Source organism: Myxococcales bacterium (assembly GCA_022563535.1).
Lineage (GTDB): Bacteria > Myxococcota_A > UBA9160 > UBA9160 > UBA4427 > DUBZ01.
Map to the genome: position 1 here is coordinate 1 of JADFNE010000007.1, position 57,671 is coordinate 57,671.

The following is a 57,671-nucleotide window of genomic DNA, read 5'->3' on the forward strand; positions in this document are numbered from 1 at the left end:
TGAATCGCGTAAGCGAAGTCGATCGGCGTGGCGCCGCTCGGCAAGTTGATCACCTCGCCTCGGGGTGTAAACACAAACACCTCGTCGGGAAACAGATCGACTTTGACGGCATCCAGAAATTCGTGTGGATCATCGAGTTCGCTCTGCCACTCGAGCAGTTGCCGCAGCCAGGCGAACCGTCGCTCATCTTCCGCGTCTGAGTCGATCCGGCCTTCCTTGTATTTCCAGTGCGCGGCGATTCCCATTTCCGCAGACCGATGCATGTCGCTCGTTCGAATCTGCACCTCCATGCGCTCGCCGTAGGCGCCAATCACCACAGTGTGAAGCGACTGGTAGCCATTGGGTTTGGGAAGCGCGACGTAGTCCTTGAAGCGTCCGGGCACGGGACTCCAGATGCTGTGAATGATGCCTAGCGCCGCGTAGCAATGTTCTTCATTGCCGGAGAGAATTACGCGAAACGCGATCACGTCGTAGATCTCGTCGAGGCTGACACCCTGGGCTTCCATCTTGGCGTGGACCGAAGCCAGATCTTTGACTCGACCGGTCACCTCGGCGCGTATCCCCACCTGGGAGAGACGGGTCGCGAGGCTGCTGATCACTTCTTCGATGTACTTCTCGCGCTCTCCGCGTCCCCCAGCCAGTTGTTTCTCGAGCTCCTCTGCAATCTGGGGATGAAGCACGGTAAAGGCCAAATTCTGGAGTTCTTGCTGCACCCAGTGAATACCCAGGCGATTGGCCAGCGGCACATAGATCTCCACCGTCTCCTGTGCGATGCGAGACTGGGTATCTTCGGCCAGGTAATTGAGCGTTCGCATGTTGTGCAGGCGATCGGCCAGTTTGATCAGCAAGATGCGAATGTCTTTCGACATGGCGATCAGCATCTTGCGAAAGTTTTCGGCCTGTCGTTCTCTTTGCGAAGTAAATTCGATCTGGGCGATCTTCGTGACACCGTCGACCAAAAACGCAACTTGCTCGCCGAACAGGCGTTCCAGTTCGTCGCGGGTTGTGAGCGTGTCTTCGAGGGTGTCGTGCAGCAAACCGGCGGCTACCGAGACGTCGTCCATGCGCATCTCGACGAGGATGCCCGCCACCTCGAGGGGATGAATGAGATACGGCTCGCCGCTGAGCCGTTCCTGCCCCTCGTGAACCTTCGCTGAAAAAACGTAGGCGCGCTGAAGCAGCTCCAGGTCGATGCCGGGGTTGTACTCCAGCATGCGGTCGGCAATGTCATTGAAGCGAAGCATCGGTTTTACCAATATCGTCCCCGGCCGGGATTGGTCCGATCACCAATCCCATTTCTCTTGCTAGATCAATGGGTTGACAGAATTGTCCGGGGGTGGGGAGAAGGTACCCGGACAAGCCTTCTGCAGCAATGCTGGCAGAGCAGACCTGCGCGGCTCGGTAGCGGGTTGTGCTGGGCAACGCCGGTCTGCATCAGTGCGAAATCGCAGCCGATCTTTGATTCATCGCGAGAATCGTACTGCTACTCGACCAGCCTCAGCCAGTTCTCCAGCACCTTGGCAACGCCGAATCGCGCGCGAACGTCTTTGATTTCACCGGTGCGTTCGGCACAAATGATCTCCTGAACCTGCTCTACGGTGTTCAGGAGTTTGTCGTTGATCACCGCATAATCGAAAATTTTGGCCATCGTGATCTCGGCGTTCCCCTCGCTCAGACGTTGCTTGATCAATTCCTCGGTGTCCGTACCTCGATCTCGCAATCTCTGCTCGAGAATCTCCATGGAAGGGGGCAGCAAAAAGATGAACACAGCCTCGAACTTTCTGTTCCGGATCAGTTGCGCGCCCTGCACCTCGATTTCCAGCATGATGTCGCGCCCGGCTTCGAGGGTGCCGCGGATGGCGGCAAAACTCGTCCCGTAGAGATTGCCGGCGTAACGAGCTGATTCCAAAAACGCTTCTTCCGCGACCAGCCGATTGAACTCAACTTCGTCTACGAAGTGGTAATTGACTCGGTCCATTTCGCCCAGGCGAGGTTTTCGCGTGGTGTGGGACACCGAGAAGCGAAGTTTATCGTCCTGCTCGATGAGGTTTTGACACACAGTCGTCTTGCCCGTGCCCGACGGCGCTGAAATGACGAAGGTCATACCGCTCATGACGACGTCCCTGATGTATCGGGTGCCAGTCGTGCGGCGATCGTTTCTGGATTGATGGCCGAGAGGATTACGTGATCGCTATCGGTCACCAGGATCGACCGGGTACGACGTCCCTCGGTCGCGTCGACCAACTTGTTCCGCTCCGCTGCCTCTTCTCGAAGTCGCCGCATGGGAGACGCAGTAGGTGATACCACCGCAATCACCCGTGACGCCAACACGAGATTGCCATAACCAATATTGAGCATGCGAACGACAGCGCTGCCCGGATCCCCAGCCCGGGATTTCCGCCCCGATTTGCCGCTCGTGCGCCCTTCGGCCTTACTCACAATTTTGAACCTGCTCTCTGATTCGCTCGAGTTCTGTTTTCACCTCGACGACATCGTGGGCGAGTGGCGCATCATTTGCCTTGCTCCCCACCGTGTTTGCTTCGCGACCCAGTTCCTGGAGCAGGAAGTCGAGTCGTCGCCCCACCATCTGCGCCGGTCCGGCCGATGCCAGTATCGCATGAAACTGTTCAAGGTGACTGCGCAGTCGCGCGATCTCCTCGCTGACGTCCAGGCGGTCCGCTGCGATGACAATTTCTTGATGTAGGCGCGCCTCATCGACCAACCCCGTTTCGAGTTCCAATTGTCCCGCGCGCTTTCGAAGTCGGTCCTTGACACTCTGTCGCACGACGCCGGAGCGCGAATCGAGTTTTTCGATCAATTCGGAGACAAGAGCGAGTCGATTCTCGAAGTCCGCCCGAATCGTGTTGCCCTCGGTGAGTCTCGTATGATCAACCGCGACCAGCGCACGATCGATCGCGTCGCACAGTACCTGCGAGAGTTCCGATTCTTCGAGACCGGGTTCGACAAAGCGCGTCACTCCGGGCATGGCGATGAGCGCCGTCACGTCCAGTGCGCCCGTCACCTCGAAGCCGCGCGAGAGTTGGTGCGCAGCGTCTACATATTGTCCTGCCACGTGCTCGTCGATCTCGAGTTCCGCAGTGGGTCTCGCCCCTGCGGCGAGGTTCACCGAGAGATCCACCTTGCCGCGCCCGAGGTAATGGGAAACTCGAGCGCGCGCATCTGATTCGCAGCTTGCGAACTGGCGTGGCAATTTCAGGCGCAGATCGAGATGACGGTGATTCACGGTACGAATCTCGACCTCGAAGGCCAAATCGCTGATCGTAAAAGACGCGCTGCCAAAGCCGGTCATGCTGCGAAGACCTGGCGCACGCGATGAATCGGTCATGCAAATCCTTCCCTGGCGGCGGCGAGTGCCGCGGGTAGACGTGCCGCAATTTCGTCGCGGCTCGCTGTAGCGGTGCCTATTTTTTCAACGACCACTCCGGCGGCCGCATTGGCCAGCACCGCAGCTTCGATCAGAGTTGCCCCTGCCGCGCGGGCCAGGGCGAGCACGGCAATGGTTGTGTCTCCAGCGCCCTGTACGTCGAACACCTCCTGGTTGCTCGTCGCCACATCACATCGCGATTCGCCGGGCACGAAGAGCGACATCCCACTGCCGCCGCGGGTAATGACCAAATCGGCATTCCCCACCGCCCCGCGAAGCTTTTTGGCAATTCGGTCGAGACCACCCTTTTCGCTGGCGGAGACCCCAGTGAGATGTTCGGCTTCCCGAAGATTCGGCTTCAGCAATGCCGCTCCTTTAAACGGTCGCAATTTCGATTTGGGATCGACCGAGACCGGAACGTTAGCGCTTGTACAGCACGCGATGATTTTTCGTATCGCTGCTGGAACCAACAAGCCCTTGCCGTAGTCCTCGAGGACCGCGGCATCCGATGCGCGAAGACGTTCGGGCAGGCGCTCCAGCAATTGCGTGAGCACGGGTTTGGATATCGGTTCGCGGGTTTCGCGATCGACGCGCACGATCTGCTGCCCTCGGGCGACGACTCGGGTCTTGCGGGTGGTCGGCCTGCCCTCTGCACGGACCACGCCCCCGGCGTCCACCCCCAGTTCCTCCAACAGCGAAATCACGCGGTCTCCATCCGAGTCGTTTCCAACAACCGAAGAAAACTCACAGCCTGCTTCAAGTGAAACCACATTGCGAACCACATTGCCGGCTCCGCCCAAAACAATCGCTTCGCCCTGCACATGAACGACCGGGACCGGAGCCTCCGGACTGATCCGCAGAGCGTCGCCTCGCAGATATTCGTCGAGCAAGACATCGCCGATGACCGCGAGCCGCACTCGCGAGAAATCCTTCAGCAACTTCTCAAGCCGTCGCATATCCAACTTCGGTTTTCGCGCCTGAGCCACGCCCTTCCTTTCTCCGGCTTTCGGCTGCTTTGTGCGGGATCGTAGCAGCCCGGTGCAGAACTCCCGCCCTTGCCCGGCACGCGTTTTTTACTCCGACGGGAGTTCCGGAGCGGACTGCTACCCCACGCTGGGCGCAGATTCCGAGAGTCCCCAGCTCGCCGGACGACCGATCGCGTGCCAGAGCAGCAGCCGACCAACGCTGCGAAGACGCATCCTGTGATACGGCGAAACCACCGCCAGCAATGCCAGCGGCGGGATCGAGACGAGTCCCTTCAAGATCCGAAGCGCTCGTACCCCCGTAGCACTCGAGACACCGCGGTTGACCCGCAGAAAATGATATAGCGAGCGGTGATATTCGATTCGCGTTGCGATCGGATCCTTCTTCTTGCTACTCGCCCCGGAGTGATGGAGCGCTCGGGCTCCCGGGATGTGGTAAATCGAAAAGCCCGCGCGACGCATCTGCCAGCACCAGTCGGTTTCCTCCAAAAAGAAAAAATAGGCTTCGGGCAGAAGCCCCACGCGCTCGAGCACTTCGCGTCGTACGAAGAGCACGGCCCCCAACACGGATTCAACTTCAATTGGCGCGCGCACCGGACGTCGCTTCGAGGGGAAGCGACCCGGTACCAGGGTTTCGAGCAACCAGACCGGAAACACTTCGCGCGGGAAGCTCGGATACCGGTGAATCGAATTTTGCAGACGCCCGTCTGGATGAATCAACTGAATCCCCGCCGCGCCGACCTGTGGATGTTCTTCGAGGAAAGCGAAGGTGGTTTCGATCGAACCGGGTTCGAGCACGACATCGCTGTTGAGCAATAGAACGATCCGACCGCGCGCGCGTGCAAGGGCCAGGTTGTTGCCGCGGGCATAGCCAATATTTTTTTTGAGGGCGATCACGTCGACCCAGGAGAAATTTTCGCGCAGCGCGCTGACCGACCCGTCATTCGATCCGTTGTCTACGACGATGACTTCGCTCGTACGCTTCATGTCGGGCCCGCAAATTTCGCGCTCGACCGACTCCAGGCACTCGAGTAGATGCGCCCGGGTATTGAAGCTCAAGATCACGACCGAGAGATCAATTACATTGTCAGGCATCACGGGGCCAGGCCCAGGGTTGCTTTTGCGAGATTGATCACACGCCCCGGATCGATCCCCGTCATACAGCGGTGATCAATCGGGCAGGTGCGCTTGTAACAGGGGCGGCAATCGTCGTCGGTTTGGAGGACCTCGACTCCGTCGAGGTTGAGGTTGGTCTTTTCGAGACTGGTCGGTCCCATGAACACAATGGACGGAACCCCAAAGGCTGTAGCAATGTGGCGCGCCCCCGCATCGTTGCAGATCACGAGCGCGGCCCTGCGGACGAGCGCTTTCGCCTCGGCGAGAGACAGCACCCCGGCAAGATCGATGGGACGCTCGCTCATCGCTTCGGAAACCTTCGAGGTCAGCGCGGCTTCGGATGCGGCACCCAACAGTGCCACCCGCACAGAGCACTTCATGAGCGCATCAGCGACCCGGGCATAGGACGCGGCAGGCCACCATTTTGACGAACCGAACGACGCCCCGGGAGCGAGGATCACCAGAGGATCGTTCGCCGCCACACCATGCTGCCGTAGTACGGCATCGACGCGCTGGTCTTCCTGAACCGAGGTGAAGAGTTCGAGATGAGTTCCGCGTTCCTTGCAGCCAACCGCTTCCATCAGGCCCAGCACGAAGTGCTCTCGTGGGACGAACTTGCGAGGGCCCCATGCCGCCGGCACGGGAACCCGCTGATGCAACAGAGCTTCCCGGACTCCTCCGGCATATCCTACAATTTTTTGTGTACCGGCCAACCGCTGCAGCAGGGCCGACGAGAACGAGTCGGGGATACAAATCCCAAGCTCGAAGCGGCCTTGCCGGCGCAACTCCAGACCTTCGCGAATCAAGGCCCCCACACCCCGATGGTATGAATGCACGGGCATCACGTCGTCCACGAATGGACATGCGGTCAAGAGACCCTCGAGACCGTTTCGAAGCTGCAAACGAATACGCGCGTCGGGAAACTCGGCCCGCAATGCGCGCAGACCGGGGGTAGCCATGACTACGTCCCCCACCCAGTTTGGACCGCGAACGAGAATTTCCGACGGGGAACTCAGGCCCATGGCTGTGCGATGGCGACTGCTGGGGTTCGAGACAACGCCATCCGCTTTGCGGCTGACGAGTTGCGGGAATCGGCGAGGCATTCGAGCGCGGCTTCCAACACGAGATCGTGGGGGATGATCGCCATGCAGGTCGCCTGGGCGCAACCTCGACGACACGGGCTACAGGGAACCGGTAGCCGCACCCGCTTCCAGTGCGTGCCCCGCCGCGGTTCGTTTTCAATGGGATCCGTCGGCCCCATGATCTGAACCGCCGGAGTTCCGAGGGACGTGGCAAGGTGGAGTGGCCCACTGTCGCTCCCGACAAACAGGCGCGCGCGGTCGATCAATGCGATCAGTTCTGCGAGGTCTGAAGTTGCGGGAGCCAGGCGTGCCGCACCGCGAGAACCTGCGACAATTTCTTCGGCGAGTGCGCGCTCCTCCGCGCTGGTGCCCAGGGCTACGATCGAGTCGAGACCGGTTCTGCGCTTCAGCCCACGCGCCAGATCCGCATAACCCGAAGGTCGGTAGCGCTTGTAGTCCGCCCCGCTGCTCGAACCGGGGTGGATCAAGATCCAGGCCTTCGAGCCATTGAGGGCCAGACCCATACGCGTGTCCGCAGCTTTATCGACAGTGAGTATTGCTGTTTCGACCGAATCGATCGCCAAGAACTTCAGTAGACCCGCGTTGCGGTCGTAGCGACTCATCTTGTGCGGGGACAATCGAGCGCGATGGTTGGCGAACAAGAAACTCCACTCGCGACTGAACGGCCGGGAGTACGACACCCGCGTCCGAGCGCCGCTCAGCATCGCGAGTACACCGCTCTTGAGAATTGCATGGAAATCGATGACCAGATCGAATTGCTCGGCGCGCAGAGCCCGCACGAATCCTGTGAGTTGTTGCCACAACTCATCGAATTGACGACGGCGCAACAAATCCATCAGGTGTTCGCGCGGAAACTGAATCACCCGATCGAGATCGTCGCGCCCCTCGAGCACGCCTGCCGCGCGTTTCTCGACCAGCCAACTGATATGCGCATCTGGGTAGGCAACGCGCAGGGCCTGCAACGCGGGCAGCGTGCGGACCACGTCACCCATCGCGCCCAGTCGAATGATCAAGACACGCTCTGCATGGGGTGGTGATGAGAGTGGGTTGAGACAGTGAACGATGACGGGCCTCGCCAAAACTGGGTGGGGCAGACACAATACCTCGCGCGGCAGACTTCGCGCACACTCCCGTCCTTCGGCCAGCAATCTCGAAACCATAATTGGAGACGTCCGCGCATTCTCGAAACGTGTGGCCAAAGTTGTTGGGAGCGCGACCAGATGCTATTTCGTCGTCACCCTCGGCCCCACAGAGAGTGCGACAGACGCCATGGCCCCAGCGAATTCGAGCAACACCGACGAGTTTCGAGAACTCTCGATTGGCCCCTGGAACGTGGTGGTCGCCGAATCCCTGGCGGAACCCTTCAAACAGGCCACCCAATCTCTGCGATTCGATCGAGACGGAGACCTCGCGGCACTGCTGGGGACGATCCGTGGCTCCAGCGGCCGAGGCAACACTGCAATCTTGGACTTGCCCGGAACCTCGACGCGGCTGCACATCCGGCCCCTGATCCACGGAGGCTCCCTGGCCCGCATCACAGGTGCGAGGTTCCTCAGTCTCGATCGACCTCTGGCTGAACTTCGCACGACGGCGGCGCTCGCAAAACTCGGAGCGCCGGTGCCCAAGCCTGGGTTCGTGGCGGGCAGGCGAAGGGGTTGGTTCTGGCAGGCCGCACTTGCGAGTGTTCACGTGGATGAGGCCATGGACGGGGTCGCGTTTCTCGCAGCCGGGCCCGACAGGACGACGCTGTTGCGGGCTGCGCGCGCAGCGGGTTCAGCCGTTCGCCAGCTTCACGATCTCGGGTGCCGACACGCGGATCTCCATATCAAGAATCTGTTGATCCGCGGATCTGCACATGCAGGTGATGCCATCGATGCAATCGACGTCATCATTGTCGATCTCGATCGAGCACGACTAGGCAATGAACTTACGCCGAGACGTCGCATGGTGGAACTCATGCGGCTGTATCGATCGCTGCACAAACACGGTACGCGCGACGCCCTTCGCCCCCGAACCCTTGCGGCGTTCTTTTCCGCCTATCACCGCGGCGATCGCCAATTGCGAAGCCGACTGCTCGCGCACCGACGCTTTGAGGCTTGGCGCATCAGCGCGCACACTTTATTCTACCGAGCCCGCTGAATCGGATTCCCGACGTTCGCCTGTTGGATTATCGAGGCTCGGCGGTACCATGTCGCCTTGCCAAACCTCGATGTACCTATTAAATGGAGCGATACGTGACAGCTGTACTGGGAATCATCGGTGGAAGCGGAATCTATGAGATCGAGGGACTGGGTCAGCTTCAGTGGGAGACGGTGAGCTCCCCCTTTGGCGATCCCTCCGATCAACTTTTGTTTGGCGAGCTCGAAGGACAAAAGTTGATCTTCCTGCCCCGTCACGGGCGCGGCCATACGCTTTCGCCGAGCGCCATCAATTACCGGGCCAACATCGATGTCTTGAAGCGAGCCGGCGTAACCGAGATCCTATCCCTGAGTGCGGTCGGATCTTTCAAGGAGGAGTTGGCTCCCGGAACCTTCGTGGTGATCGATCAGTTCATCGATCGGACCCGCAATCGCGTCAAGACATTCTTCGAGCGCGGCGTGATCGCGCATGTTTCCATGGCGCATCCAATCTGCGAGCGCCTCGCAAACCTGGCGTACGACAGCGCCCGGGATCTGGGCCTGAACGTAGTGCGAGGGGGAACCTACCTTGCCATGGAGGGGCCGCAGTTCTCCACTCTCGCCGAATCGAAGCTGTACAAGAGCTGGGGTTGCGATGTCATCGGCATGACGAACCTTCCCGAAGCCTCCCTCGCTCGCGAAGCGGAGATCTGTTACGCCACGGTCGGCATGGTGACGGATTACGACTGCTGGCATCCAGACCACGACGCCGTCCAGGTCGCGGACATCGTGAGGGTATTGCTCGCAAACGCGGACAACGCCCGCACGCTGGTCAAGCAGATTGCACCCAAGATTCATCCACTCGAACGCCCTTGCCCCAGCGGCTGCCATCGGGCGCTCGAGGACGCCATCATCACCGGACCGGACGCGCGCGATCCGAGTGTCTTGCGCACCCTGGACGCCGTGGCCGGGCGCGTTTTACAGCCCTGAGCTAAACGACAGTCCTGAATTGAACGAGGAGATAGCTACTGTGGCGATTGTTGATTTTATTCGTACGATTCCCGACTTCCCCAAAGCCGGCATCCAGTATCGCGACATCACGACGCTACTTTCCAATCCCGAAGGGTTGCGTCAGGCCATCGATGCGATCGTAGACCACTATAAGGACAAAGAGATCAGCTGCGTGGCCGGGATCGAGGCGAGAGGCTTCCTCTTCGGCACAGCGGTCGCCTACAAGTTGGGCCTCGGCTTTGTGCCGATGCGCAAATCGGGGAAGCTGCCCGGTGAGACCATCGGCATGTCTTATCAACTCGAATACGGCGAGGACCGTCTGGAGATCCATCGGGACGCGATCGATTCCGGGGCCAATGTGCTGTTGATCGACGATCTGATCGCAACCGGAGGCACGGCGGAAGCCGCTGCCAAGTTGATCCAGGAAACCGGAGCGAATATCGCCGGATGCTGTTTTGTAATCGACCTGCCGGACCTCGGCGGCATGAAACGGCTGCGCGCGATGGGAATCGAGTGCTTCGCGCTATGCGAATTCGAGGGCGATTGAGGTTCGCGCAGACTCCTAGTACGCCTTCTCTTCGAGCAGGATGTAGAGCCGTTCCCCGAGATTCCGAATCGTCCCGATTCCTGCTTTCAGTTCTTTCAGGAAATCGCTGAGTTCGTATAGATCGGGATCTTCACCATCCCACTCCGCAGTCTCGAGCCACAACCGCGCGATGTCATCGATGTCGTCCTCGATCAGATTTGCCAACGCCTTCACGACGGACGGCTCGAAGGTGAAGATGGGAAACGACTGACACGTCGCATCGCGAAGCGGCTGCAACGGGCCCTGCTCCCCGCCGGAAATGGCCGCAGCCAGTGCGACGAGGGTCTTGCATGACGCGATCTCCAGGGGTTCGCCAATCGGCTCGACCGGGAGATCGTCGTAGTGACGAACTCCGATGGCCTGTTGCTGTTTGGCGACGAAGAACGTGGCTTCCATAACCGGAACTATCGGACCTCGAGGCCCCGATCTGAAGGATCATCCCGCAACGGGCATCCCGGGGACGATTCAATAGGGCAACGAGCCCTGTTCATTGCCGACTTCATTGCCAACGACAGCAGCTTGTCCTTGCTCGTGCGTCTCACCGATCTCATCGGTAACTGGGATGCCATCGCGATAGACGACTTCTCCACCGCGAACGGCGGGGATCCGAACGCCGGGGGTGATGATCCCGACGAGATTCAGTGGATCGCACGCCGAGACTCTCACAATTTCGCCATTGCGTTCCATTTTTCGAGTGCGGCGCAGCGCATCTACTGCTCCGGGCAGTGCGTACTGTTCACCGGCGAACCCGCTGACGAAGCGACCTCCGCGAATGCTGCCGCGGGCTTCCATGCGTCGAAACGCCCAGGAAATTTCGCGCCACGGTACAGCGAGAGTTTCCCGGGCGACGAGATCCCGGAACACGATCCCGTAGCGCACGAGCAATTGTTCGGCGATCGCTTCGGCGAGTTCGTCCGCATCGAGGTCTTCAGCCGCACCCATGTTTCGCCCTGGAAAGACAGACCAGCGGCCCTCCGCATTCGTGCTGCCACGGGTCCCCCGACGCAGGCCACGCTGCACTCGTCGGCGCGCCGTGTTGCGGGCCCATCGACTTCGCGAACTCAGCAGCGAGCGAACGGCCTGAAAGCCATCGGCACTGACGAGACCCCGGGATACCAGTTCCCAAAGTCCCTCTTCGATCTCGACCGGCAGGCGATTCGAACACGCACCCAATTCACTGTGGAAGAGCGCGCCCTTTTCGCGCAGTACCTCGAATACCTCGAGCGCGGCACCCGGGCCGGGTTCACTGGGTTGTACATCACCGCGAGTTGCCGCGAGCAACCAGGGAAGATCTGCGCGCAACAAAAATGATATCGGCGTAGCCTTTGAAGGGGCGCCGCCACCGCGACTCGGCTTCGCTCCCCCTTCCAACGCTTTGGGAGTCAAGCGTCCCCAGGCCACTTCGCCGGACATGCAGTGACCGTCGAGCCAACTCGAGCGATAGCCCTTGACCCGGCTCGCGAAGATCGCCTCTTCCCACGCGCCCGCTGCAATTTCGAAACCCTGCAGTTGCTCGACTACCGAGAGCACTCCCCGGCGACCTTCGCGCCGGGTTTCGGGCGTCACGCGCTGCCAGCGAAGCAAGAAGCGCATGAGATCCTGCGCGGTGACCGGCTCGATCTCGCGGCGCAGTCGTTCCTGGGTTCCAAGGTGGATTCGCACCAACAACCGACGCGCGCAGAATTGTTCGCCGCGGCCGCAATCGAATTCCCCGCGCAGGGCGAAGCCTTCGGTTTCGAGGGTCGCAAACGCAATCTCGACATCGACGGGTTCGAGTCCCGTGCGGTGCACCATTTCTGCAGTGTCGACGGGGCCGGTGCAATCGAGGTGGCCGCGCACGATCTCCCGGATGATCACCTCTGGAGTCCCGGGATCTTCGGCGGCAATCACCTCGGGCAGGGGTCGATCGGGTTCGAAGCGAACCTCTTTGAAAACGACTTCCGCTCCACGTCGGCGCTCGGTCGCGCACCAGAGTCGCTGATCTCCCAGACAGACTGCATACGCCCGTCCCTGCTCGACCAGAGAATCGAAATGCGCGCCATACTCGGGCTCGGGGCGCATCACGCCGAGGGACAACAACCAGTCGTGCAACTCTTCGGGATCGCGAGGATTCGGGCGCGCTTCTTCGCGCACCTGAGCGAGTGCTTTGGGAGAGAGGGTCGCGAGTTCGCGCGCTTCGACCGGAAGCCCGCGGCGCATGGACACTGCGCGGGTGCGGCGCTCTTCCAGAGGAGCATCATCGAGAAAGGTGTAGGGCCGGCTGTTCAAGATCTCGTGGGAGAGCACGGACGGTTCGGTGGTATCGACGCAGTGCACCCGCACCTTGCCCGAGCGAATCCCCTTGACGAGTTCGATCACGCCATCGATATCCATCGCTTCGTGCAGACAATCGTAAAGTGTCTGTCGCACAATGGGATGGTCCGGGATTTCGATGGGCCCCGCGTCCATATTGTCCGCGCACGCCGCCAGGCTTGGAAATAGTGCGACCATCCAGTCGTCGGCCTGCATGCGTTGAATCGCGGGGGGATTGCGCCGTCCACCCTGAAAACGCAAGACGAGCAGGGAGCGGTTCAGGTTCCAGCGCCAGCGCGCGGTGAACATCGGCGAGACGAGGACCGCCTGAGAAAGTACTGCTTCCGTGGTGTCGGGGTGGAGAAACTTCGGGACGTCTGCCAGGGGAAAACTGTGTTGGGGGCCGAGGGAGAGCACGATGGCGTCGTCGCTCGCAGCCGCCTGCAACTCAAAATCGAAGTTCACGCAGAACTTCTTGCGCAGGGCGAGCCCGAGGCCCCGATTGATGCGGCCGCCCAGGGGCGAGTGCACCACGAGCTGCATGCCCCCGGTATCGTCGAAGAAACGTTCGATCACGAGATGATCGCGAGTCGGCAAGACGCCGAGGTTGGTGCGCGCGGCGCTCAGATAGCGCGCGATTTGATCGGCGGCGCTCTTGTTGATGCCGCATTGCTCCTGCAGCCAGCCGCGTCCACCCTCGAAATCGTTCCGGTCGAGCCACTCGGAAAAGCCGCGGCGCAAGTTCGATACTTCGTCGGAAAGTTCTTTGGTACGCGCCGGGGCCTCACCGACCCAAAATGGAATGGTCGGCGGAGCACCCTGGGCGTCGGTCACTCGCACGACCCCCGCCTCGATCCGACGTATGCGCCACGAGGTACTTCCCAGCAGGAAGATATCCCCCGCCATGCTCTCGATGGCCCAATCTTCGTCCACCGTTCCCACGAAGGTGTCGTCCGGATCCATGATCACGCGGTAGTCCGCGCGATCGGGGATGGCACCTCCCGAGGTCAGTGCGGCGAGCCGCGCACCGCGACGACCTTTCAATTTACCGTTGACCCGGTCCCGGTGCAGATAGGCGCCGCGGCGTCCCCTCGACGTCACGACACCGTCGGAAAGCATTGCGATCAGTTCATCGAACTCGGCGCGCGTCACTCCGGCGAAGGGCGACGCCTTTGTAATGAGTTCGTAGAGTGCGTCCTCGGTCCAGTCTTCGGCCGCACAAGCCGCGACGATCTGTTGCGCGAGTATGTCCAGCGGGGCAACCGGTGGCAGGATCGCGTCGAGCTGACCCGCTTGGATCCCATGCAACAGCCCGGCGCACTCGACCAGCTCGTCCCGCGTCAATGGGTAGAGCCGTCCCTTCGGCGTGCCGCGGCGGGAGTGCCCGGAGCGCCCGACCCGTTGCAGGAATGTGGCGATCGCCCGGGGCGAACCAATCTGACATACGAGATCGACCGGGCCGATATCGATCCCCAATTCGAGGGATGCAGTGGCGACCAGCACACCCAAGTCCCCCGCGCACAGTCGGGTTTCGACCCGCAGACGTCGGTCCTTTGACAAGCTGCCGTGATGGGCCGCCACGCTATCTGCCGGGAGCCGTTCAACCAGCAGATGCGCCAGCCGTTCGGACAGCCGTCGTGTGTTGACGAAGACCAGGGTCGTGGTGTGCTGCTTGACGAGTTCTGCGATGCGGTCGAGCACCTCGCCCATCTGCTCGCCCGAGGCCACCGCTTCCAGATCGCTCCCGGGCAACTCGATCGCCAGATCGAGTTTGCGCTGATGACCGCAGTCGACCACGCGACACTTGGGGGTGCCATCGTCCCGGTTGCGACCGACTCCAGATCCAACCAACAGCCGCGACACCGTTTCAATGGGACGCTGGGTCGCCGAGAGGCCGATGCGAACGGGGCGTTCGTCGCAGAGTGCTTCGAGACGTTCCATTGAGAGTGCCAGGTGAGAGCCGCGTTTGTCTCGGGCCACCGCGTGAATCTCGTCGACGATCAGCGTGCGAACGCCGCGCAAAATCTCGCGGCTGCGTTCGGCCGTGATCATCAAGTAGAGCGATTCGGGAGTCGTGATCAATAGCTGAGGGGGGCGGCGCAGCATCGCGGCGCGTTGGCTGGGTGTCGTGTCACCGCTCCGCACCGCGACCCGAATCTCCGGCACCACATAGCCAAGTTCCTTGGCAATGACTGCAATCTCCGCGATCGGTTCGTCGAGATTCTTCTTGATGTCGACCCCGAGCGCCTTGAGGGGCGAGACATACACGACCTCGACGCCTTCCCGCTCGGGGGTCTCGATGGCGTCGAGGCAAAACGCCTGGCTGTTCTTCGCGGCTTTCTTGTAAAAACGATCAATACAAATCAAGAAGGCCGAGAGCGTCTTGCCGGAACCGGTCGGCGCTGCGATCAGCGTGTCTTCATTCTGCGCAATCGCCGGCCACCCCTCGACCTGCGGCTCTGTCGGCCCTTCCGGAAACTTGCGCTCAAACCAGGTCCGCACCGCGGGATGAAACGCTTCGAGAACAAGTTTGCTAGCGGATTCATTCATGGGCCAATACCCAGACTAGCAGCGCCGCACCCCTGCGAGCATCAATCTCTGCGGAAACCCCGACTGAATCACTCGCTACGCGCTGGCGAGTCGCGAGAGGCGGATCATCTCGGCGCGCACCGCCTGGCTCGTGCTGCACAGCACGTCAAAGCTCAAGTAGTGGATGTGGTTCGGGGTGCGGACGTGAAAACCATTCGGGTCCAGGGAGAGCATCTCGGCGGATTCACATTCGTCCGCGACAAAACGCCGACACATGGCGCTGAGAGAATCCGAGTGATCGTCGTTCATGTGGCCGATGATCGAGGCTTCGTCAGCTTGCCACTGCGGAACTTCCTGTATCCATTCTTCCTTCTCGACCCAGTGAATGTCCCCGAACCCCGCGATGTAGCGGATGCGAATGGGTTCGATTTCAACGAAGCTGAAGTCGTGGACGTTCGCGTAGCCCCGCGCTGACCCGAAAAAAGCGAAGTAGCGCCGACTGACTTCCTCCACGCGATCCTGCGAAACCATCTGCGCGTCACCCAGGAGGGTCACTCGACCGGAAGCCTGGGAGTCGTCTTCCCGTTCCGCCACCGTCAGACAGACCTTGTGATCCGACAGGATGTTGTGGGTGTGTTGAGCAATGCTGCTGAGATAGATCAAGATGCTGCCATTGGGCATGAGAACGTACGGAGTAATCGACCCGAACGGATAACCCTCGTGTTCCACGGAATGGGTCGATAGGACGCCCGAGTCGACACTTCGAACCAGGATGCGCGCCTGATCGGCGATATCTCGAGCTTGTTCCATCGGTTTGAACTCCTGGTATCGGATCCCGAGGCCTGCTCCCCATCGCTGCGTCTTCGTTCGATGTGCGGGCTTCGGCCTGCCAGTCTAACCGATGCTTTCGGTCGGCCGCGTCGGGACTCGCTTCTATGCGGTAGACGACCCTGCCCCGACGCTAGCGGCAGTCTCGACTTCGAAGTCAGCCTCTAATCTGGTTCAATCGCGATTCACTGCTAGATTCGGCCGCCCATGAAGTGGCTGTCTCCCAACTTTCCGTTCTCGCCGAAGCGGCTTCCTTTCTTTTACGGATGGGTGATTGTCGGGGTGGCCACCCTCGGTGTAGTGATGAGCATCCCCGGGCAAACCATGGGGGTAAGTGTCTTTACCGATCATCTGATCCGGGTGACGGGACTTACCCGGCTCGAACTCACCTACACCTACCTCGCCGGAACCCTCGCGAGCAGCCTGCTCCTGCCCCTGGGCGGGACCTATCTCGATCGCCACGGTGCCCGGGCGACCGGGTTCGTCGCATGCCTGGTGGTCGCCGCGACCCTGTGCCTGCTGACACAGGTCGACACGATCGCTAACGGTCTCTCGTCCCTCGCTGGCGTGGGCTCGATCCCGGCAGCCGCCGCCGTTCTGACCCTGGGGTTCATGATGTTGCGCTTCAGCGGCCAGGGGATACTCACGATGGCCTCGCGCACGATGATGGCCAAATGGTTCGAACGACGACGCGGGCTTGCATCGGGAGTATCCGGCGTGTTCGTCTCCGGCGGTTTCGCGATCGCGCCGCTGCTCTTGCTGTGGCTGATCGATCTCGCGGATTGGCGCGGGGCGTGGTTGATCCTCGCCGGCCTGGTCGGAGTCGGCATGGGCCTGGTGATTCTCGTTTTTTTTCGAGAGAACCCCGAAGAATGCGGACTGCGCATGGATGGCGAATCCCCTGACTACGAAAAAACAACGGCGACGCACTTGGACATGTTCGATGAACCCTGTTTCACCCGCGAACAAGCGATGCGTACTGCGCCCTTCTGGTCGGTGACATTCGTGCTCTCGCTCCAGGCGATGGTCTTTACAGGTGTCACGTTTCACATCATCGACCTCGGGGCCGACACCGGGATCGGTGGGCGCGAGGCCGTCAAACTGTTCATCCCCACGGCGATCGTCAGCACGATGGTTGGAATGATCTCGGGGTGGTTGGCCGACCGGGTACCGGTGCGCGTGCTCGTTCTGGCTTGCGTAAGCTTTCAAACCATTGCGTTCATCGGGGCGGGACGACTCGGTGATACCCTCTTCATGGTGATGTTGGTCGTGGGATGGGGTTGCGCCAGCGGACTCTTCAGCACCCTGCTCAATGTGGCGATCCCCAACTTCTTTGGCCGCACGCATCTCGGCGCAATTTCGAGTGTTCAGATGAGTTGCATGGTGGCAGCGAGCGCAGTCGGCCCGGCGTTTCTCGCAGCGGCCAAGACCTACCTCGGGTCGTATCGAGTCGGGTTGTTGTGGTGCTGCGCGCTGGCCGGGGCAGTCTTTCTCTTTGCCCTCGTCACCCCGTCAACTCCCCGCAGAACGGCTTGAGCCGACCTACCCCCCGAACCATTGCGCATGAAAATATCGCAAGGTGATGGCCAGGCCGATGCCCGCCAGATAGGCGATGGGTGAGATCTCTCTCAAGCCGCGAAGGACACGGCCCCCCGTAAATGGAATCAAGGGCGTCTCGGCATGAAATTCTAGATAGCGTTTTGCGTCGGTCACGAGCTTTCGCTGATCCTGGTGTACGCAGCCCATCACGGCGAAAATCGGAAAGCCGGCAAAGAACGCGATATCGCTCGCGAACCCGTTGGGGATCAGATGTATCAAACCAAAGATCCCGATCGACATGAACACCGCGTGGCGCGTGATGAAATGCACGCCGCGTACTTCGACAGGCTTGTGGGCCGGAACGGAGAGCGAAGCCGGACTCGGGGTGATGAGCCCGGCGACCAAGATGAGCACCGCCACTCCCATCGCGATCGTCACCAACGCTTCGAGCGGAGGAGTCATCGCGACGGACCAGAGCATGGGACCCGCGTGTTTATTGTCGAAGTAGATCGTGACCATCGGCACGAAGATCGCGAGGGCGATCAGGGAGTAGGCACCCATGAAGCCCTTCTCGCCGAGGACGGCGACGAGCCTGGGCCTGAGATTGAGACTGGAAAGTGCGAGGTGGCTGGCGGCGAAAGCCAACCAGAGCAGGACGATCATCAACGTGGGATTCATGGAATCTCCTCGTCGGGCGCGGGCTCAGTCTAGCGAAATCAATGCGCCGCCGGCAACGCGGGTCACGGAGAATACCCTCAGTCCGCGGCGCGCGGGGCGACACATCACGATGCCTGAGCGCGCGTCGAAACGCGCACCGTGGACCGGACACTCGATATCAGAGCCGATCAATCTGGCAGTGGTGAGGGAGACTCGCGCGTGGGTGCATATGTTTTCAACCCCGAACAGTTCCCCATCCACGTTGCAGATGAGGACCTTGAACGGACCGAATTCCACGGCGCAGGTTTGGCCGGGCTCGGGTTCTTCGAATTCTATGACTTCAGACTCGCTCATCTAACCAAGCACTGTGCTCCGCGGATCACGGCACCTGGTCGGGCCCCCGTTTCTTCGCCGTCGCGGAAGGTCACCACGCCGCTTACGATCGTGGCGGTGTATCCCACAGCCTTTTGAATCAGACGCTTGGCACCGCCCGGCAGATCGTTGACCAGGTAGGGGAGTTCCAGGCGCAGACGGTCGTAGTCGATCACGTTGATATCCGCCTTGTACCCGACCTTGAGCTGCCCGCGATCGTTCAGCGAGTAGAGCTCTGCCGTATCCTTGGTCATCTTCTTGACCGCGAACTCCAGCGAGAGCTTCGGGCCGCGCTTGCGGTCCCGCGTCCAGTGCGTGAGCAGGTACGTGGTCATCGATGCGTCGCAGATGGCTCCCACGTGGGCGCCACCGTCTCCCAGGCCAAAGGCAGTGTCGGGGTGCTCGAGCATCTCGCGCATGGCCTCGAGGTTGCCGTCGGCGTAACCCACGAGGGCCACCATCAGCAAGGCCTTGCCATCGAGTTCGAGCATTGCGTCGTAGAGAACGTCGTGTTCGTCTCGACCGCTTGCTTTGGCAATCGCTTCGATGCTCTTGTCGGCGGTTGGCTCGTAGTCGGGCACTTCTCCGAGCAAGAAGATCTTGTGCATGCCCGAAAGCACGAATGCGAGCAACGGGTCCTCGTCCACCGGGGCTTCGCCCAGGATCTGCGCCTTGATCTCGGGTTTGCGCAATTCACGCACGCGCTCGTCGAGGGGAAGCTCGGCCAGTGCCGCATACGTGGGACGGAAGCTGTAGGGAGAGAATGTTTGCAAGCCGATCAGCAACATGGTCGGACGCGAGCCCACCTGTGGACGCAAGTCGGACCCCTCTTCCTTGCTCTCGTCACAAATTTCGAGAATTTCCTGCCAGAGCTTGGGCTGTTGATCAATCTGTAGCAGCGCGAAACTCACCGGACGGTTGATCTCCCGGGAAAGCTTGCGCATCCAGGCGACTTCTTTGCGTGGGGCCGCCAGGTCTTCGCCCATCACCCCAGCCGGCGCCAACTCAAAGACGCCGGCACCCGCTTCCTTGAGCGCCATCCCGATGCCAAAGAGTTCGTCTTCCGCCGCGAAGGTTCCGGGCACGGGCTCGCCGTCGAGCGCGCGATGTACCAGGGTGCGCGAGGAAGAGAAACCGAGGGCACCGGCTTCGATCGCTTCTTTGACGATGGCAGCCATGGCCTCAATGTCTGCGGGGGTGGCGGGCTCGTTCTTGGCGCCTCGATCGCCCATCACATAACCCCGCACAGCACCATGAGGAATCTGCGTTCCGATATCCATGGCGTGGGGGTGTTTCTCGAGGGCATCGATGAATTCGGGAAAGGTTTCCCAATCCCATTGGATGCCTTCGCTGAGAGCCGATCCGGGAATGTCCTCGACGCCTTCCATCAATTCGACAAGCCAGTTGCGCGCCTCGGGCTTCACCGGCGCAAAGCCGACTCCGCAATTGCCCATCACGACGGTGGTGACGCCGTGCCAGCAAGAAGGGGTGAGCAACGGGTCCCAGGTCGCTTGCCCGTCAAAGTGGGTATGAATGTCGACCCAGCCGGGCGTCACGATTTGACCCTTGGCGTCAATCGTCTCGCTGGCGGCATTGGCATTGTCTATTTCGTCTATATCACCTATTTCGCCTATTTCACCAATTTCGCCGATTTCACCAATTGCAACAATCTTGCCGTCTCGAACAGCGACATCACCTCGGTAGGGTGGGGCGCCGGTTCCGTCTACGATGGTTCCGTTCACGATGAGAAGGTCGTACGTCATACTGAACTCCCAGAGCCATGCGTCGGGCGCTCGATCGGCTCAGAGTTGGACTGGGGGCGCCAAGATAGCGTCAATTTGAGCGACCGTATATCCCGAAGCGACTAGCGCGCGGCATGCCGCCCCAGCACCTCTGCCACACAACACGTCACCCGCTTCCCGGTGGGAATCTCCAGAAATTCGTTTGGCCCATGAGCGTTCGAACCGGGACCCAGCACACCTGTGATCAAGAACTGCGCGTCAGGAAACTTCTCTCCCAGCATGCCCATGAACGGGATCGAACCTCCCTCGCCCATGTAGACCGCGGGTGCGTCGAAATAATTTTGCGATGCGGAGTCGACCGCCTCTTTGAGCCAATCTGCCAGCGCCGGGGCCTCCCAGCCCTGGCCTGGTTCGCCGAGTTCGAACGTAACGGTCGTTGCATAGGGCGGGTCCGCTTCGAGAATTTGCTTCAACTGATCCGCTGCTTCGCTGGCAACAACCGTGGGAGGGAGTCGCAGCGACAACTCCATCGCCGTAAAGGGACGTAGCACGTTGCCAGCGCTTTCGAGGGACGGCATACCCGCCACACCGGTGACGGAAAGTGCCGGCCGCCAGGTGCGGTTGAGCACGAGCTCTGCCCGGTCCTCGGAAGTCGCGTGCGCACTTCCCGCAAAGGGGTACTTCTCGGTAACGATATCGCCCAGTACTTCGGCGGCGAGTTGCGCCTGTTCTTTTCGCGCATCGGTGATCTGGCTATGGAACTCGTCGACTCGGATCTCTCCGGTGATTGGATCTTCGATGCGATCGAGCAGTGAACGCAGGATGCGGAAGCTCGAGGGAACGACCCCACTCGCATCTCCCGAGTGCACGCCCTCTTCCAACACTTCAACGCGCAGGGTTCCGGTGACGAGCCCGCGCAAGCTCGTGGTGCTCCAGAGTTGGTCGTAGTTGCCACATCCAGAATCCAGACAGATCACCAGACTGGGCGAACCGATGCGATCCGCCAACTGTTCGATGTAGTGAGGCAAGTCGTAGCTACCGCTCTCTTCGCAACCTTCGATCAAGATCGAGCAGCGAACATGACTGCCGCCAAAAAGCTCTAGTGCCCGGATCGCCGTCAGGGAAGCGAAAGCCGCATAGCCATCATCTGCACCGCCGCGCCCGTAGAGCTTGTCCCCTTCGAGCACCGGCTTCCAGGGACCGAGGTCCTCTCGCCAGCCGGTCATTTCGGGCTGCTTGTCGAGATGACCGTAGAGGAGCACCGAATCTTCCAAGCCGCCTGCGCCTGGAGTCGCGGGCACCTCCATGTAGATGACGGGCGTGCGGCCTTCGAGTTGCATGACCTCGACCGTGAGCCCCTCGATCTGCTGAGCGCGGCACCAGCTTTCAATCAGCGTGACCGCCTTCGCCATATACCCGTTCGCCTCCCAGTCGGGATCGAAGGCAGGAGACTGATTTGGAATGGCGATGTAGTTGATCAACTCCGGAACGATGCTTTCGTCCCATACCCCGGAGACGAACTCGGCGAGCGCAGTGCAATCAAGCTCAGAGCCGGGCGCGAGAATGGTGTTCGGCATGGCGCGATGGTATGGGATGAAGCTCGACTTCGCCCCGATCGCGGCCAAGCGCTGAAGCGCAACGGAGTGATACCATTGACTTCCAGATACCGCGTGCTCGACGACCCCAAAGTCACAATGCCAGGAGCATATGGGGAACGCGCACCGAGGAGAATGAGTAGTGGCAGCGACGCGATCCACCTCCACCGAAAGCGACAGCAATACCGGCAGAGACACCAGCCGAGACAATTACATATTCGCCAGTGACAATACGGCGGGAATCTGTCCGGAGGCCTGGACTGCGCTCGCCGATGCGAACGCGGGACACGTCCCCTCCTACGGAGACGATCACTGGACCGCGGAAGCGTCCGACAAATTCAGGGAGATCTTCGACACTGATTGCGAAGTCTTTTTCTGCTTCAACGGAACAGCCGCCAATTCCATGACCCTGGCGTCTCTCTGCAAGTCCTACCACGGCATCATTTGCCACGAACGAGCACACCTCGAAACCGATGAGTGCGGCGGGCCCGAGTTCTTTTCGAACGGCACCAAGATTCTTCTTGTCGGCGGAGACGACGGCAAAGTAGACGTCGATCAGATCTCCGAGGTCGTCGGCCGGCGAACCGACATCCACTTTTCAAAACCGCGAGTCGTGAGCATCACCCAGGCCACCGAACTCGGGACCGTCTACACCCCGGAAGAAGTCAAAGCCGTGGGAGAGACGGCACGCAAACTCAACCTGCTTTTCCATATGGATGGAGCGCGTTTTGCCAACGCTGTCGCGTCTCTGAATGTGGCGCCAAAGGAGATCACCTGGCAGGCGGGGGTCGATGTCTTGTGTCTTGGCGGCACGAAGAATGGGTTGCCGTCGGGAGAAGCAATCATCTATTTCGACCGGGAACTCGCCGAGGATTTTGCGTACCGCTGCAAGCAGGCTGGACAACTCGCATCGAAGATGCGGTTCATTTCTGCACCCTGGGTCGGCATCCTTCACGATGATGTCTGGCTCCGACACGCTGCCAACGCGAACGCCCGGGCAAAGCAACTCGCGGCCGGCTTGCAGGGGATCGAGGGCATCGAGATCATTGCACCCACTGAGGCCAACGCGGTGTTCGCAGAGCTGCCGCTCCGAGTGCAGAAGGGACTTCGAGAGCGGGGATGGCGCTTCTATACCTTCGTCGGAACCGGCGGAGCGCGATTCATGTGCCCATGGAACACCAGCGAAAGTGACGTCGAAGCGCTCGTTGCGGCCGCAAGCGAGATCACGGCGGCGGAAGCGGGGCCTTGATGCAGAAGCTGCTCATGCTTGGCGGCGCCCTGATCTTGATCCTCGTGGTCCTCGCCTACTTTGGAATGGGTGGGGCACAGCGTCGGATCCTGTATCCGAGGCCGCCCGTGCCGCCGGGTGAACCCCGCATACCCCGCGGCGCCGAAGTCGTATGGCTCGGCCCCGACGCGAACGTCGAGGCCTGGTTCATGCGTCCAGCCGCAATCGACCGCCCCTTTCCCGTTGTCATCTTCACTCACGGCAATGGTGAATTGATCGACCATTGGGGCCAGGTGTTTACGCGACTGTCCAAATCTGGAGTCGGCGTCCTGTTGCTGGAGTATCCCGGCTACGGGCGCTCCGGCGGCAAGCCAAGCCAGAGTTCCATCACGGAAACGATTGTGGCCGCCTACGACTTTGTCATCGATCAAGCGGATGTCGACCCCGACGCCATCGTGGCTTACGGCCGATCCCTCGGCGGCGGTGCCGCCTGTGCACTCACGACGCAACGCCCGGTTTCCGCATTGGTCTTGGAGTCGACATTCACCAGTGTCAAAGCGATGGCAAAGCGTTTTGGGTTTCCGGGTTCGCTCGTGATCGATCCCTTCGACAACCTCGAAGTCGTCAAATCCCTCGACATTCCAGTCCTGGTGCTCCACGGCGAGCGCGACACCCTGATTCCAGTTTCACACGGTGAATCCCTGGCTGCCGCGGCAGAAACGACGCTGGTCCGCATGCCGTGCGGTCACAACGATTGTCCGTTTGCCTGGCCCAAGGTCGAGGCGTTCATGTCGGAGCAGGGTCTACTGCGTCATTGAACGATCGACGTCAACTTTCCAGTCGTTGGGTAAACTGAATGAATTTGCTGACGAGTCGCCGACTGCGTTTTGCCAGCGATTCGTCCGCGAATTCTCTCTGATCCGTAAATGCACCGTAAGCAGAAGGCACGGCCAGCGATTTGGGATATACGATCGAACCGATTCCGGACAGCATGGTTCTCAGGTGTGTGGCCCCTCGACCACCACCACCGGAGCCAGGAGATGCGCTCGCAATCAAGACCGTTTTGTCCGCGAATCCCGACATATCTGCAGATCCATCTTCAGATCGCGTGCACCAGTCGATTGCATTGATGAGCAAGGGCGTCATGAAGCCGTTGTATTCGGGGCATGCAACGATAAACCCTGCGTTTTCCTGCAGCAGGGTTTTTAATCGCTTGGCTGCCTCCGGGAGGCCTTCGGCGACCTCCAGATCGCCGTTGTAGATCGGAAAGTCATAGTCCGCGAGATTGGCCAATGTAGCTTCTGCGCCTTCCTGTCCTGCGATCGACGCGAGTTGAGTCGCGAGCTTCAGATTGACGGACTCTGCTCGGATACTGCCGCTAAAAATCAATATCTTCGTCATGGTCAAATTCCGCTTCCCGAAAAACGGGTCAAGGCACGCTAGCGATCCCGGGGAACCAGGCGGATGGGAATCGCATTATCACGAGAGAAAAAGAAGCCAATGTAGCTGTCGGCCCAGCCGTACTTCTCTCGCATCAGGCCATTCACCGCTTCGCGATAATTTTCTGTGGGCAACGCGGTATAGGATTTTTTCTCCGAGTCCCGGAGCACCTCGACATCTGTTTTTTCGAGGATGTTGCGATACCAACTTTGAATCTCACCACCGCTGCGGAGCCACTGGCTCCCCTCGTGATCGACAATCCAGAGACGCGTTTCTTGCGCCTCTCCGCTCGAAGTCTCCGTAGTCAGCACGACAACTTCAGCGCTTTCTGCTGCGATCATCTGGACTGCGTACATGGCCAGCATGACAGCGACCAAGACTCCGAACCCGTGCAATACACGTTTCACTCGATCGTGCTCCCATTCCGCTTGTCGTCTATGCTGCTGCACGCCGGGTAGAGTCGCCAGCCTTTTGTCGCGCGGCAGGTTTCATACGCTTCCCGTCGTTTGCACCCGGAGACCCACCAGGAGGACTTCTCATGGATCCATCGTTTCGAATCGCGTTGCTCGTATTGCTGACGTCGCTGCTTGTCATCAGCTGTGGCGGTCCTTTTCTTGTTTTTCCAGGTGGACGTCTTGCTGGAGAGGTCGTGAGCGAAAGGATCTCCGATTGGTCGTTTGCCCAAGATCACTTCGTCGACGTCGAGACCCGCCCGGACGATCCCTACTCCGTCGAACTCAACTACGTCATCAAAGAGGGCAATCTCTATATCGACCCCGCCGAAGGTCGCCGCTGGCTGGACTACATCCGCGCGGATCCTAACCTGAGGGTGCGTTTTGGCGACAAGATCTACCCCGTGAGGGCTGTGTTGGTTGGAAAGCCGGGAGAACTCGAGGGCTTTGATTCGGACCGCTTCATCTACAGGTTGGATTCGCGAGAGTAAAGCAGGCCGACAAATCGGACCTGGGAAATGAAGACTCCAGAGCGCAGAACGCGAGCGGCGATCCAACGCGCTGGACGCAATTCTCTACAGCAAGGTCTGGAACTGGCCGAAACTGAAGACTCAGCTTCGCGATTGGTGTGACGATCGGTTGCGCAGCACTATGATGCGCTTCGCTCCTGTGCCGCCCTGGCTAGCTTCTGTGCCCAGCGCGCTCAATGAGCCCGGGAGTGGTCGATGGATACTCAACCCCAGCCCAGTAATCGCAGCGAAGTCGCCCTTACCAATTGGGGCCGTTGGATCATACGTCATCGCTGGGCTGCCATCGCGGTGCCACTGCTGTGCACGATCTATTTTGTTTCATACTTGCCACAGCTGACCATCGACAATTCCACCGAATCATTCCTTCACGCGGATGACCCCGCTTCCATCCTGTACCGATCGTTTCGCGACCGCTTTGATCGAGACGATCGCATCATCATCGCCCTGGCGCCCGAAGATACGTTCGGTTTCGAGTTTCTCCAGAAGCTGCGCCGCTTTCACATCGCCCTCGAAAACGAACTGCCTTACGTCGAAGAGATCACCAGCGTATTCAATGCTCGCTCGACCCGGGGAGAGGAAGACGAGCTCATCGTCGAAGACCTGCTGGAAGGCTGGCTCGACGAATGGCCCACTGATGCGGCCGCACAGCTCGTGGGTCTTCGCGAGCGAGTGCTCGCCAACCCACTGTTCGTCAACACCCTGGTTTCCGAAGACGCACGTCTCACGACCATAACGATCAAGCCCTTTACCTACTCGACCTTGAACGATTCGCAACTGAACGACGATGCGCTCGCCCAGTTCGATAGCGAAGACAGCTCCGAACCAGTCGAAGCCCCGGAAATGCTCACCGCCAAAGAAAATGATGAACTGATCTCGGAGATTCACGCAATCATCAAAAGCTACGCGTCCCCAGCCTTTCCCATTCATCTGGCGGGTGGGCTCGCGATGACGGATCACATCAACCGCTCGATGGAGCGAGACCTGGGGCCCTTCATGGGGCTGAGCCTGCTCATCATGCTCGGGTTGTTGTTTGCTCTCTTTGGTCGCTTGAGTGGTTCGCTCCTCCCGATCTTCGTGGTTTCACTCTCGGTCTTGTCGACCCTGGGCATCATGGTGATGATCAACATCCCGGGGTCCCAAGCAATACAAATTTTGCCCGTGTTCCTGCTCTCGGTGGGGATCTGCGACGCGGTCCACATTCTGACAATTGTCTACCAGCGCATGCGAGTTGGAGACGACCAGAACGAAGCCATCGTGTATGCCATCGGCCACTCTGGGCTCGCAGTCGTCATGACGAGCGTTACGACCGCAGCGGGCATGGCTTCTTTCGCGGCCGCGCCCATGGCTCCGATCGCTCAACTCGGAATCATCACGCCCATCGGCGTGATGTTGGCGCTCATCTATACCCTGGTTCTGTTGCCCGCAGTCCTGTCCGTAGTCCCCTTGCGACAACCCAAGGCCCACAGCAGCAGCTTGAGCGGCGCCCTTACCCGAACACTCGTTCGGGTGGGCGATATCTCGGCCGACCATCCCATGCGTGTCCTCTTCGCGACGGCGGGGGTGCTGTGCTTCTTTGCCTATGGCATCACCCTCGTCGTGTTTTCGCACCGCGCAACGGATTGGTTCCCGGAAGACGACCCCATGCGCATTTCTGCGCTACTGCTCGATGACCAACTCAAGGGAACGATGTCCCTCGAGGTCGTGCTCGATACCGGACGTGAAAATGGCCTGCTCGATCCCGACGTGTTGGCTCGCATTGAAGCGGCAGCGCGCCACGCCGAGACGATCAGAAGCGGGGAGCTCTTCATTGGCAAGGCGACTTCCATCGTCGACATCGTCAAGGAAATCCATCAGGCTCTGAACGAGAACCAGGCCAGTTTCTATCGGCTACCAACAGACCGAAAGCTGATCGCACAGGAACTGTTGCTGTTCGAAAACAGCGGCGTCGACGATCTCGAAGAAATCGTCGATACCCAGTTCCGGACCGCACGCCTCTCCCTGCGAGCACCCTTCGTAGACGCATTGCTGTACGAGCCTTTTATCGAGAAGGTGCGAGTCGAGCTCGGTGAAATCCTGGGTGACGACATCAAAATCGAAATGACGGGCTTCATGCCTGTCCTCACGACGGTCATTGCAGCGGTCATCACCAGCATGGCGCGTTCCTATACGATCGCGCTCTTTATCATTACGCCGCTGATGATGTTGTTGTTGCGCGATATTCGGCTCGGATTGATGAGCATGATTCCCAACCTCATTCCTGTGGTGGTCATTGTCGGAATGATGGGCTGGTTGGAGATACCGATCGATGCCACCACCATGATGGTCGGCGCCATGATTATCGGTCTCGCAGTCGATGACACGATCCACTTCATGCACAAATTCCGCATCTACTACTCGGAGACTGGCGAATCGAAACTCGCCATTCGCGCCACCCTCGAAAGTACCGGAGCAGCACTGCTCTTCACGAGCCTCGTACTCGCGGGAGGGTTTGGTGTCTTCTTGCTCGCCAGCATGATCAACACCCAGCGCTTCGGATTGCTTGCGGCGACAGGTGCGATCGTGGCCTTTCTCGCCGACCTCATCGTCGCACCGGCCCTATTGACCCTGGCTACCCGCAACGACCACCGAGCTCGGAACCAGAGCCCGGGAGAAGAGGTCGGAACGCTGGCATCGATGTGAGAAGACGGGCATGACAAAGCCGGGGCGTCCTCCAGCCAAAGACTCTGGAAAGAAAGAGTCGATCGACGGCGGAGACTTCGCCGCCGCAGTAGAAGCGATCGGCGGCGTCGAGCCATTGGATCGCTCGAAGCTGAGCGATCAAGCCCCTCCAGCGCAGCACCGCGCAAGTCTTGATGCCTCGGCGGGCGACAGCGAACCGGGCACCGCCCCGAAGTCGAACCGCGACTCGAACTCAGCACCAGGCAGCGAGTCCGTCGTCCGCGCCACGCGCGCGGAAATGCGTCGCCTGCGCGCCGGCAAGATTCGCCCGCAGCGAACCGTAGACCTGCACGGCTTCTCCCAGAGCAATGCCTACTCGAAGCTCTGCAATGACATTGGGCGGGCGGTTGCCGAAGACGTTTGCTGCTTGCTCGTAATCCACGGCAAGGGAATCAATTCTCCGGACGGGCGTTCCGTTCTCAAGCAGGCACTAGGGGACTGGCTCGCCCGGCCTCCCCTTGTCAGTCAGGTCACGGGTTGCTGTCCGGCACAACCTGCTGACGGAGGTGATGGCGCGTCATATTTGCTGCTGCGACCTGAATAAAAAACCCGCGAAGCGAGCGGCCTGAACCGTCCGTCATCGCGGGTAGACCCTATCGAGTGCCACCGCGGCAATACCCCAGTATTCAATGAATCACACTCTGTGATTCGACGGCGACGCTCGATCAGGCTGAAATCATGCTGCTCAATCTTCAATCTACGAGTCACCCTGCATCCTTTCCACTCGCATTGCTTTCTGGAGAAACGCCCGCAAGCTACTGGATTCATTCTATTTTCTGAAACATCAAGTCGCCACTCATATTCTTTTCACAGACTCGAGTCGGCCTGGGGGGAGATCCCCTATCGTGTGGATCACGGTGTGGGCACCGCGAAACTGTCGGTCCGCCGGCTTCGATGAGCTGAGTTCAATCGAGGTTGGGGAACGGACGGCGAAGGAGCGTTGCGCGATGCCCAGTGTAAACCGCGAGCCGGGACCCCAGTCCGAGGCCGAAACCATTCCAAGAGTTGCAAGAGCAAAGACGATCGACGCGGCGCGCGCGACTGCGGCGCTGCGCGCCGAGCCTAGAAACAGCTCGCGCAGCGATCGCACCCATGCTTCCAACATGCGTCGGGTCCCGCGTCAGGAACGATCGAAAATCATGGTGGACTGCATCCGCATCGCCGCTTCGGAAATTCTCGAGAAAGACGGCCCGACGGCACTTACCACGAACAACATCGCAGCCAGGGCCGGGGTGAGCATCGGCTCGCTGTATCAGTACTTCGCAAACAAGGAAGAGATCCTCGAGGCAGTGTTTCGCGAACAAGCGGATCGCAGCTTCGAGAGTTATCGCGATTGGGCGGACTGGTTGAAGACCCAGCCGCTGCGGGATGTGATCCGACTACTGGTGGAGCGGGCCGTGAAGCGACACCGCGAATTTCATTCGTTTCACCCCGAATTCTACCAACAACACCACGACGAACTACACGTGGGTCTGCGGCTGCGACCCAGCGACGGGGCCAATGACGACGGGGAGCCCTATGCCGTTACCTGGCTGCACCAGCTCTTCGAGGCGAGACGCGACGAACTTCGCGTACCCAATTCGCGACTCGCTTCCGTCGCACTCGCGTACGGAATGTCGGCAACACTCCACGGGCTGGTAGAAAACGATCTGAGCCTGCTCTACGAGGCTACGCTCGCCGACGACCTCACGGAAATGGTTTGTGGCCATCTCTTGCGCGATGAACCGGTGAGCGCAGCACTGGCTAGTGATCGTATTGGCTGACCGCGCCCTTGAGTTCGCCGGCAAGACCCGCCAGTTCTCGACAGTTGCCTTCGATCGTTACGGCACGATCTGCCGTCGATTGAACCTCGTCGCCAACTTCGTTGATGCTGCGCACCAGACTGCTCACGCCGCTTGAAGCATCGGCAGCACTGCGCGCGATCTCGCTCGCACCCACAGCCAGTTCCTCTGCGTTCTGCGCGACGTTCTTCGCGCTATCGCTGGCCTCGTTTACGTTGCGTTCGATCACCCGAACCGCGTCGGTCGCACTGCTCAACGCGTTCACCATATCCTCGGCGGTGGAATGCTGTCCAGCGACGGCGGATTCGATCGCGCGCGAAGTCGTATTGATCTCGGTAATGATGCCTACGATCTCTTGAATCGCCGACACCGCATCCGCGGTATTGGTCTGAATCTCTTCGACCTTGCTGGCAATTTCGTTGGTCGCCTCTGAGGTCTGCTTGGCGAGTTCCTTCACCTCGTTCGCCACCACTGCAAAACCGCGACCGGCTTCTTGCCGATGCGGCTTCGATCGTCGCGTTGAGTGCCAGCAGATTGGTCTGAGCGGCGATGTCGTCAATCACGCTGATCACCTTGCCAATTTCCTGCGCAGACTGACCCAGAGCGCTGATGATCTGATCTGAACGGGTCGCGGTGCCGGTGGCCCGTTCGGCAATTTCGACGGCATGGGTCGAATTCTCTGTCACTTTCACCATCGAAGTTTGCATTGCGGTTACGGCGCTCTCGGCAGAATCTACCGTGTTGGTCATCGTCGCAGCATTGTTGGAGATCGACACCAGGTTGGCGGACATCTCTTCGACTGCGGTCGCGACGTTGCGCACGTTGCTCGAAAATTCTTCTACTGCCGCCGCTACGGTATTGATGTTCGAACCCATCTCACCGGTCACGCCCGCCACCGACTCTGCGGTCTCCCGAATGTTACGGGTGTCGTGGGCCATGGCTTCGACATCAGACGTCAGCGTCTGCAAACCGGTGTCGAGTTTCCCTCCACTCGACACGACCGTCGTCAGGTTCGAGCGGAGTTTGCCAAACAAATCCGAGAGCGAGGAAGCAATTTTACCAACTTCACCGCTGGCGACTCCGGGATCGCAGCGAAAGTCTCCGCGGCCGGCCGCGTCGATAGACGCGAGCAGGTCCGAAAGCCCCGCCCCTCTCGAGCCAGAGTAGGTCGCGACAACGACTCCGAGAAACACACCGGCCAGGATCACAAGAGCCGGGCTGATGGGCGCGACTACGCAAAGCGCGAGCAACAAGTGCGAAGCAAGGATCCGGCCCTGGGGAGCCCGAGGGTCGAGATAGTCGAGCCACGGACTGGCCGTCGTTGCGGTTGGCTCTATCGACGTTGAATCTGATTCGCTCACTCTGATGATCCTCAATGTAAAGACAGCACTTCGCTCCATCGCAAACAGTCGTATTGCATTCGCCGACGAAAGGGTTTCCCCTTCATCGCACGATCGCAGCGGTGGCTTGAACTTCGAATGGGTTTGCAGCTGGTTCTCACAACCGATCGAATCGGTTCAGTCGTTTCCGTCGTCGACTACGGTCACGACAAATCTGTTGACCGAGATGACGCGGATCTGGGTCCCACGGCTGAGGTTCGAAATTCCTTCAGCAGGTCGTGCCGACCATCGCTCCGCGCCCAGGCGCACCGAACCCTCCGGGGTGAGAGCGTCAACCACGACCCCGCGCAGTCCCACCAGCGCAGCCGTGCCGTGGGGCGGCCCCGGTCCATAGGCGGCCCGGACGAAGCGATACATCAGTGCATCTTTGATACACCAGCCAACGAAGAACGCTGCGGCGGTTAGCAACGACAACAATTCGGTCGCGTGGAGCCATACCAGCAGGAAGCCCACCAGGATGGCGCCGGGAATTTGAAGCAAAATGTACTTCCGCAGCGTCTTGCCGGCTTCTTGGGACTCACGTGTTTTCTCGTCTGACGGCTGATCCAAGGTCTCCATCCACCGTATCCATGGCGCGGACTGCACGCGGGACAAAAGGTTGAGCGGCTCAACCCTATCGCGTTCGGGAGTCGGGAGCCCATCGGCGCTTCACCCGGACACCGAACGGTTCTTCGGCCGCACTTTGCTGCTAGAGTTGCGCCGTTTCGTCCGCATTCCCGGGCTGCAGTGACCGTTCCGCATTTACCGATCTAGGAGGCCGCGATTGAAGGCGCTGATCTTCGATACCGAGACCACAGGCATGGTGAATTGGAAGCAACCGCCAGAGCACCCGGGACAGCCCGATCTCGTACAGCTCGCCATGTTGTTGGTCGATCGCGACGACTGGTCGGCCAAGAATCAAGTGTCTTTTATCGTGCAGCTCGCGCCAGGCGTTCGGATCGAACCCGAAGCCCAGGCCACTCACGGAATTTCAGCCGACGATTGTGAACGCTACGGCGTCGCCCCGGTCGTGGCCGTTTCTTTATTCAATCAACTCTGTATGCAAGCCGACGTAATCGTCGCCCACAACATCAGCTTTGATCAATCGATCATGCTCACCGCCCTTCATCGCCTGGGCAACAAGCCCAACCGAATGGAGGGAAAGGCCCTGGTCTGCACAAAGGAGGCTACGACCGACGTCTTGAAGCTGCCGGGCAAGTACAACAGCTACAAATGGCCCACCCTGGCCGAGGCGTACTGCCACTACACGGGACTCGAGATCGAAGGCGCCCACGATGCGCTAGCGGACACGCAGGCTTGTTTGACGGTGTATCGAGCGCTGGTCTCTGAAGGGGTACTGCCGTAGGACACGTGGCGGGGGGATCCTTCTACCCGGCTTGGTTGCACTTTAGGCGGTTAGGGAAAAGGGCGGTTTGGTAGTGCGGACGGGGTGGGCGTCGGCGAGAGGGTTGGGGTGGGGGAGAGTTCTTAGCCAGGTATTGCGGAGAGGTCGATTAGGCCGCGTCTGCGCCAGCCTTTGCTGAGGAGCCAGCTCGCTGCCTTGGCGACTCCTACTTCTTCCTGGGTGGATGCCTTCACGCGCAAGCTCTTTGAGCTTGCGCGCCAGCCGTCGAACTGGCTGCCCGAAGAGGCTTCATCGATCTTCACCGGCGGCGCATGCCCGTTCCGCTGTTTGAAGTGCTTTCGAATGTTGAGAAGTACATAACGAAGCGCGTTGCGCACCTGCTGGGGCGAGGTGAGAAGCTGAACGTGATAGCGGCCTGCAATCACCTTACCTGTGCGCTTAAAGACTCGATTCACAGCCAGTGCAAACCGCGCAGCAATCGACTTCATGCCCCGGGAGAGGGCATCTTGAGACTCCGCCTCAACGATCATGTGAAGATGGTTGTGCTGGATGGAATACTCAACCAACCGAAAGTCGCCGCGCTCACACCCCTGGGCGAAGGTCTTCCGCACTTCCATTACGAGTGATCGTCGCCGAAGGTTCGAGAGCCCCTTTACTACGCGCAACGTCACATGGGCGGGAGTAAGTTTCTGAAACTTAGTTCGCTGTCGATGAGGCACCTGGCCCCGCCCAACCCGCTTGGCCCCAGCCCCTTTGCGCGGCCCGCCATGCCCAGAGGTCATGCGCTTCTGCAAGACATAGTCAGCGAGTTCCAACTGCTTGATTACTGCCATGCCTCTACTGTAGCAGAACCATCGCTCTTATTAACACAATAATGAGTCAGATAAATAAAATAAACACAACTACAATTCGCGAACTTTCATTCACCCCCTGTCCGCGCCACCACCACACCCCGCACCAACCCACCACCCCTCAACCACCCTTCCCCCCTCATCGCCCAAATGGCAACATGCCCAGTAAAGCGAGGGCGCCCGAGGCCTACTCCCAAAGCCTCGCAACCCAACCCCGCCGAACCGCGCGCAACCCCTACGCATCAACCTTCGACAGCCGCCGCTGAATCTCGCCAACCAACGACTCGGCTAGCTTCAACAAGTCTGGGCCAGAGTCTTCGTCGACCAGCTTTCCGAATCGCGACAGGGCTGATTCTGCGAACTGTAGATAGCTCCGTTCATCGTCGCCGGGGTCGGAGGCGAGCCAGTCCTCGAAAGACTCGAGGCTCAGGGCGTAGGCCCCGACTGAGAAGCGGATCATTCCGGTGGCGTAGCTTCGCAATCGAGCGAGTTCTGCGCCCTTGGGGTCGCCCTGTTTGGTCCGGGCCTTTGTGAGCTCCTCCAATTTGTCGAGACACGCGATGGCCTCGCTGAAGAAAGCGCTGGCGAGATAGGAGTGCGCTGCGACGCGATAACCGGCGGCAGTGTCGCCGTGGATTTCAGCCAGGATGGTGGCCAGGTCGGTTTCGAAAACATCTTCGATGAGTTTGTGATTCTCCACCAGGCTGCGCGTAACCAGACCGCCCTCGGGATTGGCCGCCAGCAGGGCGAGGAGTTGGTCGCGGGTTTGATCGAGCAACAGTTCGGTTTCTCGCAGTGCGTCCAGTGTTCGATCCGCTCCAGCAATTTGGATATGCTCGAGTTCGCGGAAGAACTTGCCGTCGTCGCGCCCGTGCTCTTCGAGCAGGCGCTCGACCTTGGGCATGTAGATTTCTTGTTGATAAAGATTCTCGCGCAGCTTCATGGCTTCGTGGAACAGAGAGCCCACCGTCAAGTCGAACAAGACTTCGTTGTGGATCTGGGACGAAGCGCCCGGGTCTCGACGAAACAGCGCGTGACACCGCTCCTTTAGACGAAAAAGAACGCTGTCGTCCGAGTCGCCAACCAGCTGCGCCACGTCGTCAAAGCACGGTTCTCCCTGCTGAAAGCGATCAAACACCGTGCGCAGTGTTTGGTTGACGGTGACGTACTCGCGAACGAGTTCGACGAATTCCCATTCATTCATGGACGGGACCGGAGCCAACTCGCGCGCGGCGGAACGAAACAAAACTAATCGGTACGATCCCTGGGGCAAGGTCTTCGCGGCCCTCTACGGCATTCTCGGAAACCATCAGTTTGGGCCTTGTGTCTCGATTGGCTGGAGCAGGTTGCAATTGAATTGAGAGCGGTCGTCGGGTGCGACGAAGTCGAGATTAGAAAAGCCGCTCGCATGGGTCAACGAACACCGGGTCGATCGCGACATCCCTGCTTTGCGCCCGATCAGAGTCTTCCCTACCCTGCGCCCGAGTCCAAATGGATACGCGAAGGGGTTGATTTCGAACCGATTTCAGAACTGGAATCGTGTCGGAGAACAAATGATGAGCGAGCCCGAACGAGAAAGCATGGAAGTCGACGTCCTCTACGTCGGAGCGGGGCCCGGCAATTTGGCCTCGGCCTACCATCTGGTCAAGCAGATCGAGGCGCAGAACGCGGCAGCTGAGGCGAATGGTGACACACCGATCGAAATGCCCGTCATCTTGGTCATCGAAAAGGCCGCCGGGCTCGGCGATCACCAGCTTTCCGGAGCCGTCATCAATCCCCGGGCGATCGAGGAACTGATGCCCGACTTCGTCGAGCAGGGCTTCCCCACCGAATACGTCTGCAACGACTCGCAGTTTCGCATGTTCTGGCGCAGCGGCGACATCAAGTTTCCCATCTGTCCGCCCCCCTTCTACAAGAACGGCTATCACATCGCGTCGCTGAGCAATGTGGTCAAGTGGCTCGGAGCAAAGTGCGAAGAAATCGGGATCGATATCTACCCCGGCTTTGCAGCGTCGGAGATCCTCACCGAAGGAGATCGCGTACTCGGTGTCCGAACCGGTGACATGGGGATCGCCGCCGACGGCAGTCACAAGCCCACCTACCAGCCCGGAATGGACATCCTGGCCAAGGTCACTGTGCTCGGAGAAGGTGTGCGGGGCAACTGCACCAAGCAACTCCTCGATCTATTCGAGATGCACGGCGCCAACCCGCAGACCTACGAGACCGGCATCAAGGAAATCTGGCGCGTCAAGCCGGAGAAGCACAAGCCGGGCCGCGTGATTCACGGTTCCCTGTTGCCCGAACTCGCCAGCGGACTCAATGGCATGTGGCTCTACGACATGAAGGACAACCTCGTCTCCTACGGTTTTGTAACCGGCCTGAGTTCCGAGAACCCCAACAACGATCCGCACCTCGCCTCTCAGATCTTCAAGACCACCGCCTTCATGCGCGATTTGTTGGATGGAGCAGAGTTGATCCGCTACGGCGCCAAGTGCATCCCCACCGGATCACTCTACGCCCAGCCCAAGCTCTACTGCAACGGCGCCATGATCCTCGGCGACGGAGCGAGCATGCTCAACATCATGAAGCTCTCGGGGGTGCACATGGCCATGAAGAGCGGAATGTTGGTGGCCGAAACCATTATTGACGGACTCATCGCCAACGACTTCACTGCGCTTACCCTCGGCGCCTACGCCGAACGCTTCCGCGACAGTTGGGCCTACCAAGAACACCTCGAGTCGCGCAATTTCACGGGCTCGATGGAAATGGGCACCCCGTTCGCGATGGGTTTGAACCTGCCGATCATGATGATCACCGGAGGCCGTGGCCTGATCGATCCGATCAAGACACACCCGAGCCACACGGGGATGAAAAAAATCTGGGAATTGCCTCGGAGTCAACAGGAGCCCGAACCCTTCGAGTTCGACGGCGTGCTGACGTTCAGCAAGGAGCACCTGGTCGGCTTCAGCGGTGCGACCCACGAAGTAGATCAGCCTCACCACCTCAAGGTGGCGGACACCAACATTTGTTCAAACGAGTGTGCGCGGGACTACGGCAATCCGTGCGAAAAATTTTGCCCGGCTGCGGTGTACGAAATGGTGGAAAACAAAGAGAGCGGCGTGAAAGAACTCTTCATCCACCACGAAAACTGCGTCCACTGCAAGACCTGCGACATTGCAGACCCCTATCAGATCATTACCTGGACGACTCCGGAAGGTGGAGAAGGCCCCGACTACACGCAGATGTAGTTTGGAGGGTGTAGTAGCGCCGCTCGGCGTTACATCGTCGCCAGCGCTTCGTCCAGGTGTTCGAGTTGTGAGGGCTCGCTCGCTACGAGCAACGTCGCCGACTGCGTCTGCATGTCGTCGGGAAATTCCGAGCCATTCGCCGCCCGAACCAGTGCCCCACCTTCCCGGGCGATCAAGACCCCTACCCGCCCGCGGATACTGATGCCGAGTTCCGAGTCGGACCAGCGCACTCCGGCGCACACTCCCTTGACCAGGGGAGCGACCGCGACCGCGCCACCACACGCCGGGATCACTTCGTAGTTCCGCGAACGCAGCGCGTCCATCACCGACTCGGGCATTCCGTGGGAGACGAGAACCCGATTGCCATCGCAAGCGGCCCGAATGGGCCGGCGCACTCGGCCGCTGACCAACGCGAATGCGCCCTGGCCGAGTGTTGCGTCGAAGAACAGCCCCTCGCGCGGAAGCGAAACCAGGGCGGCCCGATAGATTCCCCGAACCGCCAGCCCGACGATCACCGCGTAGGGGCCACTCGCCTCGAGGTAGGAGCGGAGCGTGCCATCGATCGGGTCGATCACCACTTGCGCGTCCGCGTCCTGGGGAAACTTCGCGACCAACTCGGTGTCTTCTTCCGCGGCCAGACACACGTCTGGATACAACTCGAGCAAGGCTTTGAGAATGATTTCCTGGGTCCCGACGTCGGCCGAGGTAAGGGCTTGCTTGACGGCTGAGGTCTCGTTCAGTTTGGGCGCATTGCTGACCCTGCCCTCGAGACTGCGCGCGAACTCGGCCGCGCACCGGACCGCAGGCCCAAGTTTTTCGGCAAACTCGCCGTGACACGCCCGTTCGATTGGACTCGTACCCGACATCCCGCCAATTCGATCGCTCGAGAGGTTTAGCTACAGCCGCTCGTACTACCGCAGTTGAGACACTTGTAGCACGCCCCGTTGCGAATCATGATCGCACCGCAATCCATACAAGAAGGCGCGTCCGCCTGATTGACGAAACTCATTTGCGCGACCGTTCGACTCGCGACCGCCTCCGACCCCCCAGCGACGGCACCCCGCGCTGGTTCGGCGATCGTGAGCCCGGTCGCGCCCCCCGAATCTCCCCCCGAATCAAAGGAGGAGGTATCGGCCTCACCCGAGAGGTAGCGATTCCCGAGATATCGGAACACGTAGTCGGTAATCGACTTGGCGATCGGGATGTTGCGATTGTTGGTAAAGCCCGAGGGTTCGAAGCGCGTGTGACTGAACTTGTCCACCAACGTCCGCAGGGGCACTCCGTATTGCAATGCCATGGAGGTCATGGTCGCAATCGTATCCATGAGCCCCGAGACCGTGCTGCCCTCCTTTGCCATGCGCAGGAAGATCTCGCCGGGCATGCCGTTGTCGTACATGCCGATCGTGAGATATCCCTCGTGTCCCGCAATGGAGAACTTGTGGGTCAGCGCCTGGCGTTCGTCCGGAAGCTTGCGACGGTAGGGACTTGCCGTGCGTTGATTGGCGGTCGTCGTGGATCCGATCGCCTCGGTGATCGGGGTGACGTTGCTCTTCTCGTCGCGACTGGTATTCAGCGGCTGGGTTCGCTTGCTGCCGTCACGGTAGACCGCCAGCGCCTTGAGCCCGAGCTTCCAGCCCTCGACGTAAGCCGCCACGACGTCTTCCGACGTGGCATCTTCGGGCAGGTTGACCGTCTTGCTGATCGCCCCGGAAAGGAAGGGCTGGATGGCGCCCATCATGCGCAGATGCCCCATCCAATCTATCGAGCGCGTGCCGTTCTGCGCGCGAAAGGCACAGTCGAAGATCGACAGATGTTCGGGCTTGAGAGCGCTCGATCCCTCGATCGTCTCATGCTTGTCGATGTGAGCGAGAATCGCTTCGACCTCTTCCGCGCTGTAGCCAAGCTGGTCGAGCGCCATCGGCACCGTGCGGTTGACGATCTTGAGAAAGCCGCCGCCCACGAGTTTCTTGTATTTCACCAAAGCGATGTCGGGTTCGACGCCCGTGGTGTCGCAGTCCATCATGAAGGCGATGGTTCCCGTCGGTGCAAGCACGCTGATCTGGCCGTTGCGGTACCCGAACTCCTTGCCCTTGGCCAATGCTTTGGACCAGGAGTCGAGGGATGCGGCGAACAGATCATCCGCCACGCCAAGCTTGGGAATTTCGCTCGCGGCGTCCGTGTGCATTCCAATGACGTCAATGAAGGACGTCGCGTTGGCCGGATACTGGGAAAAGGGACCCATGGCTTCGGCGACTTCCGCACTGGTGAGATAAGCCTGACCCGACATTACGGAGGTGATCGCTGCAGCCAGGTTGCGCCCGGTGTCGCTGTCGTACGGCAAACCAAACGACATCAGCAACGCGCCGAGGTTGGCGTACCCGATACCGAGCGGACGGTAGAGGTGGCTGTTTTCGGCGATCAACTCGGTCGGGTAGTCCGCGGGATCGACAATGATCTCCATCGCCAGAATTGTCGTCGCCACCGCGGCACGGAAATCCTCGACCTGGAAGTTTCGCTCGTGAGCGTCTTCGGAGGTGAAGGTCATCAGGTTGAGACTGGCCAGATTGCAGGCCGTGTCGTCGAGGAACATGTACTCCGAACACGGATTGCTCGAGTTGATGCGCCCCGACGCCTTCACGGGATTCCAGCGATTGATCGTCGTGTCGTACTGAATCCCCGGATCACCGCAGAGGTGAGTGGCATCGGCCATCGCATTCAGAACATCTTGGGCCTTGTAGGTTTCGACGACGTCGCCCGTAGTCACGGACAAGGTGTCATACGAGTCGCCACGCTCGGCTGCGCGCATGAAGTTGTCGTTCACCCGGACCGAGTGATTGGCGTTCTGGAAGAACACCGAGTCGTAGGCACCACCCGGGACGTTGAAGCCCCCGTCGTAACCATTGTCGATGAGCGACCAGGCCTTCTTCTCTTCCGACGATTTCGACTCGATGAAGTCCATGATGTCCGGATGATCGACGTTCAAAATCACCATCTTGGCCGCTCTGCGCGTTTTCCCGCCGCTTTTGATCACACCGGCAAACGCGTCGAAACCGCGCATGAACGACACCGGGCCCGAGGCCACGCCGCCGCCCTTGAGGGTCTCGTGCGAGGAGCGAATCTTCGACAGGTTGCTGCCGGCACCCGAGCCGCCCTTGAACAGCATCGCCTCGGTCTTGGCGAGGTCCATGATGGATTCCATCGTGTCTTCGACCGAATTGATGAAACAGGCGCTCGCCTGCTGGGCCGTTCCGTCCACGCCGAGGTTGAACCACACGGGACTGTTGAACGCGACCTTCTGATTCACGAGCAGATGGGTGAGCTCGTCGGCAAACGCCTGAGCATCGTCCTCAGACCTGAAATAGCCCCCCTCGCAGCCCCATTCTCGGATCCTGCCGACCACGCGTCCGATCAGTTGCCGAACGCTGGTCTCGCGACCGGGGGTGTCCAGGTGTCCGCGAAAATACTTGGAGACCACGACGTTGGTTGCGAGTTGCGACCACTGCGCGGGAATCTCGACGTCGTTTTGCTCGAACACCGAGTCGCCGGATTCGTTGGTAATCTTGGCTGAGCGGATCTCCCATTCGACCGAGTCGAAGGGATCTTCTCCGGGGCGCGTGAAGTGACGGGTGATGGCGAGGCCGTGTTTCGCGTGGGGTCGGGTCTTAGAGGATGATTTCGATTTTCTCTGTATCCCTGCTGTCCTTGCCGAGCGCCCTTTGCGATTTGCTTTGGCAGCCTTGGCTCGCTTGCCACGTCGTCCGCCCTCGGTGTCACCCATTAGTGCTTTCCCCCATTTCTATGCTTCATCGCTTCATCTTCAATGCTGATCGCTGATGTTTCCGCCGGACTGAACAGAGTAACGCGGCCGACGATAATTTCTCTCCGGATCGATCTGTTTTTAGCTTTTGGCGTTCGCTTGATTTCTTGTTGTCCGTCTTGCTCGTTTGCTCTGTCCTAAATCAAAACATCGTTACTAACTGCGATACCTTTTTTTGCGGCGCACGAACCATTCACGCGTTCCCGACCTGGAACGCGCGGCATCTCAAAACTTCAATTAATTCCTCGTGCTTGGTTTGCTTGGCTTGGTCTGGCTTGAACGGTTGGCTGGCGCTTGGTTGTGCTTGGTAGTCGGTTCCCGGTTGGCGCTGTTGTTGGAGCTGTTATTGGAGCTGTTGTTGGAGCCGATGTTGGCTCTTTCGTTGGCACTGGGTAGTCCGATTGCAGTGATGAGAAGGACGCCAAGTTTCCTTGGCGTCCTCGAGTAGGAGCAGGGTCCTCCGTCCCTATCTCAGACTCAAGTTCCTCCCCGCAACCACTCGGTTGCGACCCCCCCAGGCTACAGGAGGAACCTCACATCCCCGTCTTTGCTTTGTACGACCATGACAGGCACGCGTCAACCGAAAAAACACAAAATATGGGGGTTGGATCGACCTACAACCACAACTGCTTGAGTTTCAAGGCAAAGGTCGGCAAAAAAACTTCGACCCTCCTCGCGAGCGGAAAGCGTGACGCAGATATCGGCCTCAAAGGCTCGAATTCGTGGTGATTTCCCGGCCTGCTCCGCGCGGGTCTGGTGCAACCGCTGAGCGTCGCCCTGGTGGGTCCTGGAATCTCTAGACTTCAGGCAGTCCGGTGAAGCGGATGCCGACTCCCTCGGGAAGCTTGTAACGAATGTTGATCCCGATCATCAGGGCCGTCATCTCTTCGACGATTCTCGCGTTGGAGAGCCCGCCGCCGTTGAGGCCGCGCAACCCGGGGATCAGGCTGCACAAGCCGATCACGGTATCGCGCGCGTCCTTGGGCCCCGAAACCACGACGTCGCAGTCGACCTCGCGGTCGAGATCTCGCAAGCGATGGGCCGAAACATTCTGAAAGGCACTCACCACCGCGACGCCGTCGGGTACCAGCGACTTCACCAACTCGGCGCAGGAACCCTGCCAGATGCCGAGGGTGCGGACAGCGCCGTCGCCCACCGCCGTGGCCAGGGGAACTGCCATGGACACGAGAATCTGCCCATCGGACAGCGACTCCCGGATGCCCTTGACGGTTGCCGCCGTGTGTTCGAAGGGCACCGAGAGAATCACGATCGCCGCGCGCTTCACGGCCTCTGCATTGCCGCAGCCCGACACAGGCGCCCCGGGCACGGCTGACGTCACCTCTTCTGCAGCAGCAATTGCGCGTTCGGCTTTTCGCGAACCGATTACGACCGGGCGGCCCGCCTTGGCAAAGCGAAGTGCGAGACCGAGACCCTGGTCTCCCGTCCCACCCAGTATTGCAATTGCATCATTTTGACTGGCCATCGGGCGGCAACTCTAGCCCGCTGCCGATGGACCTGCTGGGGTTCTCGAGGAAGCGCTGAAAACGCGCCTATTTGGGGGCTCCCCGGTCGAGTCCGTCCTCCCGCCTCGTGTTAGACTGCGCGCCGTGAAACCCGAAATCCTGGAACAGGCGGCACGCACGGCGTGCCTGGCGAGCGACGCGGCGCGCAAAGAAATCGTCTCGCGCTTTCGCAGCGTATCGATTGAGATCAAAGCCGATGGCTCGCCGGTGACCGAAGCCGATCTCGCCGCCGAGACCGCCATCCGCAAGATCTTGCGCCGGGCATTTCCGGAGTTTGGGGTCATGGGGGAGGAGTTCGGGACCGAGGGCTCAACAGACGTGCAGTGGATCGTCGATCCGATCGACGGGACCATCGCCTACGCCCGCGGCATTCCCCTTTACTCGACGATCATCGCGCTGGTCGAGGACGGAGAGCCGGTGCTCGGTCTGATCGATCTTCCCGCCCTCGACGAGCGGATCCTCGGCTGGAAAGGCGGCGGCTGCCGCTTGAACGGCCAGCCGGTCAAGGTCTCCGAGGCCAGCGACCTCAGCCGCGCGCTGATTTCTCACGGCGATGCATTTTTGTTCGACAGAGCCGGTGAAAGGGAAGCCTACGAGCGAATGACCCGAGACATCCCGATGCTTCGGGGCTATACCGACGCCTTCGGCCACGCCCAGGTGATCTGCGGCGGCGTCGACGCCATGGTGGACATGGATCTCAATCCCTGGGACGCTGCGGCCACCCAGATTCTCATCCCAGAAGCGGGAGGCCGTTGCGTCTCCCGCACACGACCGGGCAACAAGCTCGATTTGGTATTCGGCAGCGCAGCCCTGGTCGACGAACTTACGGACTATTTGAAGAAATGACCCAGAACACGACCCCATCTCCGAATTCACAGCCCAGCATTGACGAGGTCAAGAGCCTGCTCGCCGCAGCGACCCGTCTGCTCGAAGAAGCCGTTTCCCGTGCGAAAGACATCACGGATCGAGGCAAGACCCTCGACGACCACCAGGTCCTGACGTCGCGCATCGCCTATGCGTCGACCGAAGCGGTCGCAGCCCATCAGGTGCTGAACGACTTCGATACTCTCGCCGCCGACGGAAACAGCAACCCCGAGCGCGAGCGGGTCGCGGTGGCAGCGGTGGGCGAATTGGTGACTGGCCTCTACAACCGGCTGTGTGCAGCCGGCATTGATCTCGGTCTCGACGATGCAGCCCTTGAATCGCTGTTTTCGTCGGAAGCCCGGGCGATCGTCCGGCGCGCAACCAGCCAGACCGTGATGCGCGCGATCGGCGTCCACGTGTGCGAGACCCGAGGCTCGAACGATCTGCCCATGGACGAACTCCACGAGCAGGTGCGGGCGCAGGTGCGCGAGTTTGCCCTGAACGAAGTCATGCCCCGGGCCGAACACATCCACCGCACCGACGATCTGGTCCCCGAAGAACTGCTCGAGGGCATGGCGGAGCTGGGCTTCTTTGGCCTTGCCATTCCCGAAAAATACGGCGGCATCGAGATGGGCAATCTCGCCATGATCCTGACCACGGAAGAACTCTCCCGCGCTTCCCTGGCCGGAGCGGGCTCACTCATCACCCGTCCTGAGATCTTGGCCAAGGCGCTGCTCGGCGGCGGGACCGACGAGCAGAAGTCTCATTGGCTGCCCAAGCTCGCCTCGGGTGAAATCATGGTGGGGATCGCGGTCACCGAACCCGGCATCGGTAGCGACGTCGCCTCGCTGCGCTGCCGGGCGGAACGCGGGACCGTCGACGGCCAGGAGGGCTGGATCCTCAACGGACCCAAGGCCTGGTGCACCTTCGCCGGTCGCGCCGACGTACTCGCCCTGCTCGCCCGCACGGACCCCGACCTTTCGAAGGGCCAGAAGGGGCTTTCACTGTTCATCGTCCCCAAGGAGTCGTACCGAGGGCATGAGTTTGAATGTATCCAGCCCGGCGGAGGTCGCATGGTCGGCAAAGCCGACGCGACACCGGGCTACCGCGGTATGCACTCCTTCACGCTGCAGATCGAGAACTACTTTGTCCCCAACGACCATCTAGTAGGCGGCGAAGCCCAACTCAACCGGGGTTTCTATCTGCAGATGGCGGGCTTTGGTGCCGGGCGTCTCCAGACCAGTGGACGCGCCTGCGGACTGGCCCAGGGATCGCTCGAAGAGACCGCGCGCTACGTGGTAGATCGCGAGCAGTTCGGACAGCCGATCTCCGAGTTCCAACTCACCCAGTACACCCTCGGCCGGATGGCGGCCCGCATCGCCGGGGCCCGGGCGATCACCTATGCCGCGGCCATCGCCTTCGACGAAGATCCGCGTGCGGCCGGCACCTTGGCCTCCCAGGCAAAGCTTCTGGCCTGCGACGTCGCCGTCACCGTGAGCCAGGAGGGGCAGGTGCTGCACGGCGGCTGGGGCTACGCCGAGGAGTATCCGATCAGTCGCTACGTGGTCGATGCCACGGTGCTTCCGATTTTCGAGGGCGTAAAGGCAATTCTCGAACTCAAAGTCATCGGTCGCGCCATTCTCGCGGGGTAGCTCGCGGGGTAGCCGGTGGGGGCGAGAAGGGTGCCGTCAGGCGCCACTTCCGAAAAACGCTTCCATCACGTCCACCATCGGTTCGACATCGGCGGTGCCCGCCATCTCGCGACACGAGTGCATCGAGAGCATCGGGTTTCCGACGTCGACCGTGGGGATGCCGAGCTTCGATGCGGTGATGGGACCGATCGTGGAACCACACGCGAGGTCGCTGCGCGAGACGAAGTACTGGGGCGTGATCCCCTTCTCCTCGCACAGATCTACGAATGTGGCCGAGGTCACGGCGTCGGTCGCGTAAGCCTGGTTGTTGTTGATCTTGATCACCGGTCCTTTGCCAACCACCGGTCGGTGGCTCGATTCGTGGCGATCGGAATAGTTGGGGTGTACCGCGTGCGCCATATCGGCAGAAATCAAGATTGAATTTGCCAGCGCCCGGGACAGTCCTTGGGGCTCTCCGCCCTTGACCCCCGCCACGATCCGATCGAGGGAGTCGACCAGGAAGGGACCTGCGGCGCCGGTCGCGCTGCGGCTCCCCACTTCTTCGTGGTCGTAGAGGACCACGACTCGAGTGTACCCGGGCAGGTTGCCGTCCCCGGTGCCGAGCAGCGCCGAAACTGCGGCGTGACAGGAAGCGAGATTGTCGAGCCTGGAGGCATGAATGAACTCTCCCCTGAACCCCGAGACACTGGCGGGCTGGATGTCGTAGGCCATCAGGTCCATGCCGAGAATTTTGTCCGGGGACACTTCGGCCAACTCCTGAGCGCGCAATTCCGTCGCGACCAGATCCCGCAGCTTCGGCCCGCCGTCGAGTCCGGAAATGGGGACCAGGTGTTTTTGCGCGTTGAGCTTGAGGCCCTCTTGTTTGACCTCGCGGTTGAGGTGAATGGCGAGATTGGGAACCCGCAGCAGCGGGCGGGCAAAGTCGAGCAAGACCACGCGCGGGCCATCGGGGCCCCGGACCACGACGCGCCCGGCAAGGGACAGATCGCGATCGAGCCAGGTGTGGAGCAGCACCCCGCCATAGGGTTCCACGGCCAGCTGTTTGTAGCCGTGGGCGGCGACGTCCGGGAGCGGCTTCAGTCTCAGATTTGGGGAATCGGTATGGGCACCGATGATGCGGAAGCCACCCTTGGCGGGCATCGCGGTCCCAATGTGGAAAGCCACCATGCTGCCGTCCCCGCGCACGACATAGCACCGGCTTCCAGGTACGAGATCCCATACCGCAGGTTCCTCGAGACGCACGAACCCGGCACCTCTTAGCTGGCGCTCGGTTTCGGCCACCGCGTGATAGGGCGACGGCGATCGATCGATAAATGCGAGTAAATCGGCAACGAGATCTCTCATGTCCGCATCATAGCTGGGCTTCGAGCCCACCGCGTGCGGTACAGACGCTACTCTGCGGGCCATGACGACAACCCTGCTACTCACCAACGACGACGGCGTGACATCTCCCGCGTTGATCCCGCTGATTCGGGCGCTCGAAGGAATCGAAGACGTCGGGATCGTCAATACCCTGGTGCCCGACTGCGAACGGAGCTGGATTTCGAAGGCGGTGACGCGCTTCGAGGACATCAAGGTGTTCACCCGCAAAGCAAGCGAGGGTGAGCCGCGCATCATGACCTCGACCGGAACTCCGGCCGACTGCGCCAACCTCGGCATTCACACCGTGTTCGACGAGCGACCCGATCTCGTGGTCGCCGGCATCAACATCGGATTGAACCACGGCCTGGCTTTTGTGATGAGCAGTGGCACGGTGGGCGCCGCCACCGAAGGGGTCATTGCGGGACTGCCGGCCATCGCCTTCTCGATCGGTGTGCGGGGAGGCCATGTTGCCTTCACTGAGTATGCGAGGTCGGTCGAGGGCAAGGAACTCTGGCAGCGCAGCGCAGAGGTGGCTGCGGACATCGTACGCGGCGTGCTCGCCCAGGGACTACCGCCCGGCGTCGATCTGTTGAATGTGAACTTTCCTCGAGAGGTATCGCTGGCGACACCGAGGGTCGTGACCGAGATCGCCCAGGTGGGCTACGACGCCTTGTTCAAGCTACGCGAGGGACCTGTCTACACCGGCGACTACCAGGGCTTGAAAGAACGCCGACCGAGCGACGCCCAAACCGATCTGGCGATCGTGAGTGAAGGGAGGGTTTCGATCACGCCCTTGAGGCTGTTCCAGGCGGTGCCGATCGATGCCGCCCTGCGCGAAGCGCTGGGGTCCGGTCCCGGCTAAAACCTGAACTCGACCATCACGATCGAATTGCGCTTGCCGGGACTCTTCAGGCGTACGACCAGATCTTCTTTGAGGAGCTTGATCTCGCGGCTCACGTTCAGGATGACGAAGTTACGAGCGCGGTAGAGACCCGGGCGAAACTCCGCTGCCGCCAGGCCCTCGGATGCGATCAGCCCGCTGGCGTGTTGCGTGGCCGCGTTGGCTGCGTTGGGTTGATAGGACGCCAGCGAGAAATAGGCGGCCGGAACAACGTCGTGATTGGCGGCGGCTGGGGTGGCAGACAATCCCGCGAAGACCGCGACAGCGAGCGCGGCTGCGAGATGCTTCCCTAGTCTTGTCGACCTGCTGACTTCCATCGAATCGGTGTCCTCGTTCCCCTCGCACCGCCCTCCCGCGGGAATGATCAACCTCTTTCGTCCGTACTGTGGGGTAATCACTGCAACCGCTATGCCATTACCTGATCGACCATATAGACGTAAATCATTAATTTTAAAAGGTTTTTTAATCCCCGGGGTTACCGGAACCCGTGGGAAGTCGACCAGTCGTGCGTAAGAGGGAAACAAATTACACACCGGCAAATCCCTGCGGGATGTTGCAGCCTGCTAGTCCCGAGGCAGAGACGCGAGCAGCGAATGGGCCTTGGTATTCATCCGCAGCATGCTCTCGTCGTCGAGCATGTCGGGCAGTGAGCCGATGGGGAACCAGCGCAGGTCCAGCGACTCGTCGCTGACGACCAACTCTTGACCGGGTTCGGCGATCAGCAGGTAGCGAATGTCGTGGTGCTCGTGGGCGGGTTCGTTTTTGTGCGCGGGAATCAGGTGGACGTCGACGTCGAGCGGAACCGCCAACTCGTCCGGACCCACGACCCGGAACTGCTGCATTCCCGACTCCTCACGGGCTTCGCGCAGGGCGACGTCGAGCACACAGGGTTCACCGTCCGCGTGTCCCCCGAGTTGAAGCCAGAGACCGAGCTTGCGGTGATGGGTGAGCAAAACTCGCTCGAGATCGTGGGAGACAATCCAGCTCGAAGCCGTGATGTGCCCGGGCAGACAATCGCGATCGAAACACCTCTCGTTGGCGATGACGAGGCTGCGGATCTTCTCCACTACGACTGATTCTTCGGGGGCTCCCCGCTGATATACGTCGAGAAGATCGAGCAGGGGTCTGCGGTGCATCACATTTCTCCGCGGAGTCTTTTGCTTTCACGCCACACGGCTCGAGGTCGGCCACACAGTAAGAGACGGGCCACTCAAATGCCCGCTCGGAAGCCGTTCACGACTGGGCTAGTTTCATCGCGTGGCCGACAGCCCGATCAGCTATGCGGCGCGTTTTGAATCCCAGGGCGGCCTCAACGCCGAGGGGTGCGAGTGGCTCGAAACCGTAGCCCGCGCTCTCGACGACGCGCCCCAGGTCGATCAGGCGAAAAACCTCGCCGCCAAGCTTCTCGATCAAGCCGATCCCACGGCCTTGCTCCCGCGAGCGGAGGCGGACCCCGCGAAGCTCGGGCGTATTTTGTATGCGCTGTGCGGAATTGCCCCGTTTTTCGCCAACGTTCTCGGGCGGCATCCCGAACTTCTGATCCATCTGCTCGATGACGACCTCACAACGCACCCGCAGCCCCAAGAACTCGAGCAGCGACTCGATGCTCTGCTCGATCAACCCGGCGACCACGACCCCGCCGAACGGTTGCGTATTTTCAAATACCGCGAACTCGCCCGCATCACCGTACGCGACTGCTGCTCCGACTGGGTCCCGCTCGCCCGCAGCGAAGTCACCCTGCTCGACCTGAGCCAACTCGCAGATGTGATCCTCGATCGCGCTTTGTTCATGGCAGAGGCACGCGTCGGCGTGCAACTCGAGCCTCCGGCCTACCGCGATCCCGAAGGCCTTCTGCATCCGCTTCGCTTCTGTGTCCTCGCGCTCGGCAAGCTCGGCGCCGGGGAGCTCAACTACTCGTCTGATGTCGATCTCGTCTATGTCTGTGACGCCGCTCCCCCGGGCGAAACCCTCGAGGGCAGCGAACCGACGATCTACTTCGATCGCCTGGCCCAGGAGTTTGGCAACCTCGTCAGCGCAAACATGCAGGAGGGATTTCTTTACCGGGTCGATCTCGAACTCAGACCCCACGGCACCCAGGGTGCGTTGGTCGTGACCGACGAAGCGCTCGTGTCCTATTACGAATCGTGGGCACACACCTGGGAAAAAGCAGCGTTCGTGAAGGCCAGACCGGTGGCGGGCGCCGTGGCATTGGGCTGGCACGCGATCCTTTCGGCCGCCCCGGCAATCTACAACGCCACCCTGAACTACCGGATCGCAGACGGCATTCGCGACCTCAAGCACAAGATCCAGAGTGCTCGGGGCGGGGAGTCCGATGCCTTCGACGTCAAGATCGACCCGGGCGGCATCCGCGACGTCGAGTTCATCGCCCAGGCACTCCAGCTACTCCACGGAGGTCGCATCCTGCAACTGCGGGATCGATCGACCCAGGGCGCCCTGCGCAACCTGGAAGCCGTCGGCCTGCTCAATCCGGAAACTGCTGTCGAACTCCACGACACCTATCTCTTCTTGCGCCGGATCGAAAACCGGCTGCAGATGGAGGGAGAACGTCAGCTTCACCGAGTGCCCACGTCCGAGAACGGCTTCAAGCGACTCGCGCGCGCGATGAATTATCTCGAAGAAGACGCAGCGGAACAGCTCCAGCGGGAAATCGACCGGCGAAGAACCTTCTTGCGGGGTCTGGCCACGGATTCGGTCGGCGAAGGAAACCGGGAACGGGTGCAGGAGTTGTTCGAGCGCGCGGTTCCCGAACTTTTCGAATTTGATTTGATGCGGGATCTCATCGCCGAACTCGTCAGCCGCTTTTCCTCGGCGATAGACGAATGCGCGGATTCCGACCGCGCGCTCAACAACCTCGACCGGTTTCTTGCCGGCACGGGCAGGCGGCGTTTCTACTTCGAGTTGCTGCTCGATCGCCCCGAACTCGTTCCCCGGCTGACCGCCTTGTTCGGGGCATCGAACTTTTTGTCGAACTACCTCGCCCGCTATCCCCGACTGATCGAGCCCCTGTTTCAGGATCCCAACACACTGCTGTTCGATCGCACACAGCTTGCGCTGGACTACGCAAACGTCGCCGCCCAGTCCAGCTCGAAAGACGGCGGAGACGATCTCGAAGAACAGCTCGATACCCTGCGCCTCTTTCATCATCGCCACACCTTCAACGTGGCCCTGATCGATCTCGCCAAAAAGGCCCAACGCTACGAGACCGAACGCGCGCTCAGCGAGATTGCCGAAGTGTGTATCGAAGAAGCCCTGAAGCTCAGCAAACTGCAACTGGCAGCGAGCCGGAGCGACGCCAGCGCGACGTCGAAACAGGGTGAGTTCTTGGTCGTGGGCATGGGCAAACTCGCGAGTTTCGAACTCACCTATGGCAGTGACCTCGACCTGATCTTCATCTACACGCGCGCCGAGGGAGCCACGATTTCCGAGGCCTCGGCCCAGGACTACTACGTGCGGCTGGCCCAACGCTTCATCTCGGCGCTGCAAACCCCGACCGCGCTCGGCTCGTGCTATCAGGTCGATGCTCGACTGCGTCCCAGCGGCAACCAGGGCCTGCTCGTGTGTTCGCTGCAGGCCTATACGCGTTATCACGCCGAACAAGCGGCGACGTGGGAGCGACAGGCATTGCTGCGCGCACGCCCGGTCGCCGGTAGCGAAGAACTCGCCGAGCGTTATCGCGAGTTGCGTCGGGACATCCTCGCCAAGCCCAACCCGGAGCACCTGGCCAGTGAGATCCATCAATTGCGCACCCGCATGGAATCAGAACTCGCTCGCGAAACGAATCGGCTGCGGGATTACAAAACCGGCCGCGGTGGTTCCCTCGACATTGAATGCGCCGTTCAGTACCTGCAGCTACTACACGCTGGCGACTACCCCGAACTGCTCGAAGTCACCACCCTCGATATCCAGCGCGGAAATCTCCAGCGTCTACGGCTGATCGATTCCAAGACCGCGCGCACCCTGAAAGACGGTTGGGAATTTTTGCAGGAACTGGGCAGTCGGCTGCGGATCGTAGAGAACCGCTCGATCTCGAGTTTGGACGTCGAACACGGCGACCTCGACGCGATCGCTCGCCAACTCGGTTACACCGAAACAGGCAGCGAAGGCGGAGCGCGACGCGCCCTGCAGAAGGACTACCGGGACATCACCGAGCGCATCCGGAGCTGCTACCTCGAGATCATGGGCATCGATCCCGAAAGCGACACAGCGAACTGATCAGCGCGGCGTACGCATGGTGACGAACTCTTCCGCCGAGGTCGGGTGAACGCCGATCGTCGCGTCGAATTGCGCCTTGGTCGCGCCGCACTTCAACGCCACAGCGAACCCCTGCACGATTTCCCCCGCCTCCGGTCCCACCATATGGAGCCCCACCACGCGATCTGTTTTGCGATCCACGATCAGCTTCATGTAGGTCTTTTCTTCGCCCTTGGTGAGCGTGTGCTTGAGCGCTCGAAAGCTCGACTCGAAGACATCGATCTCCGCGTATTCCTCCCGGGCCTGGGCTTCGGTCAAGCCGACGGTTCCGATCGGAGGCTGGCAGAAAACCGCCGCGGGGACATCTCGGTGGACCGGCATCATGGGCGTGTCGTTGAACAGCGTATTGGCGAGACATACCCCTTCGTGAATCGCCACCGGGGTGAGGTTGATGCGGTTGGTGACGTCGCCGACTGCGTAAATATTCGGAACCGAGGAGCGCGAGTATTCGTCGACTGCGATGGCACCCTTTGCATCGAGTTCGACGCCGACGTTCTCGAGGCCCAGCTTCGCAGTGAGTGGGGCGCGACCGGTTGCGTACAGGATCTGGTCCACCTCGAGTTCCGTGCCGTCGGTCAGCGCCGCACGCAATCCGCCCTCGACCTTTTCGATCGACTCGACGTTCACTTCGAAGCGCAAGTCGATCCCGTGTTTTCGGGTTTCGGTTGCAATATGAGCGCGCACGTCGTCGTCAAAACCGCGCAAGAACAAAGGACCTCGATAGACCTGAACCACATCGCTTCCCAGGCCGTTGAAGATGCCCGCGAACTCGATTGCGATGTAGCCGCCGCCCACGATCAACACGCGCTGGGGCTGCTCTTCGAGAAAGAACACCTCGTTCGAGCTGATCGCGTGTTCGATCCCGGGGAGTTCGGGCAGCCGTGGCCAGCTCCCGGTTGCAATCAGGATGGATTCGGTCGAATACGTCTTGCCCGCGACCTCGACCGTGTGGGGATCGATGATCGTCGCATGACCTTCGACGTGTCCGACGCCAGCGCCATCGAGCAGTCCGTCGTAGATTCCGTTCAATCGTTCGATTTCGACGTTCTTGTTCTCGATCAGGGTTGGCCAGTCGAAACTCGAGGCCCCCACCCTCCAACCAAAGCCGCGCTCGGCGTCGCGAAAGTCCTCGGCGAAGTGTGAAGCGTAGACGAGAAGCTTTTTCGGAATGCAACCGACATTGACGCAGGTGCCGCCCAGATAGCGTTCCTCGGCAACCGCCACCCGCGCGCCGAAGTCGGCGGAAAACCGCGCCGCCCGAACGCCTCCCGAACCCGCTCCGATGACGAATAGATTCAGCTCACGATCGGCCATGACATTCTCCTCTGACTAGCGGTTCAAGACGACTGGCGATAGACGACTTGCTCCAGTCAGACTGCGGCGAAAACCCGCCCTCGCAGCATTGGGGGAACAATAGCGGTCCGACAGGCGGGGGTACGAAAATCGAAGCGAGACCCGCGCGGATCCCCTATCTCTGGGGGAGTCATGCGTGAGATTGAAGCAAATAAACAGGCAAAGGCACCGCAAAACCAAAGCCAAGGCCAATCCCCGGAGCGCATCCCGGCGCTGGTGGTTTCTGGCTTTCTCGGCTCCGGCAAGACGAGCCTGGTCCAGCATCTGCTGGCCAATGCACAGCAGTTGGGACTGCGGGTCGCGATCGTTTCCAACGAGCTGGGCGAACTCGGCGTGGATCGCGCGATGCTCGGAGCTTCTGGCGAAGCCTTTGTCGAGATCGAAGGCGGGTGTGTTTGCTGCGAACTCTCCGACGACCTGATCGAAACCCTCGAAATGCTACACAAACAAGTGAATCCCGATCGAATTGTGATCGAAACCTCGGGCGTGGCACTGCCCTTTGACACCCAGCTCAATTTTTGGCGCAAGCCCGTCTCGGCCTGGATCGGAGACGACATGGCGATCGTCGTCGTCAATGCCGAACAAATCGCCGAAGGCCGCGATCTCGAGGGGACCTTCCGGGATCAGGTGTCGTCGGCCGATCTCCTGGTTCTCAACAAGATCGACCTGATCGAAGCCTCCGATCTCCCGGACGTCGAGGCCAGACTGCGCGAAATCGAACCCGATGCACCCATCGTCCGCGCCGTGCGCGGCCAGATCGAACCCGAGCTTCTGTTTCCGCCCGACGCAACTGCCGTGGATCGCAATGGCACGCCCCCAGAATCGAGACCCCACCATCATGAAGAATTCAGCACCAGGATCTGGGAAGTTCCCAGCGGAACCCGCGAATCACAGATCGAAGAGGAACTCGCGGGCAAGGGCAATTTGCGAGCCAAGGGGTTCGTCGAAACCGAACGCGGCCTGCGATTGATTCAACTCGTGGGTCGACGGATCGAATGGACCGACGTCGAATTCCCACCCGACTCGCGCCAGATCGGACGCGTGGTCCTGATTCGGCGCGCGGACACGACGGGACCCTGAAGCGTCAGCACTTCGTCTATTGTTTTTTTACTTTTTCTTCGCCTCTTCACGGATTCGCTTCTGGGTCGCTGCCCAGGAACAAATCGGGCAGGCGGACAAGTCGTGAGAGCGCGCCGGACAGTGCTCCCGACCGAAGAAGATCATTTGCAGATGCACCCGTCCCCAGCTCTCCCGAGCAAACAGCAGCTTGAGGTCGCGCTCGGTCTTCTCGACCGAGTGGCCGTTGCTGAGCCCCCAACGCCCAGCGAGTCGATGGATGTGGGTATCCACCGGAAAGGCGGGATGCCCAAAGGCCTGGCTCATCACCACGCTCGCAGTTTTGTGCCCGACTCCGGGCAACGCCTCGAGGTCTGCAAAATTCTCCGGCACCCGGCCCGCGTGTCGCTCGACCAGAAGCTTCGAAAGCCCGTGAATGGCCTTCGACTTTTGCGGGGACAACCCGCAAGAACGAATGGTCGCTTGAATTTTGGCGACCGTGGTCTCGCTCATCTGCTGCGGCGTCGCCGCGAGGTCGAACAGCGCGGGGGTCACTTGGTTGACCCGCAGGTCGGTGCACTGTGCCGACAGCAGTACTGCGACGAGCAACGTAAAGGGGTCGTTGTGGTCGAGCGGGATTGGGGTGCGGGGATAACAGGCGTCGAGAAGCTTGCGAATCTTCTCCGCCTTTTCAGCTCTGGTCATGAGCAATCACCATAGCGGACCCCAGCTTCCAGACTGTGCGCTGCAAGCGCCCGCCCTACCTGCGTACGGGTTGCGTATCTGCGCCGGACCTGCAGAGAACCCGGACCCAAATGGCGTCGATTCGCAGCGAGAATCGCGACACAAATGGCTTCGAGAAACCACATTATTGAAGACGCCCTCGCCGCCAATTGGGATATTTTCCCCCCGATGGCGGGTCGTGAGTGGAGTATGAGAGTCGACAGCGCTTACGAATTGGCTCAAAGCAAGGCTGAGACGGTTCTGCAGTTATCCCGGCAAGTGCTCGAAAGTGTGTATAAATTGCCGTGGGGAAGTACAATAATTGGTTCCCTGTCGGCTGCGTCGAGGAGTTCGGCGCACCAGCGACACGGCGCAAATTGTGCGGGATGGACTGCAAATTGAAGCAGGCAGAAGGAATCGAATGACGAGGGAAATTGAACAGCAACACCCGAAGCGGCCGCGCCGCGGCCGTTTCGCGCTGCTGCCGACGCTGCTGTGGCTGGCCATCGCCTGGGGGGTGAGCGGCTCGGCCGCGGCCTCGGTCGAATCGGAACTCGCCTACCACCGGGGGGTCGTCGCCTTTGGCGAAAACGATCTCGACGCGGCCAGGAGTCACTTTGAAGTGGCGCTGTCCGGGAATCCGGAAGACGCGTCGACCCTCCAGTTCCTCGGCATCATTGCAAGCGATCAGGGCCAACCCGAACTGGCCATTGAGTTTTTCCAACGCGCGGTGACCGCCGACCCCGAAGACCCGGAGATCCGCTTTACCCTGGGTGTCGCCCTGCTTCACCGCGACCGCGCCGCAGAGGCGGCGCTGGAGTTTGATCGCGTGCTGGCGGTCGAGCCCGACAACGGCCAGGCGGAGTACTACGCCGGCGTTGCGGACTATCGCCAGCAGAATTTTCCCGAGACGGTCCTTCACATGCAGTCCGCCCTGAGCCTCGACCCGTCGATCCGTCTGCAGGCGCGCTACTACATGGGCCTCGCCGAAGTCTTCATGGGCAATCTCGCGGCCTCGACCGCGGCCTTCGCGGACGCCGCTTCGCTCTCACCGTCTGACCCCCTGGCCCTTTCCGCCGACCTGCTGGGCAAGAAGATCCAACCCGAATCACGTTGGTGGGGCTTCGATGCCAGCACCGGGATCGAATATGACAGCAACCCGACTTACGTCGGCACCTCGCGGATCCCACAAGGATTCAGCACTTTTACTCCGAAACGCGAAGGTGGCGCCACGGGCGTCTTTTCCATCGACACGTATTACGACGTCGTGGACTGGGAACAGATCACGGTACGACTCGGCTATAGCGGTTTTCTGAGCCTGCACAGCGAGACCGACGAGGTCGATCAATTTACCAACGTGGGGTGGCTGGGTCTCGGCTGGGAGCTTGGCGATTTTCGTGCGGGCCTCCGCCTCGATTACGGAATAACCAAACTCGACCTCAGCAACTCGTATCGAGACATGAGACGGGTGGCGCCGTCGCTCACCTACACGAATGACGATTGGGGAGTCACCCAGCTGCTGTATCAGTTCCACGACTTCGATTACGATAAATCGATCGGCGGGCAGAGCGCCTTCGACCCCGACGGCCAACTCCATATCGTCGGAGTGAGCCAGTTCATTTACTTGCCCGCGCCCCTTACCTTCGCCCGGGTCGGAATGGCCTACGAACGTTCGACGACCAAGGGCACCGAATTCGACTACGACGGCTTTGAACTCGCTACCGGCGCGGGGATCGAACTCCCGCGCGACATGCGCGCCGCAGTGCTGCTCAAGTATCAATATCAACAATACGACCATCGAACCATCGTCAACGTAAACGGTAAAAAGCGCGAAGACAGTATCTACACGATAAAATTGGACCTGACCGTGCCAATGACACCCTACGTGGAACTTGCGCTTCGCGGTTCATTCACATTTAACGACTCAAACGTCGATGACTACGACTTCAACCGACACGTCGTCGGAAGCTATGTCACTTTCACCTTCTGATCCGATCCCCCAGAACCCTCGGAAATTGGAGCCACGCCATGATCCCCCAAACTCGAACCATTCTCTTTCCCAAATCGATTTCACAGAAGACAGCGATCGCTTGTGCGCTGCTCCTGGTGGCGATGTCCCTTGCGGGGGTCGCTGGCGCGGCAACCGTGCTGACTTCGACCACGGGCAATGTGACCACCGAAAGCGCGAATCTCGCTCAGGATGACGTACTCGCACCGGGTGATCGGATTGAACTCGAAGGCAACGCGACGGCATCGCTGATGGTGGACGACGCTGCGATCGTGAGACTTTGTCACGGCGCATCACTCGGTTTTCTGGGCGATCCCGACGGAAGCCCGAGCGCGATGCATTTGCGAACCGGACAGCTGAAGATCAGCGCTGGCGAACGCGCGACGGACGACCCGCTCGCAATTCACACCCCGACCGCCATCGCAACCGTGCTCGGAACGGAAGCCCACCTGGCAGTAGACCTGTTGACGGGGGACACAGTCGTCACGTCCCTGGACCGTGACGTTCGGGTCGCGGGAATCGGCGATTTCGCCCACCAGAGCGTCGTCATCTCCACGGGCCAGAAGGTCACGATCCGAAAGGATTCTGGGCCGGGAGAGGTCGAAGCGGCCGATATTGCTTCCGCCTCATTTTCGAGTGCTTGCCTGGACGACTCTCGCTATCGCGTCGCCGCGGTCAAGACCGCACGTCACACATACGGCAAGAGCTCGGTACAAATGATTGCCATGATGGACGTGGAAGAAACGCTCCCCATCGTCTCGGCCGGCCCGCCGATCATCCCGACCGGCACGCTCGGGCCCCCGCCAATCGCCACGGTCAACCCCTGCCTCTCGTACCAACAGTGTGTACAAGCGGCGGTTCCGCCTCCAGAATTAATCCCAGGTCCAGATCCGGGTCCAGCGCCGCCACCTCCGTCTCCAGAATTCAGCCCAGGTCCAGATCCGGGTCCAGCGCCGCCACCTCCGGCCCCGGCACCCTAGCCGCCTGACTTCATCCGGCGATCAACGAAGCAACGAGACGTCGTAGTCCTCGGGCGCCTGCAAGCCATGTAGCTGAAGCAGGGTCGCGGCGATATTGCCCAGGCTCGCACCCGTTATGTTCGGGTCGAGCTCGAGCCGGTGGCCCGGAGCGTAGATGGCGAGGGGCACCGGGTTCAGGGTGTGGCTGGTTTTTGCCGCGATCGCGCCACTGGCGTCTCGTTTGACTTCGCCGGTCTCGGGGTCGAACTCGTACATGCAGTCGGCGTTGCCGTGGTCGGCGGTGACGACGAGGGCCCCCTTCATCTTTTCGAT

50 protein-coding genes (1 of these 50 running past the window's edge) are annotated in these 57,671 nt (G+C 60.4%); 19 read left to right on the forward strand and 31 right to left on the reverse strand.

The window, feature by feature from the left end:
* The 8 genes from IH881_03705 to IH881_03740 all read right to left on the reverse strand — a co-directional run.
* Positions 1-1,244, reverse strand: a 1,244-nt coding sequence (locus tag IH881_03705) for a bifunctional (p)ppGpp synthetase/guanosine-3',5'-bis(diphosphate) 3'-pyrophosphohydrolase (protein MCH7866776.1), incomplete at its 3' end; no start/stop codon positions are given.
* Positions 1,245-1,483: 239 nt separating this feature from the next.
* Positions 1,484-2,113 carry a guanylate kinase gene (gene gmk, locus IH881_03710; GenBank protein ID MCH7866777.1) on the reverse strand — a complete coding sequence of 210 codons (630 nt, stop codon included), beginning with the start codon at positions 2,111-2,113 and terminating at the stop codon, positions 1,484-1,486.
* Entirely contained in the window at positions 2,110-2,358 is a 249-nt protein-coding gene (locus IH881_03715) for a DUF370 domain-containing protein (protein ID MCH7866778.1), read from the reverse strand. The genes gmk and IH881_03715 overlap by 4 nt, the downstream gene beginning before the upstream one ends.
* Positions 2,359-2,431: 73 nt before the next feature.
* A complete protein-coding gene (locus tag IH881_03720; GenBank protein MCH7866779.1) occupies positions 2,432-3,346 on the reverse strand; it encodes a YicC family protein in 915 nt (304 codons plus the stop codon).
* Positions 3,343-4,341, reverse strand: a complete 999-nt coding sequence (locus IH881_03725; GenBank protein MCH7866780.1) for a bifunctional hydroxymethylpyrimidine kinase/phosphomethylpyrimidine kinase — start codon at positions 4,339-4,341, stop codon at positions 3,343-3,345. The genes IH881_03720 and IH881_03725 overlap by 4 nt, the downstream gene beginning before the upstream one ends.
* A 147-nt stretch (positions 4,342-4,488) precedes the next feature.
* On the reverse strand, positions 4,489-5,463 hold the full coding sequence (locus tag IH881_03730) for a glycosyltransferase family 2 protein (GenBank protein ID MCH7866781.1): 975 nt from the start codon (positions 5,461-5,463) through the stop codon (positions 4,489-4,491).
* On the reverse strand, positions 5,463-6,443 hold the full coding sequence (gene waaF, locus IH881_03735) for a lipopolysaccharide heptosyltransferase II (GenBank protein ID MCH7866782.1): 981 nt from the start codon (positions 6,441-6,443) through the stop codon (positions 5,463-5,465). Before waaF ends, IH881_03730 begins: the two co-directional genes overlap by 1 nt.
* 53 nt (positions 6,444-6,496) lie before the next feature.
* Entirely contained in the window at positions 6,497-7,600 is a 1,104-nt protein-coding gene (locus IH881_03740) for a glycosyltransferase family 9 protein (GenBank protein MCH7866783.1), read from the reverse strand.
* Positions 7,601-7,856: 256 nt separating this feature from the next.
* Here IH881_03740 and IH881_03745 point away from each other — a divergent pair, with 256 nt between their 5' ends.
* The 3 genes from IH881_03745 to IH881_03755 all read left to right on the forward strand — a co-directional run bounded on the left by IH881_03745 (position 7,857) and on the right by IH881_03755 (position 10,262).
* Positions 7,857-8,726 carry a hypothetical protein gene (locus IH881_03745; GenBank protein ID MCH7866784.1) on the forward strand — a complete coding sequence of 290 codons (870 nt, stop codon included), beginning with the start codon at positions 7,857-7,859 and terminating at the stop codon, positions 8,724-8,726.
* An 83-nt stretch (positions 8,727-8,809) separates the two neighbouring features.
* Positions 8,810-9,694, forward strand: a complete 885-nt coding sequence (locus IH881_03750) for an S-methyl-5'-thioadenosine phosphorylase (protein MCH7866785.1) — start codon at positions 8,810-8,812, stop codon at positions 9,692-9,694.
* A 40-nt stretch (positions 9,695-9,734) separates the two neighbouring features.
* Positions 9,735-10,262, forward strand: a complete 528-nt coding sequence (locus tag IH881_03755) for an adenine phosphoribosyltransferase (GenBank protein MCH7866786.1) — start codon at positions 9,735-9,737, stop codon at positions 10,260-10,262.
* 15 nt (positions 10,263-10,277) lie between these two features.
* Here IH881_03755 and IH881_03760 read toward each other — a convergent pair whose 3' ends face one another.
* The 3 genes from IH881_03760 to IH881_03770 all read right to left on the reverse strand — a co-directional run bounded on the left by IH881_03760 (position 10,278) and on the right by IH881_03770 (position 15,932).
* On the reverse strand, positions 10,278-10,697 hold the full coding sequence (locus IH881_03760) for a hypothetical protein (GenBank protein ID MCH7866787.1): 420 nt from the start codon (positions 10,695-10,697) through the stop codon (positions 10,278-10,280).
* Between the two features lie 69 nt (positions 10,698-10,766).
* Positions 10,767-15,143, reverse strand: coding sequence for a DEAD/DEAH box helicase (locus IH881_03765; GenBank protein MCH7866788.1), 4,377 nt, complete (start codon positions 15,141-15,143; stop codon positions 10,767-10,769).
* Between the two features lie 75 nt (positions 15,144-15,218).
* On the reverse strand, positions 15,219-15,932 hold the full coding sequence (locus IH881_03770) for a DUF2470 domain-containing protein (protein MCH7866789.1): 714 nt from the start codon (positions 15,930-15,932) through the stop codon (positions 15,219-15,221).
* A 321-nt stretch (positions 15,933-16,253) separates the two neighbouring features.
* Between IH881_03770 and IH881_03775 the strand changes: the two genes are divergently transcribed.
* Entirely contained in the window at positions 16,254-17,486 is a 1,233-nt protein-coding gene (locus tag IH881_03775) for an MFS transporter (GenBank protein MCH7866790.1), read from the forward strand.
* 6 nt (positions 17,487-17,492) lie between these two features.
* Here IH881_03775 and IH881_03780 read toward each other — a convergent pair whose 3' ends face one another.
* The 4 genes from IH881_03780 to IH881_03795 form a co-directional block, all read right to left on the reverse strand.
* Positions 17,493-18,167 carry a hypothetical protein gene (locus IH881_03780; protein ID MCH7866791.1) on the reverse strand — a complete coding sequence of 225 codons (675 nt, stop codon included), beginning with the start codon at positions 18,165-18,167 and terminating at the stop codon, positions 17,493-17,495.
* 24 nt (positions 18,168-18,191) lie between these two features.
* Entirely contained in the window at positions 18,192-18,500 is a 309-nt protein-coding gene (locus tag IH881_03785) for a Rieske 2Fe-2S domain-containing protein (GenBank protein ID MCH7866792.1), read from the reverse strand.
* On the reverse strand, positions 18,497-20,281 hold the full coding sequence (locus IH881_03790) for an amidohydrolase family protein (GenBank protein ID MCH7866793.1): 1,785 nt from the start codon (positions 20,279-20,281) through the stop codon (positions 18,497-18,499). Before IH881_03790 ends, IH881_03785 begins: the two co-directional genes overlap by 4 nt.
* A gap of 101 nt (positions 20,282-20,382) precedes the next feature.
* Positions 20,383-21,837, reverse strand: coding sequence for a M20 family metallopeptidase (locus IH881_03795; GenBank protein ID MCH7866794.1), 1,455 nt, complete (start codon positions 21,835-21,837; stop codon positions 20,383-20,385).
* Positions 21,838-22,069: 232 nt separating this feature from the next.
* Between IH881_03795 and IH881_03800 the strand changes: the two genes are divergently transcribed.
* Positions 22,070-23,104 (forward strand): low specificity L-threonine aldolase, encoded by a 1,035-nt coding sequence (locus tag IH881_03800; GenBank protein ID MCH7866795.1) that lies wholly within the window; start codon positions 22,070-22,072, stop codon positions 23,102-23,104.
* Entirely contained in the window at positions 23,104-23,901 is a 798-nt protein-coding gene (locus tag IH881_03805) for an alpha/beta hydrolase (GenBank protein MCH7866796.1), read from the forward strand. The genes IH881_03800 and IH881_03805 overlap by 1 nt, the downstream gene beginning before the upstream one ends.
* A 10-nt stretch (positions 23,902-23,911) precedes the next feature.
* Here IH881_03805 and IH881_03810 read toward each other — a convergent pair whose 3' ends face one another.
* Together IH881_03810 and IH881_03815 are read right to left on the reverse strand one after the other, a co-directional pair.
* Complete coding sequence (locus IH881_03810; protein ID MCH7866797.1) at positions 23,912-24,484, reverse strand: NAD(P)H-dependent oxidoreductase; 573 nt, start codon at positions 24,482-24,484, stop codon at positions 23,912-23,914.
* A 38-nt stretch (positions 24,485-24,522) separates the two neighbouring features.
* On the reverse strand, positions 24,523-24,930 hold the full coding sequence (locus IH881_03815; GenBank protein MCH7866798.1) for a nitroreductase family deazaflavin-dependent oxidoreductase: 408 nt from the start codon (positions 24,928-24,930) through the stop codon (positions 24,523-24,525).
* 131 nt (positions 24,931-25,061) lie between these two features.
* Between IH881_03815 and IH881_03820 the strand changes: the two genes are divergently transcribed.
* From IH881_03820 to IH881_03835, 4 genes are all read left to right on the forward strand, one after another.
* Positions 25,062-25,466, forward strand: a complete 405-nt coding sequence (locus IH881_03820) for a hypothetical protein (protein MCH7866799.1) — start codon at positions 25,062-25,064, stop codon at positions 25,464-25,466.
* A gap of 234 nt (positions 25,467-25,700) precedes the next feature.
* Positions 25,701-28,184, forward strand: a complete 2,484-nt coding sequence (locus tag IH881_03825) for an MMPL family transporter (protein MCH7866800.1) — start codon at positions 25,701-25,703, stop codon at positions 28,182-28,184.
* A gap of 10 nt (positions 28,185-28,194) precedes the next feature.
* Positions 28,195-28,767 (forward strand): Smr/MutS family protein, encoded by a 573-nt coding sequence (locus IH881_03830; GenBank protein ID MCH7866801.1) that lies wholly within the window; start codon positions 28,195-28,197, stop codon positions 28,765-28,767.
* Between the two features lie 403 nt (positions 28,768-29,170).
* A complete protein-coding gene (locus tag IH881_03835; protein MCH7866802.1) occupies positions 29,171-29,986 on the forward strand; it encodes a TetR/AcrR family transcriptional regulator in 816 nt (271 codons plus the stop codon).
* Here IH881_03835 and IH881_03840 read toward each other — a convergent pair.
* The 3 genes from IH881_03840 to IH881_03850 all read right to left on the reverse strand — a co-directional run bounded on the left by IH881_03840 (position 29,967) and on the right by IH881_03850 (position 31,962).
* Positions 29,967-30,260 carry a hypothetical protein gene (locus tag IH881_03840; GenBank protein ID MCH7866803.1) on the reverse strand — a complete coding sequence of 98 codons (294 nt, stop codon included), beginning with the start codon at positions 30,258-30,260 and terminating at the stop codon, positions 29,967-29,969. The two genes, IH881_03835 and IH881_03840, sit on opposite strands and share 20 nt — an antisense overlap.
* On the reverse strand, positions 30,199-31,365 hold the full coding sequence (locus IH881_03845; GenBank protein MCH7866804.1) for a hypothetical protein: 1,167 nt from the start codon (positions 31,363-31,365) through the stop codon (positions 30,199-30,201). Before IH881_03845 ends, IH881_03840 begins: the two co-directional genes overlap by 62 nt.
* A gap of 156 nt (positions 31,366-31,521) precedes the next feature.
* On the reverse strand, positions 31,522-31,962 hold the full coding sequence (locus IH881_03850) for an NfeD family protein (GenBank protein MCH7866805.1): 441 nt from the start codon (positions 31,960-31,962) through the stop codon (positions 31,522-31,524).
* A gap of 205 nt (positions 31,963-32,167) precedes the next feature.
* Between IH881_03850 and IH881_03855 the strand changes: the two genes are divergently transcribed.
* The gene (locus tag IH881_03855; GenBank protein MCH7866806.1) at positions 32,168-32,749 is read left to right on the forward strand and encodes a 3'-5' exonuclease; all 582 of its coding nucleotides are present in this window, start codon (positions 32,168-32,170) and stop codon (positions 32,747-32,749) included.
* A gap of 122 nt (positions 32,750-32,871) precedes the next feature.
* On the opposite strand, the gene IH881_03860 is transcribed toward IH881_03855, so the two are convergent.
* Complete coding sequence (locus IH881_03860) at positions 32,872-33,582, reverse strand: transposase (GenBank protein ID MCH7866807.1); 711 nt, start codon at positions 33,580-33,582, stop codon at positions 32,872-32,874.
* A gap of 253 nt (positions 33,583-33,835) precedes the next feature.
* Entirely contained in the window at positions 33,836-34,804 is a 969-nt protein-coding gene (locus IH881_03865; protein MCH7866808.1) for a hypothetical protein, read from the reverse strand.
* 349 nt (positions 34,805-35,153) lie between these two features.
* Between IH881_03865 and IH881_03870 the strand changes: the two genes are divergently transcribed.
* The gene (locus IH881_03870) at positions 35,154-36,848 is read left to right on the forward strand and encodes an electron transfer flavoprotein-ubiquinone oxidoreductase (GenBank protein MCH7866809.1); all 1,695 of its coding nucleotides are present in this window, start codon (positions 35,154-35,156) and stop codon (positions 36,846-36,848) included.
* A 29-nt stretch (positions 36,849-36,877) separates the two neighbouring features.
* Here IH881_03870 and IH881_03875 read toward each other — a convergent pair whose 3' ends face one another.
* The 3 genes from IH881_03875 to npdG form a co-directional block, all read right to left on the reverse strand.
* Complete coding sequence (locus tag IH881_03875) at positions 36,878-37,714, reverse strand: hypothetical protein (GenBank protein MCH7866810.1); 837 nt, start codon at positions 37,712-37,714, stop codon at positions 36,878-36,880.
* Between the two features lie 26 nt (positions 37,715-37,740).
* Positions 37,741-40,626 (reverse strand): vitamin B12-dependent ribonucleotide reductase, encoded by a 2,886-nt coding sequence (locus IH881_03880; GenBank protein MCH7866811.1) that lies wholly within the window; start codon positions 40,624-40,626, stop codon positions 37,741-37,743.
* Between the two features lie 835 nt (positions 40,627-41,461).
* The gene (npdG, locus tag IH881_03885) at positions 41,462-42,148 is read right to left on the reverse strand and encodes an NADPH-dependent F420 reductase (protein MCH7866812.1); all 687 of its coding nucleotides are present in this window, start codon (positions 42,146-42,148) and stop codon (positions 41,462-41,464) included.
* A 124-nt stretch (positions 42,149-42,272) separates the two neighbouring features.
* On the opposite strand from npdG, the gene IH881_03890 reads away from it, so the two are divergent.
* Both IH881_03890 and IH881_03895 read left to right on the forward strand, forming a co-directional pair.
* Complete coding sequence (locus tag IH881_03890) at positions 42,273-43,034, forward strand: hypothetical protein (GenBank protein MCH7866813.1); 762 nt, start codon at positions 42,273-42,275, stop codon at positions 43,032-43,034.
* Positions 43,031-44,704, forward strand: a complete 1,674-nt coding sequence (locus IH881_03895; protein MCH7866814.1) for an acyl-CoA dehydrogenase family protein — start codon at positions 43,031-43,033, stop codon at positions 44,702-44,704. The genes IH881_03890 and IH881_03895 overlap by 4 nt, the downstream gene beginning before the upstream one ends.
* 36 nt (positions 44,705-44,740) lie before the next feature.
* Here IH881_03895 and IH881_03900 read toward each other — a convergent pair whose 3' ends face one another.
* A complete protein-coding gene (locus IH881_03900) occupies positions 44,741-46,048 on the reverse strand; it encodes a M18 family aminopeptidase (protein ID MCH7866815.1) in 1,308 nt (435 codons plus the stop codon).
* A gap of 61 nt (positions 46,049-46,109) precedes the next feature.
* Between IH881_03900 and surE the strand changes: the two genes are divergently transcribed.
* A complete protein-coding gene (surE, locus tag IH881_03905; GenBank protein MCH7866816.1) occupies positions 46,110-46,928 on the forward strand; it encodes a 5'/3'-nucleotidase SurE in 819 nt (272 codons plus the stop codon).
* Here surE and IH881_03910 read toward each other — a convergent pair.
* The gene (locus IH881_03910; protein MCH7866817.1) at positions 46,925-47,284 is read right to left on the reverse strand and encodes a hypothetical protein; all 360 of its coding nucleotides are present in this window, start codon (positions 47,282-47,284) and stop codon (positions 46,925-46,927) included. The genes surE and IH881_03910 overlap by 4 nt on opposite strands.
* 246 nt (positions 47,285-47,530) lie before the next feature.
* Entirely contained in the window at positions 47,531-48,103 is a 573-nt protein-coding gene (locus IH881_03915; GenBank protein MCH7866818.1) for an NUDIX hydrolase, read from the reverse strand.
* 121 nt (positions 48,104-48,224) lie between these two features.
* Between IH881_03915 and IH881_03920 the strand changes: the two genes are divergently transcribed.
* Positions 48,225-51,200, forward strand: coding sequence for a hypothetical protein (locus tag IH881_03920; GenBank protein MCH7866819.1), 2,976 nt, complete (start codon positions 48,225-48,227; stop codon positions 51,198-51,200).
* On the opposite strand, the gene gor is transcribed toward IH881_03920, so the two are convergent.
* On the reverse strand, positions 51,201-52,553 hold the full coding sequence (gene gor / locus IH881_03925; GenBank protein ID MCH7866820.1) for a glutathione-disulfide reductase: 1,353 nt from the start codon (positions 52,551-52,553) through the stop codon (positions 51,201-51,203).
* Between the two features lie 171 nt (positions 52,554-52,724).
* Between gor and IH881_03930 the strand changes: the two genes are divergently transcribed.
* Positions 52,725-53,672 (forward strand): GTP-binding protein, encoded by a 948-nt coding sequence (locus IH881_03930; protein ID MCH7866821.1) that lies wholly within the window; start codon positions 52,725-52,727, stop codon positions 53,670-53,672.
* Between the two features lie 27 nt (positions 53,673-53,699).
* On the opposite strand, the gene nth is transcribed toward IH881_03930, so the two are convergent.
* Positions 53,700-54,353: an endonuclease III gene (nth, locus tag IH881_03935; protein MCH7866822.1), complete on the reverse strand. Its 654-nt coding sequence runs from the start codon at positions 54,351-54,353 to the stop codon at positions 53,700-53,702.
* Positions 54,354-54,792: 439 nt separating this feature from the next.
* Between nth and IH881_03940 the strand changes: the two genes are divergently transcribed.
* Positions 54,793-56,361 (forward strand): tetratricopeptide repeat protein, encoded by a 1,569-nt coding sequence (locus IH881_03940; protein MCH7866823.1) that lies wholly within the window; start codon positions 54,793-54,795, stop codon positions 56,359-56,361.
* Positions 56,362-56,399: 38 nt separating this feature from the next.
* Entirely contained in the window at positions 56,400-57,359 is a 960-nt protein-coding gene (locus IH881_03945; protein MCH7866824.1) for a FecR domain-containing protein, read from the forward strand.
* 21 nt (positions 57,360-57,380) lie between these two features.
* Here IH881_03945 and IH881_03950 read toward each other — a convergent pair whose 3' ends face one another.
* On the reverse strand, positions 57,381-57,671 hold the end of the coding sequence (locus tag IH881_03950) for a 2,3-bisphosphoglycerate-independent phosphoglycerate mutase (protein MCH7866825.1). Its footprint extends 1,371 nt past the window's final position; only the last 291 of its 1,662 coding nucleotides appear in the window; its start codon lies beyond the right edge, outside the window; its stop codon occupies positions 57,381-57,383.

Excerpts from the sequence above, each read along its gene's own strand:
- gmk (MCH7866777.1), bottom strand. The coding sequence starts at position 2,113 with ATGAGCGGTATGACCTTCGTCATTTCAGCGCCGTCGGGCACGGGCAAG.
- IH881_03715 (MCH7866778.1), bottom strand. The coding sequence starts at position 2,358 with ATGCTCAATATTGGTTATGGCAATCTCGTGTTGGCGTCACGGGTGATT.
- IH881_03720 (MCH7866779.1), bottom strand. The coding sequence starts at position 3,346 with ATGACCGATTCATCGCGTGCGCCAGGTCTTCGCAGCATGACCGGCTTT.
- IH881_03725 (MCH7866780.1), bottom strand. The coding sequence starts at position 4,341 with ATGCGACGGCTTGAGAAGTTGCTGAAGGATTTCTCGCGAGTGCGGCTC.
- IH881_03730 (MCH7866781.1), bottom strand. The coding sequence starts at position 5,463 with ATGCCTGACAATGTAATTGATCTCTCGGTCGTGATCTTGAGCTTCAAT.
- waaF (MCH7866782.1), bottom strand. The coding sequence starts at position 6,443 with ATGGCTACCCCCGGTCTGCGCGCATTGCGGGCCGAGTTTCCCGACGCG.
- IH881_03745 (MCH7866784.1), top strand. The coding sequence starts at position 7,857 with ATGGCCCCAGCGAATTCGAGCAACACCGACGAGTTTCGAGAACTCTCG.
- IH881_03750 (MCH7866785.1), top strand. The coding sequence starts at position 8,810 with ATGGAGCGATACGTGACAGCTGTACTGGGAATCATCGGTGGAAGCGGA.
- IH881_03760 (MCH7866787.1), bottom strand. The coding sequence starts at position 10,697 with ATGGAAGCCACGTTCTTCGTCGCCAAACAGCAACAGGCCATCGGAGTT.
- IH881_03765 (MCH7866788.1), bottom strand. The coding sequence starts at position 15,143 with ATGAATGAATCCGCTAGCAAACTTGTTCTCGAAGCGTTTCATCCCGCG.
- IH881_03770 (MCH7866789.1), bottom strand. The coding sequence starts at position 15,932 with ATGGAACAAGCTCGAGATATCGCCGATCAGGCGCGCATCCTGGTTCGA.
- IH881_03775 (MCH7866790.1), top strand. The coding sequence starts at position 16,254 with ATGAGCATCCCCGGGCAAACCATGGGGGTAAGTGTCTTTACCGATCAT.
- IH881_03780 (MCH7866791.1), bottom strand. The coding sequence starts at position 18,167 with ATGAATCCCACGTTGATGATCGTCCTGCTCTGGTTGGCTTTCGCCGCC.
- IH881_03785 (MCH7866792.1), bottom strand. The coding sequence starts at position 18,500 with ATGAGCGAGTCTGAAGTCATAGAATTCGAAGAACCCGAGCCCGGCCAA.
- IH881_03790 (MCH7866793.1), bottom strand. The coding sequence starts at position 20,281 with ATGACGTACGACCTTCTCATCGTGAACGGAACCATCGTAGACGGAACC.
- IH881_03795 (MCH7866794.1), bottom strand. The coding sequence starts at position 21,837 with ATGCCGAACACCATTCTCGCGCCCGGCTCTGAGCTTGATTGCACTGCG.
- IH881_03805 (MCH7866796.1), top strand. The coding sequence starts at position 23,104 with ATGCAGAAGCTGCTCATGCTTGGCGGCGCCCTGATCTTGATCCTCGTG.
- IH881_03810 (MCH7866797.1), bottom strand. The coding sequence starts at position 24,484 with ATGACGAAGATATTGATTTTTAGCGGCAGTATCCGAGCAGAGTCCGTC.
- IH881_03820 (MCH7866799.1), top strand. The coding sequence starts at position 25,062 with ATGGATCCATCGTTTCGAATCGCGTTGCTCGTATTGCTGACGTCGCTG.
- IH881_03825 (MCH7866800.1), top strand. The coding sequence starts at position 25,701 with ATGGATACTCAACCCCAGCCCAGTAATCGCAGCGAAGTCGCCCTTACC.
- IH881_03830 (MCH7866801.1), top strand. The coding sequence starts at position 28,195 with ATGACAAAGCCGGGGCGTCCTCCAGCCAAAGACTCTGGAAAGAAAGAG.
- IH881_03835 (MCH7866802.1), top strand. The coding sequence starts at position 29,171 with ATGCCCAGTGTAAACCGCGAGCCGGGACCCCAGTCCGAGGCCGAAACC.
- IH881_03850 (MCH7866805.1), bottom strand. The coding sequence starts at position 31,962 with ATGGAGACCTTGGATCAGCCGTCAGACGAGAAAACACGTGAGTCCCAA.
- IH881_03860 (MCH7866807.1), bottom strand. The coding sequence starts at position 33,582 with ATGGCAGTAATCAAGCAGTTGGAACTCGCTGACTATGTCTTGCAGAAG.
- IH881_03865 (MCH7866808.1), bottom strand. The coding sequence starts at position 34,804 with ATGAATGAATGGGAATTCGTCGAACTCGTTCGCGAGTACGTCACCGTC.
- IH881_03870 (MCH7866809.1), top strand. The coding sequence starts at position 35,154 with ATGATGAGCGAGCCCGAACGAGAAAGCATGGAAGTCGACGTCCTCTAC.
- IH881_03875 (MCH7866810.1), bottom strand. The coding sequence starts at position 37,714 with ATGTCGGGTACGAGTCCAATCGAACGGGCGTGTCACGGCGAGTTTGCC.
- IH881_03880 (MCH7866811.1), bottom strand. The coding sequence starts at position 40,626 with ATGGGTGACACCGAGGGCGGACGACGTGGCAAGCGAGCCAAGGCTGCC.
- npdG (MCH7866812.1), bottom strand. The coding sequence starts at position 42,148 with ATGGCCAGTCAAAATGATGCAATTGCAATACTGGGTGGGACGGGAGAC.
- IH881_03895 (MCH7866814.1), top strand. The coding sequence starts at position 43,031 with ATGACCCAGAACACGACCCCATCTCCGAATTCACAGCCCAGCATTGAC.
- IH881_03900 (MCH7866815.1), bottom strand. The coding sequence starts at position 46,048 with ATGAGAGATCTCGTTGCCGATTTACTCGCATTTATCGATCGATCGCCG.
- surE (MCH7866816.1), top strand. The coding sequence starts at position 46,110 with ATGACGACAACCCTGCTACTCACCAACGACGACGGCGTGACATCTCCC.
- IH881_03910 (MCH7866817.1), bottom strand. The coding sequence starts at position 47,284 with ATGGAAGTCAGCAGGTCGACAAGACTAGGGAAGCATCTCGCAGCCGCG.
- IH881_03915 (MCH7866818.1), bottom strand. The coding sequence starts at position 48,103 with ATGCACCGCAGACCCCTGCTCGATCTTCTCGACGTATATCAGCGGGGA.
- gor (MCH7866820.1), bottom strand. The coding sequence starts at position 52,553 with ATGGCCGATCGTGAGCTGAATCTATTCGTCATCGGAGCGGGTTCGGGA.
- IH881_03930 (MCH7866821.1), top strand. The coding sequence starts at position 52,725 with ATGCGTGAGATTGAAGCAAATAAACAGGCAAAGGCACCGCAAAACCAA.
- nth (MCH7866822.1), bottom strand. The coding sequence starts at position 54,353 with ATGACCAGAGCTGAAAAGGCGGAGAAGATTCGCAAGCTTCTCGACGCC.
- IH881_03940 (MCH7866823.1), top strand. The coding sequence starts at position 54,793 with ATGACGAGGGAAATTGAACAGCAACACCCGAAGCGGCCGCGCCGCGGC.
- IH881_03945 (MCH7866824.1), top strand. The coding sequence starts at position 56,400 with ATGATCCCCCAAACTCGAACCATTCTCTTTCCCAAATCGATTTCACAG.